47 protein-coding genes, 4 pseudogenes and 1 riboswitch (2 of these 52 cut by a window edge) are annotated in these 57,671 nt (G+C 57.4%); of the genes and pseudogenes, 23 read left to right on the top strand and 28 right to left on the bottom strand.

Annotated features, from left to right (window positions below; genetic code table 11):
* From DAI21_RS12660 to yegS, 8 genes and pseudogenes are all read left to right on the top strand, one after another.
* On the top strand, positions 1-252 hold the 3' portion of the coding sequence (locus tag DAI21_RS12660; RefSeq protein ID WP_107703258.1) for an MdtB/MuxB family multidrug efflux RND transporter permease subunit. The gene continues 2,871 nt to the left of window position 1, outside the view; only the last 252 of its 3,123 coding nucleotides appear in the window; its start codon lies beyond the left edge, outside the window; its stop codon occupies positions 250-252.
* Complete coding sequence (gene mdtC / locus DAI21_RS12655) at positions 253-3,330, top strand: multidrug efflux RND transporter permease subunit MdtC (protein ID WP_107703257.1); 3,078 nt, start codon at positions 253-255, stop codon at positions 3,328-3,330.
* Complete coding sequence (locus tag DAI21_RS12650; RefSeq protein WP_107703256.1) at positions 3,331-4,746, top strand: MFS transporter; 1,416 nt, start codon at positions 3,331-3,333, stop codon at positions 4,744-4,746.
* The gene (baeS, locus tag DAI21_RS12645) at positions 4,743-6,146 is read left to right on the top strand and encodes a two-component system sensor histidine kinase BaeS (protein WP_107703255.1); all 1,404 of its coding nucleotides are present in this window, start codon (positions 4,743-4,745) and stop codon (positions 6,144-6,146) included. The genes DAI21_RS12650 and baeS overlap by 4 nt, the downstream gene beginning before the upstream one ends.
* Entirely contained in the window at positions 6,143-6,865 is a 723-nt protein-coding gene (gene baeR, locus DAI21_RS12640; RefSeq protein WP_100779592.1) for a two-component system response regulator BaeR, read from the top strand. The genes baeS and baeR overlap by 4 nt, the downstream gene beginning before the upstream one ends.
* A gap of 140 nt (positions 6,866-7,005) precedes the next feature.
* The gene (locus DAI21_RS12635; protein ID WP_100779591.1) at positions 7,006-7,338 is read left to right on the top strand and encodes a YegP family protein; all 333 of its coding nucleotides are present in this window, start codon (positions 7,006-7,008) and stop codon (positions 7,336-7,338) included.
* Positions 7,339-7,491: 153 nt separating this feature from the next.
* Positions 7,492-8,853 carry a tRNA 5-hydroxyuridine modification protein YegQ gene (gene yegQ, locus DAI21_RS12630; protein ID WP_100779590.1) on the top strand — a complete coding sequence of 454 codons (1,362 nt, stop codon included), beginning with the start codon at positions 7,492-7,494 and terminating at the stop codon, positions 8,851-8,853.
* A 251-nt stretch (positions 8,854-9,104) separates the two neighbouring features.
* Positions 9,105-10,003, top strand: a pseudogene (gene yegS, locus DAI21_RS12620) (lipid kinase YegS).
* A gap of 86 nt (positions 10,004-10,089) precedes the next feature.
* Here yegS and DAI21_RS12615 read toward each other — a convergent pair.
* The 7 genes and pseudogenes from DAI21_RS12615 to fbaB form a co-directional block, all read right to left on the bottom strand.
* Positions 10,090-10,863: an ABC transporter ATP-binding protein gene (locus DAI21_RS12615; protein ID WP_107703254.1), complete on the bottom strand. Its 774-nt coding sequence runs from the start codon at positions 10,861-10,863 to the stop codon at positions 10,090-10,092.
* 9 nt (positions 10,864-10,872) lie between these two features.
* Complete coding sequence (locus tag DAI21_RS12610; RefSeq protein WP_100779587.1) at positions 10,873-11,736, bottom strand: ABC transporter ATP-binding protein; 864 nt, start codon at positions 11,734-11,736, stop codon at positions 10,873-10,875.
* A pseudogene (locus tag DAI21_RS12605) lies at positions 11,708-12,611 on the bottom strand (ABC transporter permease). The gene DAI21_RS12610 and the pseudogene DAI21_RS12605 overlap by 29 nt, the downstream one beginning before the upstream one ends.
* Positions 12,608-13,645, bottom strand: coding sequence for an ABC transporter permease (locus tag DAI21_RS12600; protein ID WP_107703253.1), 1,038 nt, complete (start codon positions 13,643-13,645; stop codon positions 12,608-12,610). Before DAI21_RS12600 ends, DAI21_RS12605 begins: the two are co-directional and overlap by 4 nt.
* A complete protein-coding gene (locus DAI21_RS12595; RefSeq protein ID WP_100779584.1) occupies positions 13,642-15,258 on the bottom strand; it encodes an ABC transporter substrate-binding protein in 1,617 nt (538 codons plus the stop codon). The genes DAI21_RS12600 and DAI21_RS12595 overlap by 4 nt, the downstream gene beginning before the upstream one ends.
* 33 nt (positions 15,259-15,291) lie before the next feature.
* Complete coding sequence (locus DAI21_RS12590; RefSeq protein WP_107703252.1) at positions 15,292-16,446, bottom strand: mandelate racemase family protein; 1,155 nt, start codon at positions 16,444-16,446, stop codon at positions 15,292-15,294.
* Between the two features lie 311 nt (positions 16,447-16,757).
* Entirely contained in the window at positions 16,758-17,810 is a 1,053-nt protein-coding gene (gene fbaB / locus DAI21_RS12585; RefSeq protein WP_107703251.1) for a class I fructose-bisphosphate aldolase, read from the bottom strand.
* A 252-nt stretch (positions 17,811-18,062) separates the two neighbouring features.
* On the opposite strand from fbaB, the gene DAI21_RS12580 reads away from it, so the two are divergent.
* From DAI21_RS12580 to DAI21_RS12570, 3 genes are read left to right on the top strand one after another with little or no spacing between them, the layout of a single operon-like run.
* The gene (locus DAI21_RS12580; protein ID WP_107703250.1) at positions 18,063-19,340 is read left to right on the top strand and encodes a nucleoside permease; all 1,278 of its coding nucleotides are present in this window, start codon (positions 18,063-18,065) and stop codon (positions 19,338-19,340) included.
* Positions 19,337-20,341 (top strand): ADP-ribosylglycohydrolase family protein, encoded by a 1,005-nt coding sequence (locus DAI21_RS12575; RefSeq protein WP_107703249.1) that lies wholly within the window; start codon positions 19,337-19,339, stop codon positions 20,339-20,341. Before DAI21_RS12580 ends, DAI21_RS12575 begins: the two co-directional genes overlap by 4 nt.
* The gene (locus tag DAI21_RS12570) at positions 20,338-21,294 is read left to right on the top strand and encodes a PfkB family carbohydrate kinase (protein ID WP_107703248.1); all 957 of its coding nucleotides are present in this window, start codon (positions 20,338-20,340) and stop codon (positions 21,292-21,294) included. The genes DAI21_RS12575 and DAI21_RS12570 overlap by 4 nt, the downstream gene beginning before the upstream one ends.
* Here DAI21_RS12570 and DAI21_RS12565 read toward each other — a convergent pair.
* The 3 genes and pseudogenes from DAI21_RS12565 to thiM form a co-directional block, all read right to left on the bottom strand.
* Positions 21,268-22,014, bottom strand: coding sequence for a GntR family transcriptional regulator (locus DAI21_RS12565; protein WP_107703247.1), 747 nt, complete (start codon positions 22,012-22,014; stop codon positions 21,268-21,270). The two genes, DAI21_RS12570 and DAI21_RS12565, sit on opposite strands and share 27 nt — an antisense overlap.
* Before the next feature lie 49 nt (positions 22,015-22,063).
* Entirely contained in the window at positions 22,064-22,864 is an 801-nt protein-coding gene (gene thiD, locus DAI21_RS12560) for a bifunctional hydroxymethylpyrimidine kinase/phosphomethylpyrimidine kinase (RefSeq protein WP_107703246.1), read from the bottom strand.
* Positions 22,861-23,629 (bottom strand): annotated as a pseudogene (gene thiM, locus DAI21_RS12555) (hydroxyethylthiazole kinase). The gene thiD and the pseudogene thiM overlap by 4 nt, the downstream one beginning before the upstream one ends.
* Before the next feature lie 36 nt (positions 23,630-23,665).
* Positions 23,666-23,762, bottom strand: a riboswitch (TPP riboswitch).
* Between the two features lie 470 nt (positions 23,763-24,232).
* Here thiM and DAI21_RS12550 point away from each other — a divergent pair.
* From DAI21_RS12550 to DAI21_RS12525, 6 genes are all read left to right on the top strand, one after another.
* Positions 24,233-25,177 (top strand): YadA-like family protein, encoded by a 945-nt coding sequence (locus DAI21_RS12550; protein ID WP_107704246.1) that lies wholly within the window; start codon positions 24,233-24,235, stop codon positions 25,175-25,177.
* 201 nt (positions 25,178-25,378) lie between these two features.
* Positions 25,379-25,840, top strand: a complete 462-nt coding sequence (locus tag DAI21_RS12545) for a hypothetical protein (RefSeq protein ID WP_100779562.1) — start codon at positions 25,379-25,381, stop codon at positions 25,838-25,840.
* 263 nt (positions 25,841-26,103) lie between these two features.
* Entirely contained in the window at positions 26,104-27,480 is a 1,377-nt protein-coding gene (locus DAI21_RS12540) for a diaminobutyrate--2-oxoglutarate transaminase (protein WP_102104115.1), read from the top strand.
* Positions 27,481-27,496: 16 nt separating this feature from the next.
* Positions 27,497-28,963 (top strand): aspartate aminotransferase family protein, encoded by a 1,467-nt coding sequence (locus tag DAI21_RS12535; protein WP_107703245.1) that lies wholly within the window; start codon positions 27,497-27,499, stop codon positions 28,961-28,963.
* Positions 28,964-29,267: 304 nt separating this feature from the next.
* Positions 29,268-29,600, top strand: coding sequence for an RcnB family protein (locus DAI21_RS12530; RefSeq protein WP_100779559.1), 333 nt, complete (start codon positions 29,268-29,270; stop codon positions 29,598-29,600).
* The gene (locus tag DAI21_RS12525; RefSeq protein ID WP_107703244.1) at positions 29,542-30,030 is read left to right on the top strand and encodes a GNAT family N-acetyltransferase; all 489 of its coding nucleotides are present in this window, start codon (positions 29,542-29,544) and stop codon (positions 30,028-30,030) included. The genes DAI21_RS12530 and DAI21_RS12525 overlap by 59 nt, the downstream gene beginning before the upstream one ends.
* A gap of 90 nt (positions 30,031-30,120) precedes the next feature.
* Here DAI21_RS12525 and apbC read toward each other — a convergent pair whose 3' ends face one another.
* Entirely contained in the window at positions 30,121-31,230 is a 1,110-nt protein-coding gene (apbC, locus tag DAI21_RS12520; protein WP_107703243.1) for an iron-sulfur cluster carrier protein ApbC, read from the bottom strand.
* A 136-nt stretch (positions 31,231-31,366) separates the two neighbouring features.
* Here apbC and metG point away from each other — a divergent pair, with 136 nt between their 5' ends.
* The gene (gene metG, locus DAI21_RS12515) at positions 31,367-33,400 is read left to right on the top strand and encodes a methionine--tRNA ligase (RefSeq protein ID WP_107703242.1); all 2,034 of its coding nucleotides are present in this window, start codon (positions 31,367-31,369) and stop codon (positions 33,398-33,400) included.
* A gap of 86 nt (positions 33,401-33,486) precedes the next feature.
* Here the strand turns inward: metG and DAI21_RS12510 are convergent, their stop codons facing one another.
* Genes DAI21_RS12510 through DAI21_RS12500 form a run of 3 tightly spaced genes read right to left on the bottom strand, consistent with a single transcriptional unit; the run spans position 33,487 to position 36,411 of the window.
* Positions 33,487-33,963 (bottom strand): DUF1456 family protein, encoded by a 477-nt coding sequence (locus tag DAI21_RS12510; RefSeq protein WP_100779555.1) that lies wholly within the window; start codon positions 33,961-33,963, stop codon positions 33,487-33,489.
* A gap of 46 nt (positions 33,964-34,009) precedes the next feature.
* Positions 34,010-34,729, bottom strand: a complete 720-nt coding sequence (gene btsR, locus DAI21_RS12505; protein WP_107703241.1) for a two-component system response regulator BtsR — start codon at positions 34,727-34,729, stop codon at positions 34,010-34,012.
* Positions 34,723-36,411: a sensor histidine kinase gene (locus tag DAI21_RS12500; RefSeq protein WP_100779553.1), complete on the bottom strand. Its 1,689-nt coding sequence runs from the start codon at positions 36,409-36,411 to the stop codon at positions 34,723-34,725. The genes btsR and DAI21_RS12500 overlap by 7 nt, the downstream gene beginning before the upstream one ends.
* A 219-nt stretch (positions 36,412-36,630) precedes the next feature.
* Here DAI21_RS12500 and mlrA point away from each other — a divergent pair, with 219 nt between their 5' ends.
* Together mlrA and DAI21_RS12490 are read left to right on the top strand one after the other, a co-directional pair.
* Positions 36,631-37,362, top strand: a complete 732-nt coding sequence (mlrA, locus tag DAI21_RS12495; RefSeq protein ID WP_100779552.1) for an HTH-type transcriptional regulator MlrA — start codon at positions 36,631-36,633, stop codon at positions 37,360-37,362.
* Positions 37,363-37,440: 78 nt separating this feature from the next.
* Positions 37,441-37,554, top strand: coding sequence for a protein YohO (locus DAI21_RS12490; RefSeq protein ID WP_100779551.1), 114 nt, complete (start codon positions 37,441-37,443; stop codon positions 37,552-37,554).
* Here DAI21_RS12490 and DAI21_RS12485 read toward each other — a convergent pair.
* From DAI21_RS12485 to bglX, 8 genes are all read right to left on the bottom strand, one after another.
* Positions 37,529-38,266, bottom strand: a complete 738-nt coding sequence (locus tag DAI21_RS12485) for an ABC transporter permease (RefSeq protein ID WP_107703240.1) — start codon at positions 38,264-38,266, stop codon at positions 37,529-37,531. The genes DAI21_RS12490 and DAI21_RS12485 overlap by 26 nt on opposite strands.
* Positions 38,250-39,200 carry an ABC transporter ATP-binding protein gene (locus DAI21_RS12480; RefSeq protein WP_107703239.1) on the bottom strand — a complete coding sequence of 317 codons (951 nt, stop codon included), beginning with the start codon at positions 39,198-39,200 and terminating at the stop codon, positions 38,250-38,252. Before DAI21_RS12480 ends, DAI21_RS12485 begins: the two co-directional genes overlap by 17 nt.
* A complete protein-coding gene (locus tag DAI21_RS12475) occupies positions 39,193-40,350 on the bottom strand; it encodes an ABC transporter permease (RefSeq protein WP_107703238.1) in 1,158 nt (385 codons plus the stop codon). The genes DAI21_RS12480 and DAI21_RS12475 overlap by 8 nt, the downstream gene beginning before the upstream one ends.
* A gap of 12 nt (positions 40,351-40,362) precedes the next feature.
* Positions 40,363-41,280 carry an ABC transporter substrate-binding protein gene (locus DAI21_RS12470; RefSeq protein WP_100779547.1) on the bottom strand — a complete coding sequence of 306 codons (918 nt, stop codon included), beginning with the start codon at positions 41,278-41,280 and terminating at the stop codon, positions 40,363-40,365.
* A 70-nt stretch (positions 41,281-41,350) separates the two neighbouring features.
* Positions 41,351-42,586 carry an MFS transporter gene (locus tag DAI21_RS12465; RefSeq protein ID WP_107703237.1) on the bottom strand — a complete coding sequence of 412 codons (1,236 nt, stop codon included), beginning with the start codon at positions 42,584-42,586 and terminating at the stop codon, positions 41,351-41,353.
* Positions 42,583-44,136 (bottom strand): MFS transporter, encoded by a 1,554-nt coding sequence (locus DAI21_RS12460; RefSeq protein WP_107703236.1) that lies wholly within the window; start codon positions 44,134-44,136, stop codon positions 42,583-42,585. The genes DAI21_RS12465 and DAI21_RS12460 overlap by 4 nt, the downstream gene beginning before the upstream one ends.
* The gene (locus DAI21_RS12455; RefSeq protein ID WP_107703235.1) at positions 44,133-45,464 is read right to left on the bottom strand and encodes a glycoside hydrolase family 28 protein; all 1,332 of its coding nucleotides are present in this window, start codon (positions 45,462-45,464) and stop codon (positions 44,133-44,135) included. Before DAI21_RS12455 ends, DAI21_RS12460 begins: the two co-directional genes overlap by 4 nt.
* Positions 45,465-45,768: 304 nt before the next feature.
* Entirely contained in the window at positions 45,769-48,066 is a 2,298-nt protein-coding gene (gene bglX / locus DAI21_RS12450) for a beta-glucosidase BglX (RefSeq protein WP_107703234.1), read from the bottom strand.
* 187 nt (positions 48,067-48,253) lie between these two features.
* Between bglX and dld the strand changes: the two genes are divergently transcribed.
* Both dld and DAI21_RS12440 read left to right on the top strand, forming a co-directional pair.
* Positions 48,254-50,011 carry a D-lactate dehydrogenase gene (gene dld / locus DAI21_RS12445; protein ID WP_100779542.1) on the top strand — a complete coding sequence of 586 codons (1,758 nt, stop codon included), beginning with the start codon at positions 48,254-48,256 and terminating at the stop codon, positions 50,009-50,011.
* 104 nt (positions 50,012-50,115) lie between these two features.
* Positions 50,116-50,669, top strand: a pseudogene (locus tag DAI21_RS12440) (N-acetyltransferase family protein).
* 76 nt (positions 50,670-50,745) lie between these two features.
* On the opposite strand, the gene pbpG reads toward DAI21_RS12440, so the two are convergent.
* A complete protein-coding gene (gene pbpG / locus DAI21_RS12435; protein WP_100779540.1) occupies positions 50,746-51,666 on the bottom strand; it encodes a D-alanyl-D-alanine endopeptidase in 921 nt (306 codons plus the stop codon).
* 166 nt (positions 51,667-51,832) lie between these two features.
* On the bottom strand, positions 51,833-52,420 hold the full coding sequence (locus DAI21_RS12430) for a Yip1 family protein (RefSeq protein ID WP_100779539.1): 588 nt from the start codon (positions 52,418-52,420) through the stop codon (positions 51,833-51,835).
* Positions 52,421-52,594: 174 nt separating this feature from the next.
* Here DAI21_RS12430 and DAI21_RS12425 point away from each other — a divergent pair, with 174 nt between their 5' ends.
* Positions 52,595-53,161 carry a DedA family protein gene (locus DAI21_RS12425; RefSeq protein ID WP_107703233.1) on the top strand — a complete coding sequence of 189 codons (567 nt, stop codon included), beginning with the start codon at positions 52,595-52,597 and terminating at the stop codon, positions 53,159-53,161.
* A 5-nt stretch (positions 53,162-53,166) separates the two neighbouring features.
* Here DAI21_RS12425 and DAI21_RS12420 read toward each other — a convergent pair whose 3' ends face one another.
* From DAI21_RS12420 to bglF, 4 genes are all read right to left on the bottom strand, one after another.
* Complete coding sequence (locus tag DAI21_RS12420; RefSeq protein WP_100779537.1) at positions 53,167-53,940, bottom strand: SDR family oxidoreductase; 774 nt, start codon at positions 53,938-53,940, stop codon at positions 53,167-53,169.
* 47 nt (positions 53,941-53,987) lie between these two features.
* Positions 53,988-55,406: a multidrug resistance outer membrane protein MdtQ gene (gene mdtQ / locus DAI21_RS12415; RefSeq protein WP_107703232.1), complete on the bottom strand. Its 1,419-nt coding sequence runs from the start codon at positions 55,404-55,406 to the stop codon at positions 53,988-53,990.
* A 357-nt stretch (positions 55,407-55,763) separates the two neighbouring features.
* The gene (locus tag DAI21_RS12410) at positions 55,764-57,158 is read right to left on the bottom strand and encodes a glycoside hydrolase family 1 protein (protein WP_107703231.1); all 1,395 of its coding nucleotides are present in this window, start codon (positions 57,156-57,158) and stop codon (positions 55,764-55,766) included.
* 12 nt (positions 57,159-57,170) lie between these two features.
* Positions 57,171-57,671 carry the end of a PTS beta-glucoside transporter subunit IIABC gene (bglF, locus tag DAI21_RS12405; RefSeq protein ID WP_107703230.1) on the bottom strand. Its footprint extends 1,362 nt past the window's final position, so only the last 501 of its 1,863 coding nucleotides appear in the window; its start codon lies off the right edge, out of view — the gene reads right to left on this strand; its stop codon occupies positions 57,171-57,173.

Here is a 57,671-nt window from a genome sequence, read left to right as displayed (position 1 = left end):
TTCCAGGCCTGCCTGCTGCGTTTTCGCCCGATCCTGATGACCACCATGGCCGCCCTGCTTGGCGCACTGCCGCTGATGCTCAGTACCGGCGTCGGTGCGGAATTGCGCCGTCCGCTGGGGATCGGCATGGTCGGCGGTTTGCTGGTAAGCCAGGTGCTGACGCTGTTCACCACGCCGGTGATTTACCTGCTGTTTGACAGTCTGGCGCTGAGGCTCAAAGCGCGCTTCCCGAAACGTGAAGAGGAGGCGTAAGTGAAGTTTTTCGCCCTCTTCATTTACCGCCCGGTGGCAACGATTTTGATCTCCCTCGCCATCACCCTGTGCGGCGTGCTCGGCTTCCGGCTGCTGCCGGTGGCCCCGCTGCCGCAGGTGGATTTCCCGGTGATCATGATCAGCGCCTCCCTGCCCGGCGCGTCGCCAGAAACAATGGCCTCGTCGGTGGCCACGCCGCTGGAGCGCTCTCTCGGGCGCATTGCGGGCGTCAGTGAAATGACCTCCAGCAGTTCTCTCGGCAGCACGCGAATCATTCTGGAATTCAACTTTGACCGCGATATCAATGGCGCCGCCCGCGACGTACAGGCCGCCATCAACGCCGCGCAAAGCCTGCTGCCCAGCGGCATGCCGAGCCGGCCGACCTATCGCAAAGCCAACCCGTCCGATGCGCCGATCATGATTCTGACGCTGACATCAGACACCTACTCTCAGGGCGAACTGTACGATTTCGCCTCAACGCAGCTGGCGCAGACCATCGCCCAGATCGACGGCGTCGGTGACGTCGATGTCGGCGGCAGCTCCCTGCCCGCCGTGCGCGTGGGCCTGAACCCGCAAGCGCTGTTTAACCAGGGGGTCTCGCTGGATGATGTGCGCAGCGCCATCAGCAATGCCAACGTGCGCAGGCCGCAGGGGGCGATTGAGGACAGCAGCCATCGCTGGCAGATCCAGACCAACGACGAGCTAAAAACCGCGGCGGAATATCAGCCGCTGATTATTCATTACAACAACGGCGCGGCGGTGCGTTTAAGCGATGTGGCCAGTGTCACCGACTCGGTGCAGGACGTGCGTAACGCCGGGATGACGAACGCCAAACCGGCGATTTTGCTGATGATCCGCAAACTGCCGGAAGCCAATATCATCCAGACGGTGAACAGCATTCGCGAGCGCCTGCCGGAACTGCAGGAGACAATTCCGGCGGCGATCGATCTGCAAATCGCCCAGGATCGCTCCCCGACTATTCGCGCCTCGCTGGAAGAGGTCGAGCAGACGCTGATTATCTCCGTCGGGCTGGTTATCCTGGTGGTGTTCCTGTTCCTGCGCTCCGGTCGCGCGACGCTGATCCCTGCCGTGGCGGTGCCCGTATCGCTGATTGGCACTTTCGCCGCCATGTACCTGTGCGGATTTAGTCTTAACAACCTGTCGCTGATGGCCCTGACTATCGCCACCGGATTCGTGGTCGATGACGCCATCGTGGTGCTGGAAAATATTTCGCGCCATCTGGAAGCGGGGATGAAACCGTTGCAGGCCGCGCTTCAGGGGACGCGCGAAGTGGGCTTTACGGTGCTCTCCATGAGCCTGTCGCTGGTGGCGGTATTCCTGCCGCTGCTGCTGATGGGCGGACTGCCGGGGCGGTTATTGCGCGAGTTCGCCGTCACGCTTTCTGTCGCCATAGGTATTTCGCTGGTGATCTCCCTGACCCTGACGCCAATGATGTGCGGCTGGATGCTTAAGCGCAGCAAGCCTCATTCCCAGCCGCGTAAAAAAGGCGTTGGCCGCCTGCTGGTGGCGATGCAGGAGGGTTACGGCAAGTCGCTGAAATGGGTGCTGAACCATACGCGAATCGTCGGTTTTGTGCTGGTGGGTACCATCGCGCTCAACGTCTGGATGTACATCAGCATTCCGAAAACCTTTTTCCCCGAGCAGGACACAGGCGTGCTGATGGGCGGGATTCAGGCGGATCAGAGCATTTCGTTCCAGGCGATGCGCGTGAAGCTGCAGGATTTCATGAAGATCATCCGGGAAGATCCTGCTGTCGATAACGTGACGGGCTTTACCGGCGGTTCGCGCGTTAACAGCGGGATGATGTTTATCACCCTGAAAGCACGCGGCGAGCGCAACGAAACGGCGCAGCAGGTGATCGACCGCCTGCGCGTGAAGCTCGCCAAAGAGCCGGGCGCGAATCTGTTTTTGATGGCCGTTCAGGATATCCGCGTCGGTGGGCGTCAGGCTAACGCCAGCTATCAGTACACCCTTTTGTCAGACGATCTGGCCGCCCTGCGCGAGTGGGAGCCGAAAATCCGTAAAGCGCTGGCGGCCCTGCCGGAGCTGGCCGATGTGAACTCGGACCAGCAGGATAACGGCGCGGAGATGAACCTGACCTATGACCGCGAAACCATGGCGCGGCTCGGCATTAACGTTGAAGCGGCCAACAGTTTGCTCAACAACGCCTTTGGTCAGCGCCAGATTTCCACTATCTACCAGCCGATGAACCAGTACAAAGTGGTGATGGAGGTCGATCCGCGCTACACCCAGGACATCAGCGCGCTGGATAAGATGTACGTTATCAACAACGACGGAAAATCGATCCCCCTCTCCTACTTCGCCAGCTGGCAGCCCGCCAACGCGCCGCTGTCGGTAAACCATCAGGGGCTGTCGGCGGCGTCAACGGTGTCATTTAACCTGCCAACCGGCTCGTCGCTATCTGAGGCCAGCGATGCGATCAATCGCGCCATGACCCAACTTGGCGTGCCATCGACCGTGCGCGGCAGCTTTGCAGGCACCGCGCAGGTGTTCCAGGAGACGATGAACTCTCAGGTGATTTTGATTCTGGCGGCGATTGCGACGGTCTATATCGTGCTCGGCATTCTGTACGAAAGCTACGTCCATCCGCTGACGATCCTCTCCACTCTGCCGTCGGCGGGCGTCGGCGCGCTGCTGGCGCTGGAGTTATTCGGCGCACCCTTTAGCCTCATTGCGCTTATCGGGATCATGCTATTAATAGGCATCGTGAAGAAAAACGCGATCATGATGGTCGATTTCGCCCTCGACGCGCAGCGCAACGGCAATATGTCGCCGCAGGACGCCATTTTCCAGGCCTGCCTGTTGCGCTTCCGCCCGATTATGATGACCACGCTGGCGGCGCTGTTTGGCGCACTGCCGCTGGTGATTTCCGGCGGTGATGGCTCTGAACTGCGCCAGCCGCTGGGGATCACCATTGTCGGCGGACTGGTGATGAGCCAGCTATTGACGCTCTATACCACACCGGTGGTGTATCTGTTCTTCGACCGCCTGCGGGTGCGTTTTTCACGTAAAAACAGAGAAACGGTAAGCGAGTAAATGACTGATCTGCCCAACAATGTTCGCTGGCAACTGTGGATTGTCGCCTTCGGCTTCTTTATGCAGTCGCTGGATACCACCATTGTTAACACCGCCCTCCCCTCGATGGCGAAAAGCCTGGGGGAGAGTCCGCTGCATATGCACATGGTCATCGTCTCCTATGTGCTGACGGTGGCGGTGATGCTGCCCGCCAGCGGCTGGCTGGCGGACAAAGTTGGAGTGCGCAATATCTTCTTCACCGCCATTATTCTCTTTACCCTCGGCTCGCTGTTTTGCGCGCAGGCCGACACGCTGAACGAGCTGGTGATGGCGCGCGTGTTGCAGGGCGTCGGCGGAGCGATGATGGTGCCCGTCGGCAGACTGACGGTGATGAAAATCGTGCCGCGCGAACAATATATGGCGGCGATGACCTTCGTGACGCTGCCCGGCCAGGTCGGGCCATTGCTCGGCCCTGCCCTCGGCGGGATTCTGGTGGAGTACGCCTCCTGGCACTGGATTTTCCTGATTAATCTTCCGGTCGGTGTTGTCGGCGCGATCGCCACGCTGTGGCTGATGCCAAACTACAAAATGCAGACGCGGCGCTTTGATATCTTCGGTTTTGTGCTGCTGGCAGCGGGCATGGCGACGCTGACCCTGGCGCTGGACGGGCAAAAAGGGCTGGGGATTTCCACCCTGACGCTGGCGCTGCTGGTGGCCATCGGCGTTCTGTCGGTGCTGTGGTATCTGTGGCACGCCAGGGATAACGACCAGGCGCTGTTCAGCCTGTCGCTGTTTCGCAATCACACCTTCCGCCTCGGGCTGCTCGGCAGCTTCGCCGGGCGTCTTGGCAGCGGCATGTTGCCGTTTATGACGCCGGTGTTCCTGCAGATCGGACTGGGCTTTTCGCCGTTCCACGCCGGTTTGATGATGATCCCGATGGTGCTTGGCAGCATGGGCATGAAACGCATTGTGGTGCAGGTGGTGAACCGCTTTGGCTATCGCCGGGTGCTGGTCGCCGCAACGCTGGGACTGGCGCTGATCAGCCTGCTGTTTATGGCCGTGGCGCTGATGGGCTGGTATTACGCTCTGCCGCTGGTGCTGTTCTTCCAGGGGGTGATTAACTCCACGCGTTTCTCATCGATGAATACCCTGACGCTGAAGGATCTGCCCGACGAACTGGCGAGCAGCGGCAACAGTTTGCTGTCGATGATCATGCAGCTCTCCATGAGCGTGGGGGTGACCGTCGCCGGCCTGCTGCTCGGCATGTACGGTCAGCATCATCTGGGCGCTGATACCGCCGGCGCGCATCAGGTCTTCCTTTACACCTATCTCAGCATGGCGGTGATTATCGCCCTGCCCGCCTTAATTTTCGCCCGGGTCCCGGATGATACCAGCAAGAACGTCGTCATCAGCCGACGTAAAAGGAGTGAGTCATGAAATTCTGGCGCCCCGGCATTACTGGAAAACTGTTTCTGGCGATTTTCGCCACCTGTATCGTGCTGCTTATCACCATGCACTGGGCCGTGCGGGTCAGCTTCGAACGGGGTTTTATCGACTACATTAAGCGCGGGAACGAACAGCGGCTACAGGGCTTGAGCGACGCGCTGGCCGATCAGTATGCCCTGCACGGCAACTGGCGCTTCCTGCGTAATAACGACCGCTTTGTGTTCCAGATCCTCAAATCGCTTGAGCACGATAACGACGACGATCGTCCGGGGCCGGGTATGCCGCCACACGGCTGGCGCACGCAGTTCTGGGTGCTCGACCAGGATAAATACGTGCTGGTCGGGCCTCGCGCGCCGGTTCCGCCGGACGGTACCCGGCGGGCCATTATGTTTAACGGTGCCACTGTCGGCTGGGTGATCGCCTCGCCGGTCGAACGGCTGACGCGCAACACGGATATCAACTTTGATCGCCAGCAACGCCAGACCAGCTGGCTGATTGTCGCCCTCTCCACCCTGCTTGCGGCACTGGCGACGTTCCCGCTGGCGCGCGGCCTGCTGGCACCCGTCAAACGGCTGGTGGAAGGCACGCACAAGCTGGCGGCAGGAGACTTTACCACCCGCGTGGATACCCGTAGCCAGGACGAACTGGGCAAACTGGCGCAGGACTTCAACCAGCTCGCCAGTACGCTTGAGAAAAACCAGCAGATGCGCCGCGATTTTATGGCCGATATTTCCCACGAGCTGCGCACGCCGCTGGCGGTGCTGCGCGGTGAACTAGAAGCCATTCAGGACGGTGTACGCCAGTTTACGCCTGAGTCCGTCACCTCGTTGCAGGCAGAAGTAGGCACCCTGACCAAGCTGGTGGACGATCTGCATCAGCTTTCCATGTCCGATGAGGGCGCGCTGGCGTATCAAAAAGCGCCTGTCGATGTGATCAATATTCTGGAGGTGGTCAGCGGCGCGTTCCGCGAACGCTTCGCCAGCCGGAATCTGAACATTGAACTCTCCCTGCCGGATAGCGCCGTGGTCTTCGGCGATCCGGACCGTCTGATGCAGCTGTTTAATAACCTGCTGGAAAACAGCCTGCGCTATACGGACGGCGGCGGCGCACTGCGCATTTCTGGTCGCGTCGAAGACGGGCGCTTTGCCCTTACCTTTGCCGATTCCGCGCCGGGAGTGCAGGACGCGCAGCTGGAGAAACTATTCGAGCGCTTTTACCGCACCGAAGGCTCCCGCAATCGTGCCAGCGGCGGTTCGGGTCTGGGGCTGGCGATTTGCGTTAACATCGTCGAGGCGCACGGGGGCACTATCCGCGCCGCCCATTCGCCTTTTGGCGGGGTTAGCATTACAGTAGAGTTACCGCTGGAACGCGATTTATCGAGAGAAGTATGACTGAGTTACCCATTGACGAAAACACACCACGCATTCTGATCGTGGAGGACGAGCCTAAGCTTGGGCAGTTATTGATCGACTATTTACGCGCGGCAAGCTATGCCCCCACGCTGATTAATCACGGCGATCAGGTGCTGCCCTATGTGCGCCAGACGCCGCCGCATCTGATCCTGCTGGATCTCATGCTCCCTGGCACCGACGGCCTGACGCTGTGCCGGGAAATCCGCCGTTTTTCCGACGTGCCGATAGTGATGGTGACGGCGAAAATCGAAGAGATCGATCGCCTGCTGGGGCTGGAAATCGGTGCCGATGATTACATCTGCAAACCCTACAGCCCGCGTGAAGTGGTCGCCCGCGTGAAAACGATTCTGCGCCGCTGCCGTCCACAGCGCGAACTTCAGGTGCTCGACGCCGAAAGCCCGCTGATTGTCGATGAGAGCCGCTTCCAGGCAAGCTGGCGCAGCAAACTGCTGGACCTGACGCCGGCGGAATTCCGCTTGCTGAAAACCCTCTCTCACGAGCCGGGGAAAGTGTTCTCCCGCGAACAGCTGCTGAATCATCTCTATGACGATTACCGCGTGGTGACGGACCGCACCATCGACAGCCATATCAAGAACCTGCGCCGTAAACTGGAAGCGCTCGACGCCGATCAGTCGTTTATCCGCGCGGTGTACGGCGTGGGGTATCGCTGGGAGGCGGATGCCTGTCGGATTGCGTAAAAGAATTTCCCCCATCAAATCTGACCCGCCTGTTGGCGGGTTTTTCTTCACTAGAAAGTCTCACATTATCATCCATACTCTTCTTGTCGGTGCGTTTAGCTGTCGCCTGTTTCTCGTTAACTTTCCTCAAGGAGTGTTTTATGGCTGGTTGGTTCGAACTAAGCAAAAGCAGTGACGGGCAGTTCAGGTTTGTTCTGAAAGCAGGAAATGGAGAAATTATCCTCACCAGTGAGCTGTACACCACCAAATCCGCAGCAGAAAATGGCATTGCCTCCGTGCGTACCAATAGCCCGCACGACGAGCGCTATGAGAAAAAAACGGCGACCAACGGGAAATATCACTTCAACCTGAAGGCGGCAAACCACCAGGTGATTGGTTCAAGCCAGCTTTATGCTTCCGAGCAGACGCGGGAAAGTGGTATCGCCTCGGTGAAAAATAATGGCACCAGCCAGACGGTGAAAGATTTAACCTGACCCGCCAGACCCGCCGGGCAGGCTTTGCAGCCAACCGGCGCTTTACCTCCCTCCCCCGCAGCGCTACAATGCCCGCCCTTAAAGTAGGGGATCTCCCCTTACCGCTGCACCGGGTGCACGCGGATCTGACCTGTCATCAGAACGAGAACAAACATGTTTAAACCAGAACTCCTTTCCCCGGCGGGAACGCTGCAGAATATGCGTTACGCTTTCGCTTACGGTGCCGATGCGGTGTATGCGGGCCAGCCGCGTTACTCTCTGCGCGTGCGTAATAACGAATTCAACCACGAGAATTTGCAGCTCGGCATCAACGAAGCGCATGCCCTGGGCAAAAAATTCTACGTGGTTGTGAACATCGCGCCGCACAACGCCAAGCTAAAAACGTTTATTCGCGATCTGAAGCCGGTTGTGGAAATGGGTCCTGATGCGCTGATTATGTCCGATCCCGGTTTAATCATGCTGGTGCGTGAGAATTTCCCGGAGATGGATATCCATCTTTCCGTGCAGGCCAACGCCGTCAACTGGGCGACGGTCAAATTCTGGAAACAGATGGGCCTGACGCGCGTGATTCTGTCACGCGAGCTGTCTCTTGAAGAGATCGAAGAGATCCGCACCCAGGTGCCGGAAATGGAACTCGAAATCTTCGTTCACGGCGCCCTGTGCATGGCCTACTCTGGCCGCTGCCTGCTCTCCGGCTACATCAACAAGCGCGACCCGAACCAGGGAACCTGCACCAACGCCTGCCGCTGGGAATATAACGTCCAGGAAGGGAAAGAAGATGATGTGGGCAACATCGTGCACAAGCATGAACCGATTCCGGTGAAAACCGTGGAGCCGACGCTGGGCGTGGGCGCACCAACCGACAGCGTGTTTATGATTGAAGAGGCCAAACGTCCGGGCGAATACATGACGGCGTTTGAAGACGAACACGGCACCTACATCATGAACTCCAAAGACCTGCGCGCGATTGCGCACGTCGAGCGTCTGACGCAGATGGGCGTGCACTCGCTGAAAATCGAAGGCCGCACCAAGTCTTACTACTACTGCGCCCGTACCGCACAGGTGTACCGTAAAGCCATCGACGACGCCGCAGCGGGAAAACCGTTTGATACCAGCCTGCTGGAAACCCTGGAAGGCCTGGCCCATCGCGGCTACACCGAAGGCTTCCTGCGCCGTCATACTCATGACGATTATCAGAACTACGAGCACGGCTACTCCATCTCCGAGCGCCAGCAGTTTGTCGGCGACTTTACCGGCGCGCGCAAAGGCCCGCTGGCGGCAGTGGCAGTGAAGAACAAATTCACCAAAGGCGACAGCCTGGAGCTGATGACCCCGCAGGGCAATATCAACTTCACGCTGGAGCATCTGGAAAACGGCAAAGGCGAAGCAATCACCGTCGCCCCTGGGGATGGTCACACCGTGTGGCTGCCGGTACCGGAAGAGGTGGAGCTGGAATACGCGCTGCTGATGCGCAATTTTGCTGGCGAAAGCACCCGTAATCCGCACAGTAAATAGTCAACTGTCGCGATTTTTTCAGCATGGGATAATTCTTAGAATCGGATCACATACCGCTTCGTTCAATACGGGTATTATCCCCTGCGCTGAAAAACATAACCCATAAATGCTAGCTGTACCAGGAACCACCTCCTTAGCCTGCGTAATCTCCCTTACGCAGGCTTATTTTTTGCCCTTTCATCCTGTTCTTACCCGCTTTTTCCCTCGCTGGGATACACTCTTGTTAGTGCTAAAAAAGGGAGCAACGCTGAATGGCGACATATCCGGATAGTTTATTGATCCTCAACGGCAAAAGTGCAGGCAACGACCTTCTGCGCCAGGCGATTGCCGACCTGCGTGATACTGGCGCGAACATTCACGTTCGCGTGACCTGGGAAAAAGGCGATGCCGCGCGGTATATCGACGAAGCCTGTCGGCTCGGGGTGGCGACGGTGATCGCCGGGGCGGCGATGGCACCATTAACGAAGTCGCGACGGCGCTGATTGAACACGATAGTGCTCAGCGTCCGGTGATGGGCATTTTACCCCTCGGTACCGCCAATGATTTCGCCACCAGCGCAGGCATTCCGGAGACGATGGACAAGGCGCTCCAGCTGGCTATTGTCGGGAAACCGGCCGCGGTGGATATTGCCCAGGTGAACGACAAAACGTGTTTTATCAATATGGCGACAGGCGGATTTGGTACGCGCATTACCAGCGAAACGCCGGAAAAACTGAAAGCCGCCCTTGGCGGTGTGTCGTATCTGATTCACGGTCTGATGCGCATGGATATGCTCAAGCCCGATCGCTGCGAAATTAACGGCGAAAACTTCCACTGGCAGGGCGATGCGCTGGTGATCGGTATCGGAAACGGGCGTCAGGCGGGCGGCGGACAGCAGCTGTGTCCGGACGCGTTGATCAACGATGGGCTGTTACAGCTGCGTATCTTCACCAGCGACGGCATGCTGCCTGCCCTGTTCACCACACTGACCCGCCCGGAAGAGAGCCCGAATGTGCTCGATGGACAGTCCGCGTGGTTTGAAATTATCGCCCCACACGGTATGACCTTTAATCTCGACGGCGAGCCGCTCAGCGGGGAACATTTCCGTATTTCCCTGCTTCCCGGTGCGCTGGAGTGCCGTTTGCCGCCGGATTGTGCGCTTCTGCGGTGACTGTTTTGCCAGGCGGCGCTTTCCTTGCACGAGCCTGCACACCCTAGGCCCGCAAAGGTGCAGCTACCCCCCGGCACCCACGCCACTCAGTACGCCGCCACCTCGCGCGCCATCTCCCGGCTGTACTGCTGGCTGGCATTGACCAGCATCCGCGTATAGTCGGTTTTGGCGTTTCCTGCGACCAGTTCATCCACGCTCAGGGTCTCCAGAATCTTGCCGTACTGCATCACCGCCACTTTCTGGCACAGGTGCGCAATCACGCCCAAATCGTGCGTCACCATTAAATAGGTGAGATTCGATTCGCGCTGGAGTTCCGCCAGTAAATTAAGGATCTCTGCCTGCACTGACACGTCCAGCGCCGACGTCGGTTCATCCAGCAGCAACACCTGCGGCTCCAGAATCAGTGCTCTGGCGATGGCCACGCGCTGACGCTGCCCACCGGACAGCTGATGCGGATAGCGATCGCGAAACGCCCGGTTCAGCCCCACTTTATCCAGCAAACCGTGGATACGCCGGTCGCGATCCTGAATGCCGTGGATTTGCAGCGGCTCTTCCAGAATATCGCCGATAGTATGACGCGGATGCAGCGAGCCGTACGGGTCCTGAAAGACCATCTGCACGCGGCGGCAACGCTCAGCGTTAATCTTTCGCCCCAGCGGTTTACCGTCGATGGCAAGTTCGCCGTCCCAGTGGGTGAAAAGCCCGGCCAGACATTTCAGCACCGTGGTTTTGCCGGAACCCGACTCCCCCACCAGCCCGTAAATTTCCCCTACGCCGACGTGAATATTCACATCGCTCAGCACCTGATTGCGCTTTTCACCCTCGCCAAAGGCCAGGTTGAGATTGTTAATCTCGATCATCTCTGCTCCTTACTCCGTAAGCCAGCTGGCCTGACGCTGCAATACCGGCAGCACCGGACGGCGGTGGTTAAGTTCCGGCAGGGCGCTGATTAACCCCTGGGTATAAGGATGCTGCGCCTTGTGCAGATCGCAGGCGGCGATGGATTCCACCACCCGACCGGCGTACATCACCAGCACCCGGTCACAGAAACTGCGCACCAGGTTGATATCGTGGCTGATAAAAATCAGCCCCAGCCCGCGGGATTTCACCAGATCGTCCAGCAATCCCAGCACCTGCAAACGCACAGAGACATCCAGCGCGGAGGTCGGTTCATCGGCGATCACAAGCTCGGGATCGGTGATCAGCATCATGGCGATCATGATGCGTTGCCCCTGCCCGCCGGAAATTTCGTGCGGGTAGAGGTGGTAGACCCGCTCCGGCTGGCGAATACGCACCACATCGAGCATCTCCAGCACTTTGGCTTTGGCCTCGGCTTTGCGCCCCGGATGGTGCGTCAGCCAGGCTTCGGCGATCTGATCGCCTACGCAGACGACCGGATTGAGAGAGTATTTTGGATCCTGCATGATCATTGAGATGCGCTTACCGCGAATGCCGCGCATTTGCGCCTCGCTGACGCTGCGCAGATCGACATCGCCAAACTGCATCCTGGTTGCGCTGATCCGTGCTTTTGCCGGGTGCAGACGCAATAGCGCGCGCCCGACGGTGGATTTCCCTGAGCCGGACTCGCCGACAATCGCCAGCTTTTCGCGTCCGAGCTGGAAGGAGACGCCGCGCACGGCATGGGTCACCGCGCCGCCGTTGATAAAATCGACGTGCAGATCGCGCACATCGAGCAGTGGAGCGTTATTCGCTGCGAGGATCGAGGATGTCACGTAGGCCATCTCCTAAGAAGTTGAACGCCAGGCTGTTGATCAGAATCGCCAGCCCCGGAATAGTCACTACCCACCAGCACTCCATCATGTAGGTGCGCCCGCTGGAGATCATCGCGCCCCACTCCGGCTCCGGCGGCTGCGCGCCCAGGCCGAGGAAACCCAGACCGGCAGCGGTCAGGATGATCCCCGCCATGTTCATGGTGATACGGATAATCACCGACGGCAGACACAGCGGCACGATATGACGCCACAGCACGCGGACGGGGACGCGCCCTGCAGGCGCACCGCCGAGATAAAATCGGCCTGGCGCAGAGAGAGCGTTTCCGCACGCGCCAGGCGCGCTATCGGCGGCCAGGCGGTGAGCGTAATGGCAATCACCACGTGCTCCAGCCCCGGACCGAGCGCCGCCACGAACGCCAGCGCCAGCACCAGGCTCGGGAACGAGATAAAGATATCCGTCACCCGCATCAGCACCGCATCCACTTTGCCACCGAAATACCCGGCGGTGACGCCCAGCAGCAAGCCGAGCGGCCCGACGGTGACCGACACCAGCAGCACGATATAGAGCGTGATGCGCGAGCCGTACACCAGGCGGCTGAAAATATCGCGGCCAAACTCGTCGGTGCCGAACCAGTGCTGCGCATTCGGCGCGACCAGCGCATTGTTGAGGTCCTGCACCAGCGGGTTGTAGGGCGCAATCAGCGGCGCAAAGGCGGCCACGATCAGCAGCAGCAGAACAATTCCGCCGCCGATGGCAGTCAGCGGATTGCGCGCCATTTTGCCGACAAAACCGCCCGCCCGGTTCAGGGTGCGTTTAATACGCTGGCGGCTTTCGCTGTTGCGCGCCCCAGCGGCGAATCCAGAGAAACGGTCATGATTTCGTCCTCGGGTCGAAGAGTTGATACAGCATGTCGGAGAGCAGGTTGAGCATCACGAAGATCAGCCCTACCAGCAGCACACAGCCCATCACCGCATTCATGTCGCCGAGCAGCAGGCTGCCGGTGAGATAGGAACCAAAGCCCGGCCAGGAGAAGACGGTTTCGATCAGCACCGCCCCTTCCAGCAGCGAGCCGTAGGCCAGCGCCACGACCGTTAACAGCTGCACGAGGATATTGCGAAACGCGTGATTCCAGATCACCTGACGCTCGGTTAAGCCTTTCACCCGCGCGGTGATGATGAACTCCTGGGAGAGCTGCGCCAGCATAAAGCTGCGCGTCATGCGGCTGATGTAGGCCAGCGAATGAAAGCCCAGTAACGACGCAGGCAGCACCAGGTGGTTGATCGCATTCCAGAACACGGCGCTGTTTCCGGCCAGCAGCGCATCGATGGTCATAAGCCCGGTCCGACGCGGCACAATACCGTCCAGCCCTAAATCGAGCCGTCCCGCGCCGCCCACCCAGCCGAGCCAGGCGTAGAACAGCAGCAGCCCCATCATCCCGACCCAAAAGATCGGCGTGGAATAGCCCGCAAGGCTGATAATGCGCACCACGTAATCGGAAAGACTGTTGCGACGCGCCGCCGCCAGCACGCCGAGCGGAATGCCTAATCCCGCGCCGACGATAATCGCCATCGTCGCCAGCTCCAGCGTTGCCGGGAAGACGCGCAGAATATCGTCTGTGACCGGTTTGCCCGTCAGTAGCGCGTTACCCAGATCGCCGTGCAGCAGGTTGTTCAGATAAATACCAAACTGCGTCAGCAACGACTGGTCGAAGCCCAACTGGTGATAAACCTGCTGATAGGTGCTGTGGTCGGCATCCGGGCCGACAATCGCCAGCACCGGATCGACCGGCATCACGCGGCCAATAAAGAACGTCAGCAGCAGCAGGCCAAACAGCGTCACCAGCACCTGCGTCAGTCGCTTTGAGAAACGGCGGGTCCGGGAGCCGGGAGAGAGGATCGCGACGCTCATTTTTCACCTCCGGTTTTGTAGACTTCACGCAGGAAAGTGGTGGCCGACGGGTGCGACTGGAAGTTTTTCACTTCATTACGCACGACAACGGAATCCACCATCTGCGACAGCGGGACCATCGCCGGAATGAGTTCGTCGTAGCGCACCTGGATTTGCTGATAATCCGCCACTTGCTTCTGCGGATCGCGCTCCAGCAGCGCTTTGTCGATCATCTCGTTCAGCGGCTTGTCGTAGAAACTGGTGCGCCAGCCCTGGAAGTTGGTGAGCCGCGCTTCGTCGCTGTTGTCCGGGTTATAGACCAGCGCACGCAGGCTGGAGTGCGGGTGCGGTTCGACGCCGCTCCCGCCGCGCCCGACCAGCATGTCGAACTTACGCTCGCGCATGGCGCCGTAGATCTGATTGCCGGTACCGGTGATGATTTTGGCGTTGATCCCCGCCTGCATCAGCGTCGACTGCACCGCGATGGCAATATTGAGGAACGGCTGATCCGCCAGCACGCGCAGGGTGGTGTCGAAACCCTCCGGATAGCCCGCCTCTGCCAGCAGCTTTTTGGCGCGCGGAATATCCAGCCGGTAGCCCGGATCAGGGAGTGTCGACGGCATACCGGCTTTGATTGGACGCTGATGCAGCACACCGTAGCCCGGCATCAGGGCTTTATTGATGCCCTGATAATCAATCAGATAGCGCACTGCTTCGCGCACTTTTGGGTTGGCGAAGTGCGCCTCTTTCATGCTCATCGCCACGTAATAAACCGTCCCCTTCTGCACGGCTTCAACCGTAAGCTGAGGGTCTTTGCGCAGAGCGTTGATATCCGACACCGCCATGTTACTGGCAATATCCAGATCGCCTTTCTCAATCATCAGGCGCAGGGTTTGAGACTCCTGGAAGTGGCGCAGCACGACGCGGTTCATTTTCGGTTCATCGCGCCAGTAGTGCGGGTTGCGCTGCATGCGCAGCACATCTTTCGCCTGCCAGGTTTCCAGCATAAACGGGCCAGAACCGGCCTCGTTGGTGGTCAGCCAGCGGTTACCCCAGTCGTTATTCACCTCATGGGACTGCACCGTTTTGCTGTCGAGCACCCCCAGATTGCCGAGCGCCCCGAGAGAATAAATCACCAGCTGCGGATCGTTAGGCTTGGGCAGCACGATCTGCACGGTGTAGTCGTCGGTGGCGCGGATTTGCTGGTCGATGTTTTTCTTCGAAAAGCCGTAGGATTTCCAGACGGATGCCTGCGCCAGATTGAGGTGCAGCAGACGGCGCATCGACCACACCACATCCTGCGCCGTGAGCGGGTTGCCCGAGTGGAATTTGACGTTATCGCGCAGATGGAAAGTCAGGGTTTTGCCGTCTGGCGCTATATCCCAGGATTTCGCCAGCGCGGGCCTGACGTGGGTGAGTTCGTTCGGATCCAGCTCCACCAGCGAATCGTAGAGATTCACCACGATGCCAACCACTTCGTTGCCGGTCATCGCCGCCGGGTCGAGGGTCAGCAGGTTGTTCATGTTCATGCCGATGATGAGCTGGTCGGGCGGCGTTTTCGCGTACGCCGCACCGCTCCCCATCATCAGCGAGAGCGCGAGTACACACGCTCTGCACAGCGGAGTTTGTTTCATGTATATATCGCCTGTAGGGTACGTTTTTATGTGTCAGTCGTGGCTGACGATATTGGCTTCGATATACGCAAAATTAATGTCTTCGCCGAGTCCAGGGCGATTCGGCAGGCTGACCATGCCATGTTCATCCATCGGGTCGACCAGGCTGTGGAGATACGCCGCCGGTTGGTCGTAATCAAGGAACGGGTGCAGCAGGCCGCGCTCATACCAGCGGCAGTTTTTAATGGCGCCGATCACCGCGAGGCTTGCCGCGCCGTTACCGTGCACTTCACAGTCCATGCCGAAGGATTCCGCGAGGTTCGCCACTTTCAGCGTCGGTGAGATCCCGCCCACGCCGTTAGCGCCCGCGCGCAGAATGTCGCACGCCCCGGCTTTCACCCAGTCGGCGCGGCTGTGGTGTTTTCCGCCCAGGCTTTCCGGGCCGATAATCGGGATCGACAGGTTTTCCGCAAGCCAGGCGTAGGAGGCCATGCTCTCCTCTTCCATCGGCTCTTCGAACCAGGCGAAGTTGAGTTTTTCCAGTTCTTTGCCGATGTATAACGCTTCAGTACGGCTGTACCAGTGATAGCCGTCGATCATCAGATCGATATCCGGCCCGACCGCTTCACGCACGGCGGCGCAGGCTTTGACGTCCATTTTCGGGTTTGGCGCAAACGAGACGGGCGGCATCCAGGTGTGAAGTTTGATGGCTTTGTATCCGCGCGCCACCAGGGTTTCAGCGAAGCTCGCGTACTCATCCGGCGTCGACAGGCCGCCTAGCAGATCGTCGCCACACATGGTGCTGCCGTAGGCCGGAACTTTATCGCGATAGCCGCCAAGCAGTTTCCAGACCGGCATATTCAGTTTGCGACCAATCAGATCCCACAGCGCCTGCTCGACGAACCCAAGCGCGCGCTCGGTGAGCTGGTGCGCGCTTCCACGCTGCCAGTGCGCCAACTCCTGCCAGATTTTCTCGCGATTGAACGCATCCTGGCCGACCAGCACTTTGCGAAAGAAGGTATTGACCACAAAGGGGCGCACCACTTCCGGCGGCGCGAAAGAGTACCCTTTGGTGCCATCGTCTGCCGTGATCGAGAGCATCGCCATTTTGGCCATACTTTCCGGGCCAGGGTGCGAGTGCCCGGCGCTGTCGGAGACCCGGCGCGTCGGGTACTGGAAGACGGTGACGTTTACAGATTCAATTTTCATTATCAGTCCTTAAAACAACAGAGGTTCAGAGCGACTTCGTAATTTGAAAAGCTGTTTCGAAAGTAACTTTAAGCGCAAAATTCGTCCGCTGCCTTAGACAAATTCCGCTAAGCATCGACCATTTATTGGGCATATGCACGGTGAGGAGTGACAGTTTTCACAAAAGAGAGGGGAAGTGTGAAGTTGATCGGGATAAGGGTTTGACTGAAATGAAACGGAGTTTTGGGTTATCTCTTATCCCATAGAAATGAGAGGGAAATTATCGGATCTGATAAATCCCCTCTCCGTTCGGAGAAGGGATTGCAGTAAACCTACGCGATAGTGACTTTGGTATCCAGATACACATCCTGCACCGCGTTAATCAGCTTAACGCCTTCGGTCATCGATTTTTTAAACGCCTTACGGCCCAGAATCAGGCCCATACCGCCCGCGCGTTTATTGATCACCGCCGTGCGCACCGCATCGGTCAGATCCGTTTCGCCGCCTGCCGCACCGCCGGAGTTAATCAGCCCCGCGCGGCCCATGTAGCAGTTGGCGAGCTGGTAGCGCACCAGATCAATCGGGTTTTCGCTGGTCAGTTTGCTGTAGACACGGTCGTCGGTGTAACCGAAGTTTACCGCCTTATAGCCGCCGTTATTTTCGGCCATTTTCTGCTTCACGATATCCGCGCCAATGGTCGCCGCCAGATGGTTCGCCTGGCCGGTGAGATCCGCAGAAACATGGTAATCCACGCCATCTTTCTTAAAGGCGTTGTTGCGCAGATAGGCCCACAGCACCGTGACCATCCCCAGCTCGTGGGCACGCTCGAACGCCGCGGAGATCTCCTCAATCTGACGACGGGACTGTTCGGAGCCGAAATAAATCGTCGCCCCTACCGCCACCGCGCCCATGTTAAACGCCTGCTCGACGCTGGCGTACAACGTCTGGTCGTATTCGGTTGGGTAGCTCAGGGTTTCGTTATGGTTCAGTTTTACGAGGAAGGGAATGCGGTGCGCGTAGCGGCGCGACACGGAGGCCAGCACGCCGTAAGTTGACGCCACGCAGTTACAGCCGGCTTCAATCGCCAGCTCAACAATATTCTTCGGATCAAAATAGAGCGGATTGGCGGCAAACGACGCTCCCGCAGAGTGCTCGACGCCCTGATCAACGGGCAGAATGGACAGATAGCCTGTTCCGGCGAGGCGCCCGGTGTTGTAAAGCGTCTGCATGTTTCGCAGAACCGCAGGCGGGCGATTGTTATCAATCATCACCCGATCAACGTAGTCGTGGCCCGGCAGGTTGAGCTGATCGGCTGGAATAGTCATACAACGATGCTGTAAAAGGCTGTCGGCGTCTTTGCCAAGCAGCTGCGCAATATCAGTCATAGCGATGCTCCCGTAAGTTCCGACATCGTGTCGGAGCGTGATATCCATACCCACATTTTTGTGAGCAGACTAAGCCTGGACCCGTCTTAGCCTATTTTCCAGCCTGAGTCATTTTTTTCAGCACAATCTGCTGGCTCGTTTCGTGTACAACAAAACTGTTACATTGATCAAACAATCACCGCAAAGGTATTTAAAAGGTATTATTGAGTGGTATGTTAAAGGCGTACCCTCTCTGACATGCAGGATTAAACAATGAAAACGAAAGTCCAACTGTCATTCATGATGTTTGTTGAATGGTTTATCTGGGGCGCGTGGTTTGTGCCGCTGTGGCTGTGGCTGAGTAAAAGCGGCTTTACCGCCGGGGAAATTGGCTGGTCGTATGCCTGTACCGCTATCGCCGCGATCCTCTCGCCGATCCTCGTTGGCTCGCTGACAGACCGCTTCTTTGCCGCGCAAAAAGTGCTGGCGGTGCTGATGTTTGCCGGGGCAATTCTGATGTACTTCGCCGCCCAGCAAACGCAGTTCAGCGCCTTCTTCCCGCTGCTGCTGCTCTACTCTCTGACCTACATGCCGACCATCGCCCTGACCAACAGCATTGCCTTTGCGAACGTCGACGATGTGGAGGCCGATTTCCCGCGCATCCGCGTGATGGGGACGATTGGCTGGATCGCCTCGGGCCTGGCCTGCGGGTTCCTGCCGCAAATGCTCGGCTACAACGATATTTCTGACACCAATATTCCCCTGCTGATGACGGCGGCCAGCTCTGCGCTTCTGGGCGTGTTTGCCCTGTTCCTGCCGAATACACCGCCGAAGAGCACCGGCAAGCTGGATATCAAAGTGATGCTGGGACTGGATGCGCTCATTTTGCTGCGCGATAAAAACTTCCTCGTGTTCTTCTTCTGCTCGTTCCTGTTCGCGATGCCGCTGGCGTTCTACTACATCTTTGCGAACGGTTATCTCACGGAAGTGGGCATGAAAAACGCCACCGGCTGGATGACCCTCGGCCAGTTCTCTGAAATCTTCTTTATGCTGGCGCTGCCTTTCTTCACCAAGCGCTTTGGTATTAAAAAGGTCCTGCTGCTGGGCCTGATCACCGCCGCCATCCGCTACGGCTTCTTTGTCTTCGGTGGCGCAGACCAGTACTTCACCTACGCGCTGCTGTTCCTGGGCATTTTGCTCCACGGCGTAAGCTACGACTTCTATTACGTCACCGCGTATATCTACGTGGACAAAAAAGCGCCTGTGCATATGCGCACCGCAGCGCAAGGGCTGATCACACTCTGCTGCCAGGGCTTTGGCAGCCTGCTGGGCTACCGTCTGGGCGGCGTGATGATGGAAAAAATGTTTGCCTATAAAGAGCCTGTGAACGGGTTGACCTTCAACTGGGCCGGAATGTGGGCGTTCGGCGGCATTATGATCGTCGTTATCGCCGTGCTGTTTATGCTGTTTTTCCGCGAATCGGATAAAGAGATCACCGCCATTGAGGTGGATGATGCCGATACTGCGCTGACACGAGGGGAAGTAAAATGAAAGCAGAACGTATTCTCGGTGCCCTGTACGGGCAGATGTTGGGGGATGCGATGGGCATGCCGTCAGAGCTGTGGCCAAGAAGCCGCGTGAAAGCCCATTTTGGCTGGATCGACCGCTTTTTGCCCGGCCCGGCAGAGAATAATGCCGCCTGTTATTTTGGCCGGGCGGAGTTTACGGATGATACCTCCATGGCCCTGAGCCTGGCGGATGCCATTATTGAATGCGAGGGGCAGATTGATCCCGATGCCATCGGCAGGCATATCCTGCTGTGGGCCGAAGAGTTTGATGCTTTTAATAAGAACGTGCTCGGCCCGACGTCGAAAATTGCCCTGAACGCCATCCGCAGCGGTAAACCGGTGAGCGAGCTGGAAAATAATGGCGTTACCAACGGCGCGGCGATGCGCGCCTCACCGCTCGGCTGCCTGCTCCCGGCCACTCGCCTTGAGCATTTTGTTGAGCAGGTGGCACTCGCTTCAAGTCCGACGCACAAATCGGATCTGGCGATTGCCGGTGCGGTGGTGATCGCCTGGGCAATCTCCCGCGCCATTGACGGGGAAAGCTGGCAGAACATCGTCGACGCCCTGCCCGGCATCGCGCGTTATGCCCAGGAGTCCAGATCCACCACGTTCAGCGCTTCTCTGGCTGCGCGTCTGGAACTGGCCCTTAAAACCGTGCGCGAGGCCAACGGCATCGACTCTGCCAGCGAGCAGATTTACCAGCTCGTCGGTGCAGGCACCAGCACCATTGAATCCGTTCCGGCGGCGATTGCGATGGTGGAACTGGCCGGGACAGACCCGAACCGCTGCGCAATTTTATGCGCAAATCTCGGCGGGGATACGGACACTATCGGTGCGATGGCGACCGCGATTTGCGGCGCGCTGCATGGCGTGCAGGCGATTGATCCGGCCCTGAAAGCCGAGCTGGATGCGGTGAATCAACTGGACTTTGGCTACTACTGCGAGCATCTGCTGCACTATCGGGAAGAAAGAGAGGGCGCATGAGAACCGAACTTTCTCACCAGCTTGAAAGCTTAACGGCCCAGCGTCCGGTGACGGTGCTGGGTGCGGCGGTCATCGACGTGATCGCCGATGCCTACGCCCTGCCCTGGCGCGGGTGTGATATCGAATTAAAACAACAGGGCGTGAACATTGGCGGCTGTGCGCTGAACATCGCTATCGCCCTGAAACGCCTCGGGATCACGGCGCAAAACGCGCTGCCGGTCGGGCACGGCGTGTGGGCCGATATCATTCGTAACGCCATGACAAAACAGGATCTGCACAGCGCGGTAGAAGCCGAAAGCGGTGATAACGGCTGGTGCCTGGCGCTGGTGGAGCCGGACGGTGAGCGCACCTTTATGTCTTTCAGCGGCGTGGAAAACCAGTGGCAGCAGAGCTGGCTGGACGCGCTTGTGGTGCCGCCTCACAGCCTGGTATCGCTCTCGGGCTACCAGCTGGCCTCACCGTGCGGGGACCTGCTGACGCACTGGCTGGAAGGGCTTAAAGACGTGACGGTGTTTATCGATTTTGGGCCACGCATCGCGGATATTCCTGATGCATTGATGGCACGTATCATGGCCTGCAAACCGATTGTGTCGCTGAATCGCCAGGAAGCCGTTATTGCGGCGGAGCGTCTTGATGTGCCCGTGGAAGCGCTCGGCAAGGCGTGGCAGGCGCATTACGGCTGCCCGCTGATTGTGCGGCACGATAAAGACGGCGCAGAGTATTACGACGGTGAAAATGCCGGGCATGTTCCGGCATTTCCCGCCACGGTGGTGGATACCATTGGTGCGGGCGACAGCCACGCAGGTGGAACGCTGGCCGGGCTGGCGGCGGGCTGGGCGCTGCCGGACGCGGTATTACTCGGCAATGCGGTGGCCGCGTGGGTAGTTAGTCATCGCGGCGGCGACTGTGCGCCGACGCGCGAGGAACTACTCCTCGCACACAAAGACGTATAAATCGCTGCGACAGTAGCTAATGCTGTACTCAATCGGCCGGTGTTGCTGGTCAAGCGCGACTTGCTTGATCACCAGCACCGGTATTTTTTCGTCCATTTTGATGTGCATCTGGAACTCGCTGTCCGGCATCCGGGCGCTGACGCGCGAGCGGGTACGCTGCGGGAAAATGTTCTGGCTGCGGAAATAGTCGTACAGAGAAATACCAATGGCATCAGGGTCGTGGATCAGCCCAACCGGCACCCAGGACTCTTCAATCGACACGGCGTCATCATCGACGTAGCGAATGCGTTTGAGCATAAAGACATCGCTTTGCGGTGCGATTGATAGCTCCGACGCCACCTCATCCGGGCATTTGACGATCCGTTTGTTCACCCACAGGGTGTCAGGCTTTTTGCCGCGCAGGACCACCTGCTGAGAAAACCCGCGCGCCTCCTTGAGGGAATACTCAAAGATGTTATTAATCTGCGTGCCATAGCCCTGAGAACGCGTGACCACGCCCTCCTCTTCCAGCGCCTGCAACGCTTTGCGCACGGTAATGCGCGACACCCCGGTCAACTGGCTCAGATCGCGCTCGCCCGGCAAAATGTTGCCATGCTCCAGCATTCCGCTGCGCACGGCGTTTTTTACCGTCTCGGCAAATCTCAGATAAAGCGGGGTATTATCCGCCGCCGCAAACCGTTCATTCAGTTGAGCAATTAACCGGGTATGCGCTTGTTCCATCTCTGTTTTCCTGGCAGAAAGTCCTTATTCAGTATACTCCTTCAGCGCTTTACCACCATGCATGAAAATGGTGAACCGGGCCAATACCGTGACCGACTTCCAGAGTATCGGCTTTGGCGAGCGCCAGTGAGAGCCAGGCTTTGGCGTCCTGCACCGTATCGGCCCAGTTTTCATGACGCGGACGCCGCGCCGCCAGTGCCGCCGACAGGGTGCAGCCGGTGCCGTGGGTGTTTTTGGTGATGACGCGCGGGGCGGTAAATCGCTGCGCACCGTCGCGGGTAAAGAGCCAGTCCGGGCTTTCGGCGTCGTCCAGATGACCGCCCTTTATCAGCACCGCTTCACAGCCCAGCGCCAGTAATGCACGGCCCTGCTCTTTCATCTCCTGTTCGCTGCGGGCGTGCGGCGCATCGAGCAGCGCTGCCGCTTCCGGCAGATTCGGCGTGATGAGCGAAACCTGCGGCAACAGCTTTTTACGCAGGGTTTCAACGGCAGACGTTGAAAGCAGCGGATCGCCGCTTTTCGCCAGCATCACCGTATCGAGCACCACGTTTTGCACCTGATAACGCTTCAGCCGCTCGGCCACCGCTTCAACGATATCGGTTTCGGCCAGCATGCCGATTTTGGTGGTATCAATGCGTACATCGCTGAACACGGAATCGAGCTGAGCCGCGACAAAATCTGGCTCAATGCGATAGACCGACTGCACGCCACGGGTATTTTGCGCCACCAGCGCGGTGATGACCGAACAGCCATAAGCCCCGAGAGCGGAGAACGTTTTGAGATCGGCCTGAATACCCGCGCCGCCGCTCGGATCGGTGCCTGCGATGGTTAGTGCGTTGATGCGTTTCATGCCTGCGCCTCCAGATTCCAGAGGGCGTCAATAAAGGCGCTGGCAAAACTGCCCGGCCCGGCGCTGTGTGCGGCGGCTACGCTTCCCGCACGCTTCATCCATCCACAGGCGGCAGCCACATTATCCAGCCGATCGCCCGGCAGCGAGCAGCTTGCCGCAACCACCGCCGACAGGGCACAGCCGGTGCCGACCACGCGGGCCATCATCGGATCGCCGCCAGCGATGGTTTTCGTTCGCTGCCCGTCGGTGACGTAATCCACCTCCCCGTGACCGCAACAATGGCGTTGGTCTGGCGTGCCAGTGCCTGGGCTGCGGGCAACGCGCTGGCAGCGGTATCGGTGGTGTCTACCCCGCGACCGCCCGCGCTCATACCGGCAAGGGCAAGGATTTCTGAGGCATTCCCACGGATGGCGGCGGGTTTTAGAGTGAGAGTTTGCTGGCAAAAGCGGGTGCGAAACGCCAGCGCACCGACCGCCACCGGATCGAGCGTCCAGGGCTTCCCTGCGGCAACCGCACGTTCAATTGCCCGGCGCATGGCCTGCGCGCGCGGCGAGGTGAGCGTACCGACATTGATTAACAGCGCATCGGCTATCCCGGCAAACTGCTCCGCCTCTTCGGCTTCGATAACCATCGCCGGAGAGGCCCGAGGGCCAGTAAAACGTTCGCGGTAAAGGCCTGCACTACATCGTTGGTCATGCAGTGAGTAAGCGGAGAACGGGTACGGAAGTGGTGTAAGACGTGTAAATCGAGCAGGTCAGGCTGCATGGTTTCGCTCCTGCCTTGCGTCAAGAAGCGATAGCCGTGGGGGGCATCTGACTTCCCTACGCTGGCATTATCCAGATCAGGTGGTACGGGTATTTCTCAGCCTTCACAAAGAAGGGCACCCCGAGTCAACTTACTGAGCAGTTCAGTAATTTTAGCAGGGTAGAGCAAGCCATCGCCTCAGGCAAGCCTTCGCGAGCCGATTTCTGTCGTGCGTCAGGGAAAAAATATTAAAAAAATAGCCTCAACATTCATTTACTGTGTATACATTTAATCTCTTTGATTATTCAGATTTAATGTTTTTAACTCTCCACTTATCTTCGTACTACCACCTCGCAAACCAGGGTAACAATACAAATAAAAACAACGCTTTATGAAAAATTAATGTTTACTTTCAGCAACTTAGATATATGCATTGCACGTGATCTGCGTCAAAGTTCACACGCGTCAGTTAGACGATAGTTCAGCCCGGTTAATAAGATTGTGACCATCAAAAAAATACACCCTCTGGAGCAGACCTACTCGACTCGATTTTTCGCGTCGGTTTTTAGCTGCGTTATATCTAAGAATTATGCATTTATTGTTGAGATTGAGATCGTGAAATTAATGCTTACTCGTAAAACCCCTGTCGCTGTATTTGCGTTGACTCTCATCTGCGCCGGAAGCGTATTTGCTGCACCAATAGATTATTCTCAAGCGTGGGGTGATACCGTTGAAGCCGATCACCAGGCGGCTATCGGTCTTATCAACGATCATCAGAACCAGATTACCCAAAATAAAGTCGATAGCGAACAGGCTTTTCAGGGACTGAATACGCGTATCAGTGGCGTAGATGACGATCTGAATAGCACTAAAGATGCAGTACTGGTGGTCAACTATGATTTACAGCAGACGCGAACAGATTTAAACACGCAAATTGATAATACGAATAATGCGGTCACTCAGCAGAAAATCGACATCGATAATGCACTGCAACAGACCAACACGAACATCACTAACCAGATTACGACGGTAACAAATACCACCACGCAGCAAACGACCAATATTGAAAAAGATCTTCAGCAGACTAAGCAGGATGTGAATCAGCAGATTACGACGGTAAAGAACACCAGCACGCAGCAGTCGGCCAGCCTGAATAAAGATCTTCAGCAGACTAAACAGGATGTGAATCAGCAGATTAACCATCTGCAGAGTGCCGCTGCCCAGCAGTCGGCGAGCGTCGAGAAAGACCTGCAAGACGCGAAACAGTCGTTTGCTCAACAGCAGTCCGCCAGCAATAGTCAGTTCAAAAACCTGAAAGATGAAGTGGACGATAACAAGAAAGAATCCCGCAGCGGGGCGGCATCTGCCATCGCCATTGCGTCAATGCCTCAGGTACAGGTGGGCCAGCAGGTGATGTTTTCCGCAGGCGTCGGGACATTCAAAAATGAGCAGGCGCTGAGCGTGGGCGCATCATTCCATGCAGGCGACGCAACCGTGATTAAAGCGGGTGTCAGTGATTCCACCAACAACGATTTCGCGATGGGCGCGGGTATCGGAATTGGCTTCTGATATATCTGCTCTCGTTATTAAAGAGTGATTTTGTACCTGTTGATGATAGCCATCATGATAAAAATAATAATATTTTCTGCTGTGCTTTATATTTTATTAATACTGACCGGATTTTGGCTCGGGACGATGTACAGAGATTATTTCTCCTGTCGCGATCTCATCTCATCTTTAAATTGTATCCAATGTGTTAGAGGTTATTAAATGAAGAAATTAATGATGGTCGCCATTGCTGTCTCTGCGCTTTCGGCCTGTTCCTCTCCGGCTGAGCGTATGGCGAAGTGTGAAGCGCAAGGCGTCAGCCGCGATACCTGTTATTTAGCGGAGCAAAACCGCACCACGACGATGAACGCCGTGGCCGAAAAACAGGCGCTTGAGAATGCCGCCAACGCCGTGCAGCACGGTCAGAGCGCCAAAGTGCATGACCCGCTGCGTGAAGCCTCGTTCACGGCCAACGGGATCAAAGCCAGCGTCAGCAACGGCTTTTTCACCGCCAAAATCAACGGTAAGCAGGCGACGATAAAGCGTTTTAATGCGAATAGTTATGAGATTAAAGGCGCGGGTTACGTACTCTCCATCACGCTTGATGAAGACGGTATTACCGATGCGTCATGGAATAAAACCCATGGCCGCGATCATGGCTTATTGCAGTTCACGCAGAAGTAATGTTAAGGCGGCTAACGTGCCGCCTTTTTTGTATTGCGCGGGGTGAGGGCTTTTCGCGTCGAAGCGGCAGATTTTTGTTATCAAAAACATCGGGTTATTGAACGCTCTTTAACCCCCCTCTTTTGTAACAAAACAGTAAACAAATTAACCATTGAGCCACGCGCCAAAAGGCTCTATATTGGCCGCGTTTTTTACTCGCCCTATCCTTTACTAACTATTTATTCAATCGAGGCGCATAAGGCTGCCCCGGTTGTGGGAGTGATATGATGACGGATAAAGTCCGTATTGACACCGCAGATGCCCGCAAAAGCAACGAAACCTATCTGGCCCGTCAGGCCGAGTTTGAATCGAACGTCAGGAGTTATCCTCGCAAACTGCCTTTAGCGATCGCTAAAGCAGATGGCGTGTGGATTACCGATGCAGATAATAAAGAATACCTTGACTGTCTTGCCGGCGCTGGCACCCTCGCGCTTGGCCATAACCATCCTGATGTGCTGAAAAGCATCCAAAATGTCATTACCAGCGGCTTGCCGTTACATACTCTCGATCTGACAACACCGTTGAAAGACGAGTTCTCTGAGTATCTGCTCTCCCTGCTGCCAGGCCAGGGCAAAGAATATTGCCTGCAGTTCACCGGCCCATCCGGTGCCGATGCGGTAGAAGCCGCGCTGAAACTGGCGAAAAAAGTCACCGGTCGCAGCAGCATTATCAGCTTCTCCGGCGGCTATCACGGGATGACCCACGGCGCGCTCTCTGTGACAGGTAACCTGTCTCCGAAAGAAGCGGTCGATAACATGATGCCAGAAGTGCAGTTCATGCCTTACCCGCACCAGTACCGCTGCCCGCTGGGTATCGGCGGTGACGCGGGCGTGAAAGCGCTGACCTACTACTTTGATAACCTGATCAACGACGTCGAAAGCGGCGTGCGTAAACCTGCGGCCGTGATTCTGGAAGCGGTTCAGGGCGAAGGCGGCGTGAACCCGGCTCCGGCTGAGTGGCTGCAGCGCATTCGTAAAGTGACTCAGGAGCACGGCATTCTGCTGATCCTCGACGAAGTTCAGGCTGGCTTCTGCCGTACCGGCAAGCAGTTTGCCTTCGAACACGCGGGTATCGAGCCAGACATCATCGTGATGTCTAAAGCTGTCGGCGGCGGTCTGCCACTGGCCGTTCTCGGCATTAAAAAGCAGTTCGATGCCTGGGCACCAGGTCATCACACCGGCACCTTCCGTGGCAACCAGCTGGCGATGGCAACCGGCCTGACCACGCTGAAAATTCTGAAAGATCAGAATATCGCCGACAAAGTGGCCGCTCAGGGCGAATGGCTGAAAGGCCAGCTGGTTGAGCTGCAACAGCGTTATCCGGTGATCGGCCACGTGCGTGGCCTGGGCCTGATGATCGGCATCGAGATCGTGAAACCGAACGAAGCGGCAGATCACATGGGCTGTTTCCCAGGCGACGGCGATCTCTCTGCCCTGATCCAGAAGAAATGCTTCGAAGCAGGCCTGATTCTGGAGCGCGGTGGTCGTAACGGCGTGGTTCTGCGTCTGCTGCCATCTCTGCTGATTAGCGATCAGGAACTGAAAGTCTTCCTGGATAAATTCGAGCAGGCGCTGCTTGCTGCGGGCGTTCGCCCGGTCTAACGGAGTTAGGAAAAAGATGTCTGAGTCAAACCCAATTCTGTCGTCGTCGGCGCAAAGCATCGAGGCCTATCAGCAGGCCATCGAGCAAAGCTCTCAGGCGGTGATGCAGTGGCTGCAGCAGTCTGAGATGTATCAGGGGAAAACCGTCGCCGAGCTGCGCGAGAATATCTCCCTGAACTTCGGTCAGAAAGGCCTCGGCAACGAAGCGGCGATTGCCCGCGCGGTCGAGTACTTCCTGAAAGACAGCCTGTCGGTTCACCACCCGCAGTGTGTGGCGCACCTGCACTGCCCGAGCCTGGTTGTGAGCCAGGCGGCGGAAGTGCTGATCAACGCCACCAACCAGAGCATGGACTCCTGGGATCAAAGCCCGTCAGCAACCATCATTGAGATGAAGCTGATCGACTGGCTGCGTACCCGCGTGGGTTATCAGGCCGGGGATGCGGGCGTGTTCACCAGCGGTGGCACCCAGAGCAATCTGATGGGCCTGATGCTGGCACGTGACGCGTTCTTCGCGCGTCAGGGCCACTCCATCCAGCAGGATGGTCTGATCGGTGATCTGCGTAAGATCCGCGTACTCTGTTCTGAAAACGCGCACTTCTCCGTGCAGAAGAACATGGCGCTGCTCGGTCTGGGCTATCAGTCGGTCATTCAGATAAAAACCGACGAGTGCTCACGCATGGATCTGAACGATCTGGCGGCGAAAATTGACCAGTGCAATGCCAACGGTGAGCAGATTCTGGCGATCGTTGCCACCGCCGGGACCACCGATGCGGGTGCGATCGATCCGCTGCGCGCTATCGCAGAGATGGCCGCAGAGCAGCAGATTTGGGTACATGTGGATGCAGCCTGGGGCGGCGCACTGCTGATGTCCGATAAGTATCGCGACTACCTGGACGGCATCGAACTGGTGGATTCCATCACCCTGGACTTCCACAAGCAGTTCTTCCAGACCATCAGCTGCGGCGCATTCCTGCTGAAAGAAGCGCGCCATTACGAGCTGATGCGCTACCAGGCGGCCTACCTGAACTCTGAGTTTGACGAAGAAGCGGGCGTGCCGAATCTGGTCTCCAAATCACTGCAGACTACGCGCCGTTTCGACGCGCTGAAGCTGTGGATGAGTCTGGAAGCGCTGGGTCAGGAGCAATACGCAGCCATTATCGATCACGGTGTGACGCTGGCGCAGGACGTTGCCGCGTACGTGAAAGATCAGGCGGTGCTGGAGCTGGTAATGCAGCCTCAGCTGGCGAGCGTGCTGTTCCGCTTCCGCCCTGAGCAGGCGCTGAACGATGCGGCTATCGCGCTGCTGAACCAGAAAATTGGTGACGCCCTGCTCGACTCCGGCCGTGCAAACGTCGGCGTGACCGAGCACAACGGCGTGACTTGCCTGAAACTGACGCTGCTGAACCCAACGGTGACGCTGGACGACGTGAAAGTCCTGCTGTCGCTGGTGGAACGCACTGCGTACGAGATTCTGGCGAAGTAAGTCCTTGCTCCCCGCACCCTCTGGTGCGGGGACAATTTTGTTATCCCGCTTTTTCCTTTGCCACTGCGGTTTTCCCGACCAGCTCAGCCATAAATTCGCAGACCTCTAATTCGTTATTTTCTCTGAATATTGAGATGCGATACGTCATTCAGCGACGTGGTTAAGAATTCGTGGGCAAAGCTGTTCAGATTTGTTACATTTTTTTTCAAACAAGTGCGACTGTGCCCCCTAAAATGGGCTGCTTGCCACGCTGTGACGCCACAGCGGGCTGAAGTATCAGCAAAACGGTTTAACTGGAGAAAAAATGGCTAAGAGTAAATTGCTGCTTCTGGGTGTGTTGATGTCACTGGCGGGTGCCGTATACGCCGCGCCGCAGCCTGCCGCTGCCCCTTCTGGTATCCAGGCATACGAAGAACAAGAGTTCATTGCCGATTTCACCAAATTCAAAATTGGCGACACCGCACCGGCTCAGTATCAAACGCCTGAATACACCATTAAACAGTACCAGCTGCGTAACCTCCCTGCGCCTGACGCGGGTACACACTGGACTTACATGGGTGAGAACTACGTTCTGATTGGTGACGCCGACGGTAAAATCCGTAAAGCCTACAACGGAGATATCTTCTATCACCGCTGATCCCCTCACCGTCCGGGCCTGGCAGGAAAGCGATCGCCCTTTCCTGCGCACCCTCTACTTACACGCCCGGCGTGAAGCCTGGCCGTGGCTGGACAGCTGCGACTGGCAGCTAGAAGATTTCGACGCGGCAACGCGTGACGAGCAAATCTGGGTGGCGATGCAAGACGGCCATCGCGTCGGGTTTGCATCGGTCTGGAGCAACGATAATTTTCTGCACAATCTGTTTGTAGACCCGCAGTATCAGCGCGCGGGCGCTGGCAGCCTGTTGCTCAAACATGTGCAGGAAACATTCACCAGCACCGGTTCGCTGAAGTGTCTGGTCAGAAATGAACGCGCGGTGGCATTTTACCAGCGACACGGCTGGCATATTGAGGCGACGGGAGATTCTCCGGACGGAGAGTATTACCTGATGCATTACGTTTTGCGGTAATTGCCCGCAGGCGCTGCGCTTGCGCAGGCCCACGGAACAGCCTGTTGCAGGCCGGGTAAGCGAGTGCCCCCGGCCCATTACGGCTAATGCTTAGACTGCGCGGAACGCGATCTCGCTCGGAATCACTTCACCCTGCCAGTACAGCTGCGCGGCCACGCGCCCTGCCAGCTGGCGGTACATTCCCGCAAATTCACTCTCCGGACGGCCCACCACGGTCGGCTTACCACGGTCGAGATCTTCACGCAGGGTGATATGCAGCGGCATCTGCCCCAGCAGCTGAGTGTGATACTGCGCCGCCAGTTTCTCTGCGCCACCGGTGCCAAAAATCGGCTCGTGGTGACCGCAGTTGCTGCAAATATGCACGCTCATGTTCTCGACCACGCCGAGCACCGGCACGTCCACTTTCTCGAACATCACGATGCCTTTTTTGGCGTCGATCAGCGCGATATCCTGCGGCGTAGTAACCACAACCGCTCCCGTCACCGGAATATTTTGCGCCAGCGTCAGCTGGATATCGCCCGTGCCAGGCGGCATATCCAGTACCAGGTAATCGAGATCCGGCCACATGGTCTCCTGCAGCATCTGCAGCAGCGCCTTGCTGGCCATCGGGCCACGCCAGACCATCGCGTTATCGTCCGTCACCAGATAGCCGATGGAGTTAGTCGCCAGGCCGTAGGCCATGATCGGCGCCATGTGGGTGCCGTCCGGGGAGGTTGGACGTTGGTTTTCCGCGCCCAGCATATTGGGAATTGACGGGCCGTAGATATCGGCATCCAGAATTCCGACTTTGGCCCCTTCTGCGGCCAGCGCCAGCGCAAGGTTCACGGCGGTGGAGGATTTCCCCACCCCACCCTTGCCGGAGCTGATGGCAATAATATTCTTCACGCCGTTAATGCCCGGCTGATTTTTCACGCGTTTGAGCGTGGCGATGGTGTGCGTCAGCTTCCAGTCAATCGCCTTCGCCCCGGTAATACGCAGCAGATCGGAACTGCACTGCTCTTTCAGGGTTTCGAAGGCGCTGGTCCAGACAAACGGCATCTGCAGTTCTACGTGCAGCGTGTCATCCAGCCATGCCACATGGTGCAGCGCTTTTAGCGTGGTCAGATTGTGCTTCAGGGTTGGATGCTGAAAATTAGCCAGCGTCCCGGCAACCATTGCTCGTAAGGCTTCCGGTGATTTGGCCTGGGATTGAGAACTCATCCCGACTCCTTTGTTCTTGTGAATAAGACCTTAGTTGAACAAGTTTACCTGAAAGGCCGTGGTTTGTGCTTACTTAATAATGGCCCTTTTGTTACTATCAAAAACCCTTTTTACTGTTAAAGAAGTAATGCCCACTATGACTCAAGTCGCGAAAAAAATTCTGGTAACGTGCGCTCTGCCGTACGCAAACGGTTCAATCCACCTCGGCCACATGCTGGAGCATATCCAGGCTGATGTCTGGGTCCGTTACCAGCGAATGCGCGGCCACCAGGTAAACTTCATCTGCGCGGACGATGCTCACGGCACGCCAATCATGCTGAAAGCACAGCAGCTGGGGATCTCCCCGGAGCAGATGATTACCGAGATGAGTCAGGAGCATCAGACTGATTTTGCTGGCTTTGACATCAGCTACGACAACTATCACTCGACGCACAGCGACGAGAACCGCGAGCTGTCGGAGCTTATCTACACCCGCCTGAAAGAGAACGGTTTTATCAAAAACCGCACCATCTCTCAGCTGTACGATCCGGAAAAAGGCATGTTCCTGCCGGACCGTTTCGTGAAAGGCACCTGTCCGAAGTGTAAATCCCCGGATCAGTACGGCGATAACTGCGAAGTGTGCGGCGCGACTTACAGCCCAACTGAGCTTATCGAGCCGAAATCCGTGGTGTCCGGCGCGACACCTGTCATGCGCGATTCTGAACACTTCTTCTTCGATCTGCCGTCCTTCAGCGAAATGCTGCAGGCGTGGACCCGCAGCGGCGCGCTGCAGGAGCAGGTGGCGAATAAAATGCAGGAGTGGTTCGAATCCGGTCTGCAGCAGTGGGATATCTCCCGCGATGCGCCGTACTTCGGTTTCGAAATCCCGAACGCGCCGGGCAAATATTTCTACGTCTGGCTGGATGCGCCAATCGGCTACATGGGTTCCTTCAAGAACCTGTGCGACAAGCGCGGCGACACCCAGAGCTTCGAAGAGTACTGGAAAAAAGATTCCGACGCAGAGCTGTACCACTTCATCGGCAAAGACATCGTCTATTTCCACAGCCTGTTCTGGCCTGCGATGCTGGAAGGCAGCGGTTTCCGTAAGCCAACCAACCTGTTCGTGCACGGCTACGTGACGGTGAACGGCGCGAAGATGTCCAAATCACGCGGCACCTTCATTAAAGCCAGCACCTGGCTAAACCACTTCGACGCAGACAGCCTACGCTACTACTACACCGCGAAGCTCTCTTCCCGCATCGACGATATCGACCTGAATCTGGAAGATTTCGTGCAGCGCGTGAACGCAGATATCGTGAATAAAGTGGTCAACCTGGCGTCCCGTAACGCGGGCTTTATCGCCAAGCGTTTCGACGGCGTAATGGCGGCTGAACTGGCCGATCCAGAACTGTATAAAACCTTTACCGACGCGGCCGCCACTATCGGCGAGGCGTGGGAAGCGCGCGAGTTCGGTAAAGCGGTGCGCGAAATTATGGCTCTGGCCGATCTGGCGAACCGCTATGTGGATGAGCAGGCGCCGTGGGTCGTCGCGAAGCAGGAAGGCCGCGATGCGGATCTGCAGGCGATCTGCTCCATGGGCATCAACCTGTTCCGCGTGCTGATGACCTACCTGAAGCCAGTTCTGCCGCAGCTGACGGAACGTGCAGAAGCCTTCCTGAACACCGAGCTGACCTGGGATGCTATCCAGCAGCCGCTGCTCAGCCATAAAGTGAGCACCTTCAAAGCGCTGTATAACCGCATTGAGATGAAACAGGTTGAAGCGCTGGTCGAAGCGTCGAAAGAAGAGGTGAAAGCCGCCGCTGCGCCAGCCACTGGCCCGCTGGCAGACGATCCGATTCAGGAAACCATCACTTTTGATGATTTCGCCAAAGTTGATATGCGCGTTGCGCTGATTGAAAACGCGGAGTTCGTTGAAGGCTCTGACAAACTGCTGCGCCTGACGCTGGATCTGGGCGGTGAGAAACGTAACGTCTTCTCTGGCATTCGCTCTGCGTATCCGGACCCGCAGGTGCTGATCGGTCGCCAGACGGTGATGGTCGCCAACCTTGCGCCGCGCAAAATGCGCTTCGGCATCTCGGAAGGGATGGTGATGGCCGCCGGTCCTGGCGGGAAGGATATCTTCCTGTTAAGCCCGGACGACGGGGCGAAACCGGGTCAGCAGGTGAAATAAACAAAAAAGCCGGAGCGTTCTCCGGCTTTTTTTATGCCTTGTTTACCGGTTCCCGGCCTACAAAGCGTGGCGTAGCGCCAACAAACTCAGGCTGACGGCTTCGCGCTATGCACACGGTGAGTCAGCCCGCGCAGGAAGTAACGCATAAACTGATCGCCGCACTCACGGTAGTTCTTATGATCCGGCGCGCGCATCATGGCGGTGATTTCCGGCATCGACACGCGGAATTTTTGCTCGGTCATGATCGCCAGCACATCGTCAGATTTGAGGGAAAACGCGATACGCAGTTTTTTCAGTACGATGTTGTTATTCACGCGACGCTCAGGCGACAGCACCGGGGCAGACTCATCCTTGCCGCGTTTATCGTAGATCAGCCCATTCAAAAACGAAGAGAGGATGATATCCGGGCAGCGAACAAAGCCCTCTTCGTCCTCTTTGGTGATCCAGCTGGCGATATTCGCCGGCGTGGTCTCGACCTCGGCCAGCGCCAGAATACGAACCAAATCGTTATTGTTGGATTTCAGGATGTAGCGCACGCTACGAAGAATATCGTTACTTAACATAGAGCCTTCAGCTGTCGGTGATGCGATGGGGCGCAGTGTACCAGTTTTACAGTCCAATCGCCTCTTTCAGGCTCTTCAGATAGCGCCGACTCACCGGCACCGTCTGCCCGGCACGCAGCACCAGCTCCGCCTGACCGTTCTCTTCCAGACGAATTTCTTTCAGATGCGCCATATTCACCAGATACTGGCGATGACAGCGGAGCAGCGGCGTACGGCTCTCCAGCGTGCGCAACGTCAGCTCCGTAAAGCCCTCCTTGCCTTCAGCGCTGGTGACGAACACCCCGCTCATGCGGCTACTGACAAACGCCACGTCGTCCATCTGCAACAGGTAGATGCGGCTATGGCCGGTACAGGGGATAAATTTTAGCGCCTGCTGGTTTTCCGGCAGAAGCGAAACGTCCTGCACGCTGCGCTCCTGGCGCAGGCGGTTGAGGGTTTTCTCCAGCCGCTTCTCTTCGATGGGTTTTAGCAGATAATCGAACGCATGCTCTTCAAACGCTTTCACCGCATATTCATCAAACGCCGTCAGAAAAACGATGTAAGGACGATGCTCCGGGTCGAGCATTCCGACCATCTCCAGGCCGCTAATGCGCGGCATCTGGATATCGAGAAACAGCACGTCCGGGCGCAATTTATGTACCGCACCAATGGCTTCGATGGCGTTGGCGCACTCGCCCACCACCTCAATGTCGCTCTGTTCCTGCAACAGAACCCGCAGGTTTTCCCGCGCTAACGGCTCATCATCGACAATCAGCACTCTTAGCATGCGTTTTCCTCCAGGGGCAATCGTAAGGTAATACGGGTAAAACTGTCCGGCTCGCAGTCGACGGTGATACCGCAATCATCACCGAAATGCGCGCGCAGACGTTTGTCGACCAGGCTCATCCCCAGCCCGCCCGACTCGGCGCCAGGCTGATAAAGCCCGGCGTTATCTTCAATGTCCAGCACCAGATGGTGATTAAAACGGCTGGCAGAAATATGGATTTCGCCGGTGCCCAGCAGCTGCGAGGTGCCGTGTTTAATGGCATTTTCCACAATCGGCTGCAGGGTAAACGCCGGAAGATGCTGATGGGCCAGTTCGTCCGGCACAAACAGTGACACCTGCAGTCTCGACTGGAATCGCGCCTTTTCGATTTGCAGATAGGCATTCACATGTTCGATCTCATCGGCGAGGGTCACAATCTCTGAAGGGCGCTTCAGGTTTTTGCGGAAAAAAGTCGACAGAAACTGCACCAGCTGCGTCGCCTGATCGCTGTCGTGGCGGATCACTGCCTTGAGCGTGTTCAGCGCATTAAAAAGAAAATGCGGATTCACCTGGGCGTGCAGGAGTTTGATTTCCGACTGCGTCAGCAGCGCCTTTTGTCGCTCGTACTGCCCCGCCAGGATTTGCGCCGACAGCAGCTGGGCGATCCCCTCCCCCAGCGTGCGGTTGATGGAGCTGAACAACCGGTTTTTGGCTTCGTAGAGCTTAATCGTTCCCATCACCCGCTGATTCTCACCGCGCAGCGGGATCACTAGCGTCGAACCGAGTTTGCACTGCGGGTGCAGCGAGCAGCGGTACGGCACTTCATTCCCGTCGGCATACACCACTTCGCCCGTTTCTATGGCACGCAGCGTATACGTCGAAGAGATCGGTTTGCCGGGCAGATGGTGATCGTCACCGGTGCCGGTAAACGCCAGCAGCCGTTCGCGATCGGTGATCGCCACCGCGCCGATATCCAGCTCCTGATAGAGCACCTGAGCCACTTTCATGCTGTTCTCTTCGTTAAAGCCCTGGCGCAGAATGCCTTCCGTCGAGGCGGCGACCTTAAGCGCTGTGGCCGAGAACGCCGAGGTGTATTTTTCAAACATCGCGCGTTTATCTAGCAGGATGCGCATAAACAGCGCCGCGCCGACGGTATTGGTGACCATCATCGGCGCGGCGATGCTGCTCACCAGATGCAGGGCATCTTCAAAGGGACGCGCAATCAGCAGGATAATCAGCATTTGAGCCAGCTCTGCCACCAGAGTTATTGCCCCGGCGGTGAGCGGGCTAAAGACTTTATCCGGGCGGCCACGCTTGATCATGTAGCTGTGAACCAGGCCGCCGAGCAGCCCTTCGACAATCGTCGAGATCATGCAGCTCAGGGCCGTCATGCCGCCCATGGAGTAACGATGCAATCCGCCCGTTAACCCGACTAAACCGCCGACCACCGGGCCACCCAGCAGCCCGCCCATCACCGCACCGATGGCGCGCGTGTTGGCGATCGAGTCTTCAATGTGCAGGCCAAAATAGGTGCCGAGAATGCAGAAAATCGAGAAGGTGACGTAGCAGAGAAGCTTGTGCGGCAAGCGTACCGTCACCTGCATCAGCGGAATGAACAGCCGCGTTTTGCTCATCAGCCACGCGATGACCAGAAAAACGCACATCTGCTGAAGCAGCAGCAACACCAGATTAAATTCGTACATGACCGCAAACCGCACTTTCTAAAAACGCGTAACATACACTGATACACATTAACTTTCTTTGAAGCATTCCAAAAAAGCTGCAATTCGTGCCCGTCATCACATCGTTTAGCGCAAGATATTCCACCCTTCGCATTATTTGTTCAAAAAACGGTCGATTCTTCCTGGTTCGCGAATCAACGACTACAGTTACTCTGGGGATGCGCAAGCCAGGGGGCGAACATGGCGCTTTACACGATAGGTGAAGTGGCACTGCTTTGTGATATCAATCCTGTGACGCTGCGGGCATGGCAGCGGCGGTACGAGCTGCTTAAACCTCAGCGAACGGACGGAGGGCACCGCCTGTTTAACGAGGCGGATATCGATCGCATTCGCGAAATCAAAAGCTGGATCGACAACGGTGTGCAGGTCAGTAAGGTCAAATCGCTCTTATGCGAACACGATCCCGACAGCCTGGCCGAGTGGCGCGAACATCAGGAAACCCTGCTTCGCCTGTTGCAGGCCGGTAACTTTCAACGTCTGCGAACCTGGATCAAGGAGCAGGGTCGGGATTATCCCGCCCAGACGTTAATTGCTCATCTGTTTATACCGCTTCGCCGCCGTCTGCAGTCTCAGCAGCCGGCATTACAGACGCTGCTAAGCATGCTGGATGGCGCGTTAATCAATTACATTTCCGTGTGCCTGTCGACGGCACGCAAGAAGAGCGGAAAGGACGCGCTGGTGGTCGGCTGGAATATTCACGACACCACCCGCTTATGGCTCGAAGCCTGGATCGCCACGCAGCAAGGCTGGCGAGTTGACGTGCTGGCACATTCATTAGCGCAGTTTCGCCCGGAGCTTTTCGAAGGGCAAACCCTGCTGGTCTGGTGCGGAGAAATCCCCACTGCCGCCCAACAGCAGCTTCTGAGCGAATGGCGCGAACACGGCTACCCCGTCATTACCCTCGGTCCGTAAATGTCTTAACGGCATTTAATGGTTCATTAACAGGTGTGCTTCACCGTATAATTGGGCGGTTAACAAAAGGAGCACATTATGAAGGCAACCAAAGTGGCCGTAATTACCCTCTTCGCCTTAATGGCTATCAGCGGCATTGGCGGCGTTATGCTGGCTGGCTACTCATTTATCGTACGTGGCGGTGTCGGCTGAGATACTGCGCCAGCCGTTCAAATCCGCGATCAACCACGATCGCCGCCAGCGCAACCAGCACCGCACCCTGCACAATATAAGCCGAGTTAAACCCGCTCAGGCCGATAATGATCGGCGTGCCTAAGGTATTGGCCCCGACCGTTGAGGCAATGGTCGCCGTCCCGATATTGATAATTACCGACGTGCGCACACCCGCCAGAATCACCGGCGCGGCAAGCGGCAGCTCAACTTTACGCAGACGCTGCCCCGCACTCATCCCCATGCCTTCCGCCACGCTGCTCACCGCCGCCGGAACCGCTGTCAGCCCGGCCAGTGTCGCCTGTAAAATCGGCAGGACGCCGTACAGAATCAATGCAATGATCGCCGGCTCCTGACCAAAACCGATCACCGGCACCGCAATCGCCAGCACCGCCACCGGCGGGAACGTCTGCCCGATAGCGGCAATGGTCTCCACCAGCGGGCGAAACTCTCGGCCCGCCGGGCGCGTCACCGCAATCCCGGCCCCGACGCCGATCACAATCGCCACAGCGCTTGAAACCCCCACCAGCCAGAAATGGGCCAGCGTCAGGCTGATAAAACTCTCCTGCAGATAAACGGGACGCGGAAGGCCTGGAAACAACGCGCCAAACAGCCCGCCGCTGTGGGGCATCAGCCACAGCAGCGCGACAAACAGCAGCACCAGCCACAGGAGCGGCTCACGTAGCCATTTCACGTTCCACCTCCCCTGCCAGTAAATCGCGAAAATGCAGGGTGCCGCAGGGCGCGCCGTGCTCATCGACCACCGGTAACACCTCGCACTGCCGCGCGACAAACGCAGAGAGCGCATCGCGCAGGCTCATCTGCGCCTGAAGGGGTTCGCCGTTAACGGCAGGATCTTCGCGGCGCAGATACTCCCCGACCGTGCGCAGCGACAGCAGGCGTACGCCCAGTTCGCTGCGGCCAAAGAATTCGCGCACAAAATCTGTCGCCGGATGGGTTAACAGCTCCAGCGGCGTCCCCTGCTGCACCACTTCGCCGTTATCCATCAAAACCAGGCGGTCGGCGAGGCGCAGGGCTTCGTCGATATCGTGAGTCACCAGAATAATCGTGCGCCCCAGAATGCGGTGGATGCGGGTCATCTCCGTTTGCAGCGCGCTGCGGGTAACCGGGTCCAGCGCGCCAAAAGGTTCATCCATCAGCAGCACTTCAGGATTCGCGGCCAGCGCGCGCGCCACCCCGACGCGCTGCTGTTGCCCGCCGGAAAGCTGATGCGGATAGCGCTCGCGCAGGGCAGGCTCCAGCCCCAGCAGCGCCATCAGTTCGTCCACGCGATCCGCAATCTTCTGCCGCGACCATTTTTGCAGCTGCGGCACGGTGGCGATATTCTGCGCCACCGTCCAGTGCGGGAACAGGCCGATGGACTGAATGGCGTACCCCATCCGGCGGCGCAGTTCCAGCACCGGCAGGCTGCGGATCTCCTCGCCGGCAAAACGAATCAGCCCGCTGTCATGCTCCACCAGCCGGTTGATCATCTTCAGGGTGGTCGATTTTCCCGAGCCGGAAGTGCCGATCAGCACCGAAAAGGCCCCTTCTTCAAAACGCAGATTCAGATTGCTGACAGCCATCTGCCCGGCAAATTCTTTGTTCACATCGTGAAATTCAATCATCATTTTTCCCCTTCAGCAGGGCCAGCCACAGGGCAAAAAGCGCATCCACCACCACCGCCAGCGCGATGGTAGGAATCACACCGAGTAAGACCAAATCCAGCGCGCTGCTCAGCAGGCCCTGGAATACCAGTGCCCCAAACCCGCCAGCGCCGATCAGCGCTGCAATCACCGCCATGCCGACGGTTTGCACTGCCACCACCCGCAGGCTGCGCAGCAGCAGCGGCAGTGCCAGCGGCAGCTGAATCTTCCAGAATCGCTGGCGGGCGCTCATCCCCATCGCGCTGGCGCTCTCCAGCACCTCCGGAGAGACCTGGCTTAGCCCCGCCAGCACGCCGCGCGCCAGAGGCAGCAGCGCGTACAGCACCAGCGCGATCAGCGCGGGCGTCAGTCCGGTTCCGGCGATACCGAGCGAGGCGAGCGCAGGAAAGCTTTTCACCAGCCCGGCGAGCGGCGCGATCAGCAAGCCGAACAGCGCCACGGAAGGGATTGTCTGAATCACGTTCAGCACGGTAAATACCGGCCCCTGACGCGTGGGGTGGCGGTAGCACCACAGGCCGATGGGTACGCCGATAAGCAGCGCAGGCACCAGCGTGCCAAAAAGGATCGTCAGATGCTGCAACAGCGCATCGTTAAAAATCTCCTGGCGGTTAGCGTACTCTTTGAGCAGAGAAAGGGTATTCAGTTCGCCGCTGAACAGCAGCGCCAGCGGCAGAACCCAGATCTGCGCGTGTAGCAGCCAGCGCCAGAGCGGGTGTTGCGTCAGACGGCGGATCGCGTCGCTACAGGCGAGCAGGCACAGGGCCATCCACAGCCACAGCCCGCTGCCTACCGAGGTGCGCGCCAGCGGTGTTTCGGCGGTGGCGAGTTGCGTCGCCGCCTGCCCGGCACTCCAGGTCAGCAGCACAACTAACGCTTCGCATAGGAGCAGCGTGAAAATGAGTGGCAAGCGCCCACGGCAAAACGCCAGCACGGCAGCCAGTAGAAGGGACAAGGCCAGCAGGAGAGGCGAAAACGCCCACACCTGCCAGACGGACAGCCCCTCGCCGGACACCAGCCGATTAGGGGCAAAATTCACAAACGGAAGCGCGCACGCCGCCAGCGCGACAAACGCGAGCAGCAGCAGTACGCGGTTATGACAGGTTATCGGCACAACATTATCCTGTTACTTCACAAGTCCTTTTTGCTTCAGATAATCTGCCGCCACTTTTTTGGCATCCAGCCCTTCCACCGCAATGCTCGCATTGAGCTGTTGCAGGGTTTTCTCATCGAGAGTTTCAAACACCGGCTTCAGCCAGTCGCCGATCTGCGGATAGGCTTTCAGCACCGCTTCACGCACCACAGGCGTAGGAGCATAGATCGGCTGAACGCCTTTCGGATCGGTCAGGGTTTGCAGACCGAGCGCCGCCACCGGGCCGTCAGTACCGTAGGCCATCGCCGCATTTACGCCGGAGGTTTTCTGAGCGGCAGCTTTGATCGTCACCGCTGTATCACCGCCCGCGAGCGACAGCAGCTGGCTCTGGTCGAGTTTAAAATCGTAGGCTTTTTCAAAGGCCGGAAGCGCGTCCGGACGTTCGATAAATTCCGCCGAGGCCGCCAGTTTGAAATCGCCCTTCTCTTTCAGATAGCGACTCAGATCGTCAAGAGAGGTCAGTTTGCCTTTCTCAGCGATATCCTTGCGCACGGCGATGGTCCAGGTGTTGTTGGCGGGCGCAGGGGTCAGCCAGATCAGTTTGTTCTGTTCGGCGTCGAGTTTTTTCACTTTCTCGTAGCCTGCGCTGGCATTTTTCCACGCAGCATCGTTTTCATCTTTAAAGAAAAACGCGCCATTACCGGTGTATTCCGGGTAGATATCGAGCTCGCCGGAGGTGATGGCCCCGCGCACCACGGGCGTGGTACCCAGCTGGACTTTATTGACTGTTTTCACCCCGTGGCTTTCCAGCACCTGCAGGATGATATTACCGAGCAACGCCCCTTCCGTATCGATCTTAGACCCCACCTTTACTGGCTCTGCCGCCTGTAAAGGCAGGCTCAGCGCCGCCAGTAACGCCGCTGAACCCCATATCCCCTTTGTGATTGTCATTCTGCTTTCCTCATTAATTTGCCGCCTTTATCAGGGGCTTGAGAGAAAAGCGTAGCCTAAAATTGAGGAATCATCCTTCTTCCGGCAACCTCAGCGGAACGGTTAGCAGGCTGGCGGCAAAATAGAGCAGCGCGATCACCCACAACGTCCCCTCCACGCCAAACGGCGAAACGCAGAGCGTGACGATAAGCGGACCGGCAAAATTGCTCAGCCCCGAGCCGAGATTCAGGCAGGAGATAGCAGCGCCTTTGTTCTCCGGTAGCAGGGACGGAATCAGCGCGCTCAGCGGGCCAAAAGCACCCAGCCCGATAGCGTACAGGGCCAGAGCCAGAAACAGCGCCGTTTCGCTGTCACCAAACAGCACCGGCGCGTAGCACACCGCCAGCATCGCCAGACCGCACAGGGTACCGGAGAACCAGACCACCGTGTTGCGCCAGCCGATGGTATCGCCGAGCCAGCCGAAGAAGTAGCTGGCGAAGATATTGACCACGTTCACCAGCCCCCAGATGGTCAACCACTCGGCGATGCTAAATCCGAAACGCGGCAGGTAGACCGGCATCAGGATCACCAGCGAAAACTTGCCGATATCGTTGATGGTTTTGACGATCACCGCCAGGCGCATTTTCGGCTCGCGCACCAGCACCATCATCCCTTCGGCAAAGGCTGCGCCGAGATGCCCGTTGCTTTGCACGTGCGGGCGATCGCGGTTGAGCACCAGCGCGCAGAATGCGCCGAGTGCCACAAAGATAAACCCGCTCAGCAGCGTCGAGGTTTCGCCGATCAGGGGCAGCATCAGGCTTGAGTACCACGGCCCGACGATGGTCATGCCCACGCCAAACGCAATCCAGAACCAGGAGACGGCGCGTCCGAGAATAGCCGGCTCGCAGCGCTGGTTAATCCACACCAGAAACGAATAGGCAAACAGCGGATACGCCACACCGCGCAGGGCGTAGCTCGCCACCATCAGAGGATAATTCCCCTGCGGCAACGCGTAAGCGATAAAGGGAATTGAGCCGATAAAGTAGAACAGCGTCGCCGCCCACATCAGGCGGCGCAGGCCAAGTACGCCCGCGCCTATTCCGGAAAACCACGATACCACCGCGACACACAGCCCAAACACCGACGACAGCAGGCTGATGTGCATGGCATCAAAACCGCGATGCTGAAGCATCGACGCCAGCCAGCTTTGCTCGATGGTGGCGCCGGTGATAAACAGGAAAATCCCGACAAAGCCCCAGCACAGTTCACGAGGCAATCCCAGCCGGGCCCACAGGCCCTGCTGGATAAATACGCTCTGCTCCGTCATGCCATTTTGTCTCGCAGTGCGCGCACATTCATGCGTTTACGGTTCAGATAGCCGACGCTGTTTTCCCCCCAGCAGTGGTCGTACGGCATACCGGTCAGGCTTTCGATCACCGCTTTGTTTTCCGCGCTGACGGTCGCCTTGCTGCCGCCCTGTTTCAGACGCGCCACTTCTTCGTTCAGAATCGCGTGGGTACGGCTGTTGACCTTAAACTGGAACGCCGACCAGATCCCCCACAGCGTCAGTGCGACCGGCAGCACAATCATGATGATTAAAATCATGTTGATGGCCGACTGCGGCTGGGCGTTTTGTCCGGAGACAAACCCGGACATCTGCAGGGCCACACCGACGAGGAAAATCGACAGCGCCTGCGACGCCTTACGCAGCAGGCTCATAAAGCCCGCGAAAATCCCTTCCCGGCGACGGCAGGTGAGGATCTCATCCACGTCGGCGACAAAGGTGTAGTTATTCCACGGAATAGCGTAGATACCGCCGCGCGCCAGCCCGGCGACCGCCGCACCGACGTACAGCAGGGTCATCCCGCCGGTGCCGCTAAAGTACGCGGACACAAACAGGGCAAACGCCACCAGCGCCATCGTGGCCTGGGTCGCAAAGGCGCGCGACGGGGAGTAGCGCAGGGTCAGCCAGGTGGCAATTCCCACGCCAAAGAACTGCAGACCGTTTACGACGCCCAGCAGATTGGAGGCCATCACAGACGAGGTCATCAGGGCGAAGACCACAAAGTAGGTAAAGACCGAGTTAAAAATGTCCTGCGCCACCGAGCCGCCGAGATACATCCCCAGATGCGAGCGGAAGGTTTTGATTTTTAACGTTGAGACGAAATCGTAATAGATATGGTATGCGCGCGTGGCGAACGGCTCTTTTTCCTCGTCTTCGTCATGGTGCTCATTCTGCTGGATCTCTTCCAGCGAGCGCTCCCAGGTGCCGAAATAGACAAAGAACAGCACAATCATAAAGGAGACGGTGAAAATCGCCCCGGTATAGAAGAAGGAGTCGGAAGAGTCCGGGCCGAAGTACGCCACCAGACGCCCCGGCAGGAACGCTGCCGCAAAGCCTGCGAGCTGGGCGATATACATACGTGCGCTGGTCAGTTTTGAGCGCTTTTTGAAATCCGACGTCATCTCAGCCGAGAGCGTGTCGTACGGAATAATGATCATGGTGTAGACGATTTCAAACAGGATGTAGAACAGCAGGTACATCCAGTAGTTGAACCCTTCCACCCACAGCAGGCTGTAGACCGACACCAGCGGAATACTGGCCAGCAGGAAGAAACGGCGACGGCCAAAGCGGCGTCCCAGGCGCGTTTTGTGGAAGTTATCAGAAACGTAGCCGATCACCGGGCACATGATCACATCGACAATTCTCGCCACCGCAAACAGGGACCCGGCCTGGATCGGCGTCAGGCCGCAAAAGGTGGTTAAGAAAAACAGCAGCCAGGCGCTGACCAGGGTAAAGGCCCCCGAGCCAATCACATCCGCCAGCCCGTAGCACACGTAGTTCCGCAGCTTTATTTCCCGCACTTTTTTGATCATTTTGCACTCCGGATTTTTTCAGTATCCCAGCCCGCAGGCAGCGGCGACGGGCGCGTAATGGTGATGGCATGCAGATGCAACCCTTCGACGCCGCAGGCGTAAAGGGCCGGCAGCCCGTGCGGATATAACTCCACGCCGTGAGCGCGCCCGGTTTGCGTATTCACGCGATAGGCGTTGTCCAGCCCCATTCCGGTCGGGCGTTCTGGGTTACACGGTGGGCGCACGTCGTAACAGCCCTGTTCATCGGAACGGGAAGCAAGCTGGCTGAACGCCAGGCCGTTGAAGGTGATATCGCGGATCGCACCGGGCGTTTCGCTGTGCAGATTTATCGCCCCCTCCCCCGTCCCGTTCAGGCCCGAGAAGGTGATCTGGCTGATCGTGCCCGGCGTGATGTCCGGCGCGCGATGGCGTACAGAGATAAACACCGGGTCGGCTTTGCCCCAGTGACACGGATGACCGTGGCGGCAGTCGAAGAGAATGTTGCTGAAGCTCATCTTGCTGAATTGGCCGCCGTCGCGGGAGATCAGGCCGATGCCGCGGTTGGAGTCGAAAATCACGCAGTTGCTCACCGCCAGATGGGTGATGTCGGCGAAGGTTTCAGTCCCGACTTTGATTGCGCAGCTTTTGGAGCGAATGATGCAGTTACTGATCGTGACGTTGTGGATCGGCTGCTGGAGTTCGGGCGCTTTGGCCGTGGTCTTCAGGCAGATGCCGTCGTCGGCGGCGCTGAAGTAGCTGTCGCTGATGAGCACGTGCTGACAGCTGTCGATGTCCAGCGCGTCGGTGTTAGCCAGCGCCAGATCGTTATCAATGGTGATATTGCGGATGAAAACATGGTTGCAGCTCACCAGATGCGCGGTCCACATCGGCGAGTCGCACAGGGTGATATCCGTCAGGCGTACCTGTTCGCACCCTTCCAGCACCAGCAGGCGTGGGCGCTGGGGTTTCGGCTGACGATACCCCTGGTCATCCATCTCTGCGGCAAACCAGGCCGTGGCGTTGCCGTCGATGCAGCCCGCACCGCTGAGCGTCAGGTTGCGCGCATCGCGGGCGTAGATGAGTGCCATGCGCGACAGCTCGGCTGTGCTTTGGGTTTCTGCGGCGTGGTAATCATCCACATTCTGGCTGGCGAGCAGGCGCGCGCCCGCTTCCAGATGCAGGGTGAAATTCGACGGCAGCACCAGCGTTCCGGTCAGGTAGATGCCTGGCGTGACCACCAGCGTGCCTCCTCCGTTCACGGCAAGCGTATCGATGAGTTCCTGCAGCGCGGTGGTGACGGGGGTCGACCCGCTTCGATCGAGGGAAATGTTTTCTAATGAGAGCTTCATGTGATTACCTGTCAGCTGTGATGTGACAGGCATTACACGGCTTTTCTGCGGCGTGTTTGTGCCGTGTTTACCGGGCTTTTTCGCGAAGAGTGAAGAGAGTCACGCCTGCCGAGTGTGGCGGGAGTGAGTTTTGATCGTCCTCACGATTTCATCTGTGGGATAAAAATGAACTGTGAAAAAGGTCACATTTGACGGCGAGTAAGAGACGAGAAAAGAGGGAATCAAAGCAATCAGGCAGGAAAGGCGCGAAATCTTGCGGGATGCGTCACGAAACCCGCACAACGGCGGGTTTCGTCTCTTGTCGTTAAAGCAGGTCGAACTCGCCTTTATTCACTCGCGCAGAGTCCACGCCGATAAAGACGTTAAACTTGCCCGCTTCCGCGTCATATTTCATCTGCTGGTTCCAGAACTTCAGCGCATCGACGTCAATCGGGAAGCTCACGGTTTTGGTCTCACCCGGCTTCAGGTCAACCTTCTCGAAGCCGCGCAGCTGTTTCACCGGGCGGCTCATGGAGGCCGTCACATCCTGCACGTACATCTGGATGACCGTGGCACCGTCGCGTTTACCGGTGTTGGTCACCTCCACGCTGGCGGTGACTTTGCCGTCACGCTTCAGGGTGGGTGCAGACATTTTCACGTCAGAAACCTTGAAGGTGGTGTAGCTCAGCCCATAACCAAACGGATAAAGCGGGCCGTTAGCTTCATCGAAATAGCGCGAGGTGTATTTGTTCGGCTTATCGGCGTTGTACGGGCGACCGGTATTCAGGTGGCTGTAGTAAACCGGAATTTGGCCGACAGAGCGCGGGAAGGACATCGGCAGTTTGCCAGACGGGTTGTAATCACCAAACAGCACATCGGCAATGGCGTTACCGCCCTCGGTCCCGGCGAACCAGGTTTCGAGCAGCGCATCAGCCTGCTGATCCTCTTTCACCAGCGCCAGCGGGCGGCCGTTCATCAGCACCAGCACCAGCGGTTTACCCGTCGCTTTCAGGGCGCTGATCAGATCGCGCTGGCTCTGCGGGAGGGTAATATCGGTACGGCTCGACGCTTCATGGGCCATGCCCTGCGCTTCACCGACGACCGCCACCACCACATCAGCCTGTTTCGCCGCGTTGACCGCTTCGTCGATCATCTCTTTCGCCGAACGCGGATCAACCTTCACCGCCTCTTCGTACTGGTTCAGGAAGGTGACGATATCCTTGTCGTTAGTGACGTTAGCGCCTTTGGCGTAAATCACTTTGCCCTTTTCACCCAGCGCATTTTTGATGCCCGTGAGCACGGTGACGGACTGATCGGCCACGCCCGCAGCGGACCAACTGCCCATCACGTCACGTTTGCTGTCGGCCAGTGGGCCAACCACGGCGAGGGTGCCGGATTTTTTCAGCGGCAGCGTTTCGAGACGGTTTTTCAGCAGCACGAGACTTTCGCGCGCCACTTCACGGGCCTCTTTACGATGCAGACGGCTTTCAGCATTGGTATCCGCCGGGTCGGACTCTTTCGGCCCTAAGTGGCTGTACGGATCGTTAAACAGCCCCATGTCATATTTCACGTTCAGCACATGGCGGGTGGCATCATCCAGCTCTGCCATGGTCACTTTGCCGGTTTTCACCAGGTCAGGCAGGTATTTGCTGTAATACTCGTCGCTCATGCTCATGTTGATACCGGCTTTGAGCGCCACGCGCACGGCGTCTTCCGGATCGGAGGCGGTGCCGTGTTTGATCAGCTCTTTAATCGCGCCGTGATCGGACACGGTAATGCCTTTAAAGCCCCACTGGTCGCGCAAGACGTCTTTCAGCAGCCAGGAATCGGAGGTCGCCGGGGTGCCGTTGAGGGAGTTCAGGGCCACCATCACCGCGCCGCTGCCTGCGTCCAGCCCGGCTTTGTACGGCGGCATGTAGTCGTTGAACAGGCGCTGCGAGCTCATGTCAACGGTGTTGTACTCTTTCCCGCCCTCTACCGCGCCGTAGGCGGCAAAGTGTTTGACGCTGGTCATCACCGAGTAGCGATCCGCCGGGCTTTTGCCCTGCATCGCTTCGACCATGGTTTTGCCGAGGGTGGCGGTTAAATAGGTGTCTTCACCAAAGCCTTCTGAGGCGCGGCCCCAGCGCGGATCGCGCGAGACGTCGACCATCGGCGCCCAGGTCATGTTCAGACCGTCATCGGCGGCTTCATAGGCCGAAATACGCCCGACGGTTCTGACCGCATCCAGGTTAAAGGATGAGGCTAAACCGAGGCTAATCGGGAAGACGGTACGCTGGCCGTGGACCACGTCGTAGGCGAAGAAAAGCGGAATTTTCAGGCGGCTGAGCTGCATCACCTGGTCCTGCATTTTGCGGATATCTTCGCGGGTGACGGTGTTAAAAATCGCCCCGACCTGGCTCTCCTTGATCATCTCGCGGATCGCCTCTTTCGGGTTATCCGGCCCGACGCTGATGAGACGCAGCTGGCCGATTTTCTCATCGACCGTCATTTTGGTGAGCAAGTCCGTGACGAAGGCGTCGCGGGCTTCCGGGGTTAATGGGTGGTTGCCAAACAGATCTTCAGCCAGCGCGGGTTGCAGCGCCAGGCTTACTGCGACAGCTACAGAACAAAGCCATTTCATGTGTTGTACTCTCTCATCATCAACCGCCGGAAAACTCGGCCAGACCGTGCGAAAAGCGCAGTGTGCCACAAACCCTTTCAACCTTGCAGGGTTATTCTCTGATTTTTCTCATGAATACTTGTTCGCTTAACAGTTAATCGCGCTATGCTTTACAGCGAGAAATTTGCCCCACCACAAGGAGTGGAAGATGACTTCTGTTCGCACACAAAATAACAACACTTTTATTAACGAACTGTCTCGCCTGGTCGGTCACTCACACCTGCTGACGGACCCGGAAAAAACCGCCCGCTATCGCAAGGGCTTCCGTTCCGGCCAGGGTGAAGCGCTGGCGGTAGTCTTCCCCGGCACGCTGCTGGAGCTGTGGCGTGTGCTGAGCGCCTGCGTCAACGCCGACAAAATCATTCTGATGCAGGCGGCCAATACCGGCCTGACGGAAGGCTCGACGCCAAACGGCAATGATTACGACCGGGATATCGTCATTATCAGCACCCTGCGTCTCGATAAACTGCATCTGCTGGACAAAGGTGAGCAGGTGCTGGCCTATCCTGGCACGACCCTTTATTCGCTGGAAAAAGCGCTCAAGCCGCTGGGTCGCGAGCCGCACTCGGTGATTGGCTCCTCCTGCATTGGCGCGTCGGTGATCGGCGGGATCTGCAACAACTCCGGCGGGTCGCTGGTGCAGCGCGGCCCGGCGTACACAGAAATGTCCCTGTTTGCACGCATTGATGAGAACGGAAAATTACAGCTGGTGAATCATCTGGGGATCAACCTGGGTGTCACGCCGGAGCAGATCCTCAGCAAGCTCGACGACGAGCGCGTGAACGACGCTGACGTGCAGCACGATGGCCGTCACGCCCACGATCACGATTACGTCGAACGCGTGCGCGACATTGAAGCCGATACCCCGGCGCGCTACAACGCCGATCCGGATCGTCTGTTTGAATCTTCCGGCTGCGCGGGCAAACTCGCGGTGTTTGCCGTACGTCTGGACACCTTCCCGGCGCAGAAAAATCAGCAGGTCTTTTATATCGGCACCAACCAGCCGGAGGTGCTGACCGAGATCCGTCGTCATATTCTGGGCGAGTTCACGAATCTGCCGGTGGCGGGTGAGTACATGCATCGCGATATTTACGATATCGCTGAGCGCTACGGCAAAGACACCTTCCTGATGATCGACAAGCTCGGCACCGACAAAATGCCGTTCTTCTTTACGATGAAAGGCCGCGCCGACGCCATGCTCGGCAAAGTGTCCCTGTTCAAACCGCACTTCACCGATCGCTTTATGCAGAAGCTGGGCACGGCTTTCCCGGCGCACCTGCCGCCGCGCATGAAGAGCTGGCGCGATAAGTACGAACACCACCTGCTGCTGAAAATGTCGGGCGACGGGATTGCCGAGGCGCAAACCTGGCTGGCGGAATACTTCAAAACAGCGGAGGGCGATTTCTTTGCCTGTACGCCGGAAGAAGGCAACAAGGCGTTCTTACACCGCTTCGCCGCGGCGGGCGCCGCGATTCGCTATCAGGCGGTTCACGCCGACGAAGTGGAAGATATTCTGGCGCTGGATATCGCCCTGCGTCGTAACGATACGGAGTGGTTTGAACACCTGCCGCCGGAAATCGACAGTAAGCTGGTGCATAAGCTCTACTACGGCCACTTTATGTGCCACGTTTTCCACCAGGATTACATCGTCAAAAAAGGCGTTGATGCGCATGCCCTGAAGGAGCAGATGCTCGAACTGCTGCGCGCGCGCGGGGCACAATACCCGGCCGAACATAACGTCGGGCACCTGTATGAAGCGCCAGAAACGCTTAAACGTTTTTATCGCGAGAATGACCCGACAAACAGCATGAATCCCGGCATTGGTAAAACGACGAAGCATAAATACTGGAAAGAAGCGGTACAGACAGAGCGCGACGAGACGCAACCCTCTGATCAAACACTATAGCCACACTGAAATTATTGTTAAGCCAGTAACAATCGTACTAGAGTAATCTCACCCCGCCGGAGAACCGCTTCTCCGGCTTTTTTTTCCTGAGGAGCCCGCTCATCATGTCGGCCGTTGATATCCTGTCCGCTTCCGAAGTCGAGGTGCGCGACGCCCAACCTGACGACGTACATGCCATTGCCGCGATCTACGCCTGGCATGTGCTGAACGGGCGTGCATCGTTTGAAGAAGTTCCCCCACCATCGAAGAGATGCGCCAGCGCATGAGCACGATTGCCGCCGACGGGTTGCCGTGGCTGGTGGCACTCTATCGCGGCGTGGTGGTGGGATACTGCTATGCGGCGTTGTATCGCGCGCGCCCTGCCTATCGCTATACGCTTGAAGAGTCGATCTATGTGGATGCCAGCGCCACCGGACGTGGTTTTGGCAGCTCGCTGATGGATGCCCTGATTGAACGTTGTGAGCAGGGTCCGTGGCGGCAGATGATTGCCGTGGTCGGCGACGGGCATAACAATGCCGGTTCGATTCGGCTGCATAAAAAGCATGGATTCGAGGTGGCCGGGCAGTTAAGAAGCGTGGGCTATAAGAAGGGAAACTGGCGGGATACGCTGATAATGCAACGCCCCCTGAACGACGGTGACTGGACGCTGCCGGAGTAATTCGCGAAGCAAAACGTTTTGCCGGGCCGCACTGCGCCTGCCCGGCCTGCAAACTGTGGATTCACCTGCCGCGCGCTCAGTCGTTCTGTGCGGTTTCCATCTGCGCCGCTTTTTGCTTTTTATAGCTCAGCGCCGCCGCGGGAACTGGCATCACTTTTCCGGTTTCAATCCAGGTACGCAAACGGCTGGCATCAGCGAAGTGAGTGTATTTGCCAAACGCATCCATCACCACCAGCGCCACCGGTTTGCCGTTAAACACGGTACGCATCACCAGACAGTGACCAGCCGCATTGGTAAAGCCGGTTTTCGTCAGCTGGATATTCCAGTTTTCGCGATACACCAGATGGTTAGTATTGCGGAACGGTAAGGTGTACGCCGGATTCGCAAAGGTCGCCATCTCTTCACGCGTGGTACTCAGCTGACCGATCAGCGGGTACTGTTTGCTGGCGATCAGCAGGTGGGTCAGGTCGCGTGCGGTGGAGACGTTGTGAATCGACAGCCCGGTTGGCTCGACAAAACGGGTGTTGGTCATGCCCAGGGATTTGGCTTTGGCATTCATCGCCCGGATAAATGCGTTGTATCCGCCCGGATAGTGGTGCGCGAGGCTCGCGGCAGCACGGTTTTCCGAGGACATCAGCGCCAGCAGCAGCATATTTTTACGGCTGATTTCGCTGTTCAGACGCACGCGGGAGTATATCCCTTTCATCTCTGGCGTCTGGCTGATATCGACTTTCAGTTTCTCATCCAACGGCAGTCGTGCATCGAGCACCACCATCGCGGTCATTAATTTGGTAATCGACGCGATCGGACGCACCAGATCCGGGTGACTGGAATAGATCACCTTGTTGGTATTCAGATCAACAATCATCGCGCTTCCGGAGGCGATTTCCGGCTGAGCGGCAGTGGTCACTGCGGTTGTTTTGGCAATCGCTGGCGCGGCAACGGGCACAGCCAGGATCAGCGCAAGGCTAAGTAAAGAAACTCGGAATTTCAGCATGGTGAGACTTCTGATAATTATTCATGCACGTGATGACGTACGCCTCCCGTTACAACGAGCGAAACAGGCTGGCAAAGGCATCATAGCTGCCCTGGTGAGTTGTCGCCAGCGGAGAATCGTGAACAGATGCTGCATTGCTGGCATTTACGCCAGCAATGCATTTACCTCAGAAGAGACGATAGCCGTAGCCCCACAGGATCACCGTGAGCGCCAGCAGCGCCTCCAGCACCAGCACGCCAATCGCGAGGGTTGAACTGGAGAAACTTAAGCCTTCTTCTTTGTTAATGTTGAGGAAGGTCGGAATACCCACGTACAGCAGATAGCCGGTGTAAAACAGCGCGATGGTACCCACCAGCGCACACAGCCAGACCAGCGGATAGAGCGCCACGATGCCGCTCATAAACAGCGGTGTTGCTACGTATCCGGCAAAAACCATGCACAGGGTGAGCGAGGGACGCTGAGGATAGTTTCGCGCCATCCAGTAGATCACCCGCCCCATCACCGCGACGCCTGCCAGCATTAAACCGTAGAAGACCACCGCCAGTGCCAGCCCCGTCATCCATGAGAGCGTCACGACGTTGCCATCGCCAAAATTCCAGCCGATTTGTGTTGTGCCAATAAACGCGCAGATCACCGGTACGGCAGCCATGAGCAGGACATGGTGCGTGTAGTGATGCGCGACCGTTTCGTTCTCGCTTCTGATGACATGCATCTCACGATCGGGATGGGAAAACAGCCCCCAGACATGGTTCATACAGCCCCCTCATTGTCGGCCCGCAAGGCGATACTGTAAGTATAATGCAGCTTTAGATTATTTTATGACCAGCAGCAAAATTGCCGCTTCGGGGAAATCGTCCTGGTTGCCACACCATTGATTCACAGGGTGTATGCTTAAGGAAGGTTTACACAGGGAGACACCGCTGAACTCATGGATATCAACAGTCTGATTGAACAGTACGGATATGCGGCGCTGGTGATAGGGAGCGTGGCGGAAGGGGAAACCATCACCCTGCTAGGCGGGGTGGCCGCACATCAGGGGCTGCTTCGTTTCCCGCTGGTGGTCGCCGCGGTAGCGCTGGGTGGGATGATTGGCGATCAGTTGCTCTATCTGCTGGGATTGCGCTTTGGCCCCACGCTGCTCAAACGTTTTGCCCGGCATCAGAAAAAAATCAACCGCGCGCAGCGGCTGATTCAGCGTCACCCCTATCTGTTTGTGATCGGTACCCGGTTTATGTACGGCTTTCGCATTATCGGCCCGCTGCTGATTGGCGCCAGCCGCCTGCCGCCGAAAATCTTTCTGCCGCTAAACATCATTGGTGCCATTGCCTGGGCGCTGATATTCACTTCGCTCGGCTATGTGGGCGGCGAAGTGATTGGCCCCTGGCTGCACAACCTCGACCAGCATCTGAAGCACTGGATCTGGCTGATACTGGTGGTGGCAGGCGTCATTATCTGGCGACTGTGGCGCAAGCATCGGGAAAACGATCGCGACTAGCGTCGTTATTCCGCCGGTTTAAACTGCGGATTCGCCAGCATAAAGCCGCCGTCGACAATAAACGATTGCCCCGTGGTATAGCTGGCATCCGTGTCGCACAGCCACGCGACAAGGCTTGCGATCTCATGCGTTTGCCCAGGCCGACCGAGGGGGATCTCGGGCATGGAGCCTTCTTCGACTTCGCTGTCATCCATGCCGTTCATCGGCGTGGCGATAGCGCCAGGGGCAACCGCATTGACCAGGATCTTGTGCTGCACTAGCTCAAGGGCCATCGATTTTGTCAGGCCACCCAGCGCGTGTTTCGCTGCGGTGTAGGCGCTGGCCTCCGGTAGCGGGGTGTGCTCATGCACCGAGGTAATATTCACAATCCGCCCACCCTGCCCCTGCTTCACCATCTGCCGGGCGGCAAGTTGTGAACAGAGAAACGCGCCATCCACATCCACGGTAAAAATCCCGCGCCAGTCGTCAAACGTCATATCAAGAAACGGGGCTTTGGCCATGGCGCCGGCGTTGTTGACCAGCGCATCCAGCCGACCAAAGCGGGCGATAAGCGTCTCAATGGCTTTCGCCCCCTCTGGCAGGTGGCTAAGATCCAGCTGTATCGCCTCGGCGCGACGCCCCAGGGCTTCGATTTCACGACAGGTCTGGAGTGCCCCCTCTTCATCCGAATGCCAGGTCACGCCAATATCAAACCCGCGCTCAGCCAGAAGTAGCGCCGTTGTTTTACCGATTCCGGAATCTGATGCCGTAACAATGGCCACGCGCTGAACTGATGCCATACCTACCTCCGCCATGACGCAAAAAGGTAAGTATAGATAACGTCCTGTTAACCGTGGTGATACCCGCCGCCCAGAGCGGAGGTCAGTTGCAGGGTGGCGTCCACATATTGCCCCTGAAGCGTCAGGCTCGCGATGTGCTCCTGCAACGCCGGAATTTTCGCTTCGCTCACGCGTGAGCCGGCGATGATCCCCGCACGAAAACGGGCCTGCGCCTGGGCCACCACCCGTGCGGTATCGGCTTCAACCTGCTGCTGTTGCTGATTTTTGTTCATCAGCGTCTCCACTTCGCTGGCCGTGCGCGCCACCTGATTCACTGCATCGACCACCGCTTTGTTGTAGTTCGCGACGGACAGATTGCTCTGTGCCTGGGCGATGTCGAGATTCGCATTGAGGCGACCGCTGTCGAAGATCGGCAGCGTCAGTCCGGCAGTGACCCCCATCTGCTGGGCCGATGAGCGGAACAGATCGCTTAAGTGCAGGGCGTCCTGTTGCAGGAAAGCCATCAGATTAACATCCGGATAAAACGCGGCTTTCGCTGCATCCACGTCATTCATGGACGCTTCAATGTACCAGTGCGCCTCCTGAAGATCGGGACGACGGGCCAGCAGGTCGTAGCCCAGCGTCGGCGGCAGCGAAGCGTCGATTTTCGGCAGCGGGTGCGGTGTGAGCGTCACTGACGTGGTATTGGTCAGCGCCTGCAGCCGCGCCTCAATGGCTTTCATTTTGCCACTGACTTCCGCCCTCTGTTCCTGCGTTTTGCTGGCGTTGATATCGGTGACGACACCTTCTAGGGAGGAGGTAATGCCGTGCTGGTAGAGTTCACGATCGACCGCAATAATCGACTCTTGTTCCTGTTTGATGTCCGTCAGCACATGACCAATCTCGGCCTGCGTCTGCCACTCCCAGTACAGGCGCGCCACGCTGCTGGCGAGGAGCTGGCGGGTCTGTTCCATCTCCGCTTTCTGCGCATTGACTTTGCCGATCCGGGCCTCGACCTGGGAGCGGTTTTTACCCCACAGATCCAGATCCCATCCCGCCGTCAGACCGAAGGTGCCGTTGGTGTACCACGGCCCGGTGGTGCCCGCCGCAGGATCGGTCTCGGCGAATGGTCCCATCAGCCCTTCTGCCGACATTTTTTGCCGCTCGGCGTCCGCCGAAAAATCAATCTGCGGGCCGCCCGCAGCCACAGCCATTTTGGCCTGGGCTTCCGCGAGGGCGATACGCTGGTGGGCAATCTGCATATCCGGCGCATCGGCCAGCGCTTTGGCAATCAGGGCGTTCAGCTCCGGGTCGTGGAAATCTTTCCACCACTCATTTTTCGGCCACTGGGTGTGGGCCAGCTGAGTGCTGATTTTCGCCACGGGAGCCTGCTGATGCAGAGACGCCGCCGTGTCGTGGCCCGGCGCACAGGCCACCAGCAATACAGAGAGAGGTAAGCTAAAAGAAAAAATAATTGAACGTTTCATTACGCCATTCACGCAAAAAAGAAAGGGGCAAATTACGCCTGCTGCTTCTCTTTTTTTTAGTAACGCGTGGCAACCCTTACTTTGTCATACATTCACACACTCAGAAAAATATTCTTCTTACGAATTATATAATTACATTCATTCACAGCACTTATTGATTAAGCCTTTGATGCGGCTGCTACACTTAAATAGACGTAAGCCCAATAGCAAAGTTGAAGGAGAAGGGAATGAAAATATTACTGTGGGTTATTTTGATTATTTTCTTAATTGGTTTACTGGTGGTGACGGGCGTATTTAAAATGATTTTCTGATAATTTGCCCGACCGATTTTTGCTGGTCGGGCAAAGCGTCGTGCCATTACGCTTTTAGCGAAGCGCCTTTGGTCGAAATGACCTCTTTGTACCAGTAGAAACTTTTCTTACGGCTGCGGGCCAGCGTGCCATTACCGCTGTCATCGCGATCGACGTAAATAAAGCCGTAGCGTTTGGACAACTCAGCTTTCGACGCGCTCACCAGATCGATTGGTCCCCAACTGGTGTAACCCATCACCTCTACGCCATCTTCCATTGCCTCACGCACCTGCACCAGATGATCGTTCAGATAGGCAATACGGTAGTCATCCTGCACGATACCGTCGGCATCGGGTTTATCTTTCGCGCCCAGACCATTTTCGACAATAAACAGCGGCTTCTGATAGCGATCCCACAGCACATTCAGCAGAGTACGTAGGCCGACCGGGTCAATCTGCCAGCCCCACTCTGAGCTTGCGAGATGCGGGTTTGGCACCATGCTTAAAATGTTGCCGCGCGCCTGCTGGTTTAGCTCTTCATCCGTGGTCACACAACCGGTCATGTAATAGCTGAAAGAGATAAAATCTACGGTCGATTTCAGCGCCTCGCGATCGGCATCAGTTACGTCAAGCTGGATACCGTTATCGCGGAAAAAACGCAGCATGTAGCCCGGATAAGCGCCACGGCACTGCACATCACCGAAGAACTGCCATGCACGGTTCTCTTGCAACGCTTCCAGCACATCGTCAGGCTTGCAGGTGAGCGGATAGACCAGCCCTCCCAGCAGCATATTGCCAATTTTGCCTTCCGGGACAATCTCATGACAGGCGTTAACCGCCAATGCGCTGGCCACCAACTGATGATGGATTGCCTGGTAGACTTCCGCTTTACTGCTGGTTTCCGGCAGGCCGACGCCCGTCATTGGCGCATGCAGGGACATATTGATTTCGTTAAATGTCAGCCAAAGCTTCACCTTCTCTTTGTAGCGGGTAAACACCGTGCGCGCATACCGCTCGAAGAAACCAATCACCTGACGGCTGCCCCAGCCACCATACTGTTTCACCAGGCCCCACGGCATCTCATAGTGCGACAGCGTTACCAGTGGAGTGATATTGTGCGCGGCCAGCTCGTCAAAGAGTTTGTCGTAAAACGCCAGACCCGCTTCATTTGGCTGCTGCTCATCCCCGTTCGGGAAAATACGCGTCCAGGCGATAGAGACGCGCAGGCAGCTAAATCCCATTTCAGCAAACAGCTTAATATCGTCCGGGTAGCGATGATAAAAATCGATCGCCACATCCTTAATTCCGCTGTCGCCCGTTACGCGCTCTACCACCGGGCCAAATACCCCTTTCGGCTGGACGTCCGACGTTGACAGGCCTTTGCCATCTTCAAGGTAAGCGCCTTCTACCTGGTTGGCAGCAACCGCGCCGCCCCATAAAAATGTATCCGGGAAAGTTTTCATCACGTTCTCCTGTTATTTATGGCTGACGGTCAGCAGCGGCGAACCGGCGTTGACGGCGCTGGCCGCCACGGTGATCACCTCTGCATAACTGTCGCTGTTACTGATAATAATCGGGGTGGCCAGATCGTATCCGGCGTCAAGAATGGCCTGTCTGTCGAATTCCAGCAGCAGATCGCCAGGCTTCACTTTATCGCCCACGTTCACGTGAGCGGTGAAATGCTTGCCGTCGAGCTTGACGGTGTCGATACCGACGTGGATCAGCACTTCAATGCCGCTGTCGCTTAGCAGGCCTATCGCATGTTTGGTCTGGAATAGCGAGGCAACCTCACCCGCAAACGGGGCGAAAACGTGGTTGTCAGACGGGATAATGGCCGCGCCGTGGCCGAGAAGACCGCTCGCGAAAGTGGTATCCGGCACCTGACTCAGGGCCAGCACCGTTCCGCTCATTGGCGAAAGTACATCGTCTTCGCCTGCGGTAACCGCGACCGGCGTCGTATCAACTGCACGCCCCGG

Source organism: Lelliottia sp. WB101 (assembly GCF_003051885.1).
Taxonomy (GTDB): domain Bacteria; phylum Pseudomonadota; class Gammaproteobacteria; order Enterobacterales; family Enterobacteriaceae; genus Enterobacter; species Enterobacter nimipressuralis.
This window is presented reverse-complemented; position numbering and strand designations above follow the sequence as displayed.

Excerpts from the sequence above, each read along its gene's own strand:
- DAI21_RS12650 (WP_107703256.1), top strand. The coding sequence starts at position 3,331 with ATGACTGATCTGCCCAACAATGTTCGCTGGCAACTGTGGATTGTCGCC.
- baeS (WP_107703255.1), top strand. The coding sequence starts at position 4,743 with ATGAAATTCTGGCGCCCCGGCATTACTGGAAAACTGTTTCTGGCGATT.
- baeR (WP_100779592.1), top strand. The coding sequence starts at position 6,143 with ATGACTGAGTTACCCATTGACGAAAACACACCACGCATTCTGATCGTG.
- DAI21_RS12635 (WP_100779591.1), top strand. The coding sequence starts at position 7,006 with ATGGCTGGTTGGTTCGAACTAAGCAAAAGCAGTGACGGGCAGTTCAGG.
- yegQ (WP_100779590.1), top strand. The coding sequence starts at position 7,492 with ATGTTTAAACCAGAACTCCTTTCCCCGGCGGGAACGCTGCAGAATATG.
- DAI21_RS12615 (WP_107703254.1), bottom strand. The coding sequence starts at position 10,863 with ATGATCGAGATTAACAATCTCAACCTGGCCTTTGGCGAGGGTGAAAAG.
- DAI21_RS12600 (WP_107703253.1), bottom strand. The coding sequence starts at position 13,645 with ATGAGCGTCGCGATCCTCTCTCCCGGCTCCCGGACCCGCCGTTTCTCA.
- DAI21_RS12595 (WP_100779584.1), bottom strand. The coding sequence starts at position 15,258 with ATGAAACAAACTCCGCTGTGCAGAGCGTGTGTACTCGCGCTCTCGCTG.
- DAI21_RS12590 (WP_107703252.1), bottom strand. The coding sequence starts at position 16,446 with ATGAAAATTGAATCTGTAAACGTCACCGTCTTCCAGTACCCGACGCGC.
- fbaB (WP_107703251.1), bottom strand. The coding sequence starts at position 17,810 with ATGACTGATATTGCGCAGCTGCTTGGCAAAGACGCCGACAGCCTTTTA.
- DAI21_RS12580 (WP_107703250.1), top strand. The coding sequence starts at position 18,063 with ATGAAAACGAAAGTCCAACTGTCATTCATGATGTTTGTTGAATGGTTT.
- DAI21_RS12575 (WP_107703249.1), top strand. The coding sequence starts at position 19,337 with ATGAAAGCAGAACGTATTCTCGGTGCCCTGTACGGGCAGATGTTGGGG.
- DAI21_RS12570 (WP_107703248.1), top strand. The coding sequence starts at position 20,338 with ATGAGAACCGAACTTTCTCACCAGCTTGAAAGCTTAACGGCCCAGCGT.
- DAI21_RS12565 (WP_107703247.1), bottom strand. The coding sequence starts at position 22,014 with ATGGAACAAGCGCATACCCGGTTAATTGCTCAACTGAATGAACGGTTT.
- thiD (WP_107703246.1), bottom strand. The coding sequence starts at position 22,864 with ATGAAACGCATCAACGCACTAACCATCGCAGGCACCGATCCGAGCGGC.
- DAI21_RS12550 (WP_107704246.1), top strand. The coding sequence starts at position 24,233 with ATGCTTACTCGTAAAACCCCTGTCGCTGTATTTGCGTTGACTCTCATC.
- DAI21_RS12545 (WP_100779562.1), top strand. The coding sequence starts at position 25,379 with ATGAAGAAATTAATGATGGTCGCCATTGCTGTCTCTGCGCTTTCGGCC.
- DAI21_RS12540 (WP_102104115.1), top strand. The coding sequence starts at position 26,104 with ATGATGACGGATAAAGTCCGTATTGACACCGCAGATGCCCGCAAAAGC.
- DAI21_RS12535 (WP_107703245.1), top strand. The coding sequence starts at position 27,497 with ATGTCTGAGTCAAACCCAATTCTGTCGTCGTCGGCGCAAAGCATCGAG.
- DAI21_RS12530 (WP_100779559.1), top strand. The coding sequence starts at position 29,268 with ATGGCTAAGAGTAAATTGCTGCTTCTGGGTGTGTTGATGTCACTGGCG.
- apbC (WP_107703243.1), bottom strand. The coding sequence starts at position 31,230 with ATGAGTTCTCAATCCCAGGCCAAATCACCGGAAGCCTTACGAGCAATG.
- metG (WP_107703242.1), top strand. The coding sequence starts at position 31,367 with ATGACTCAAGTCGCGAAAAAAATTCTGGTAACGTGCGCTCTGCCGTAC.
- DAI21_RS12510 (WP_100779555.1), bottom strand. The coding sequence starts at position 33,963 with ATGTTAAGTAACGATATTCTTCGTAGCGTGCGCTACATCCTGAAATCC.
- btsR (WP_107703241.1), bottom strand. The coding sequence starts at position 34,729 with ATGCTAAGAGTGCTGATTGTCGATGATGAGCCGTTAGCGCGGGAAAAC.
- DAI21_RS12500 (WP_100779553.1), bottom strand. The coding sequence starts at position 36,411 with ATGTACGAATTTAATCTGGTGTTGCTGCTGCTTCAGCAGATGTGCGTT.
- mlrA (WP_100779552.1), top strand. The coding sequence starts at position 36,631 with ATGGCGCTTTACACGATAGGTGAAGTGGCACTGCTTTGTGATATCAAT.
- DAI21_RS12490 (WP_100779551.1), top strand. The coding sequence starts at position 37,441 with ATGAAGGCAACCAAAGTGGCCGTAATTACCCTCTTCGCCTTAATGGCT.
- DAI21_RS12480 (WP_107703239.1), bottom strand. The coding sequence starts at position 39,200 with ATGATTGAATTTCACGATGTGAACAAAGAATTTGCCGGGCAGATGGCT.
- DAI21_RS12470 (WP_100779547.1), bottom strand. The coding sequence starts at position 41,280 with ATGACAATCACAAAGGGGATATGGGGTTCAGCGGCGTTACTGGCGGCG.
- DAI21_RS12465 (WP_107703237.1), bottom strand. The coding sequence starts at position 42,586 with ATGACGGAGCAGAGCGTATTTATCCAGCAGGGCCTGTGGGCCCGGCTG.
- DAI21_RS12460 (WP_107703236.1), bottom strand. The coding sequence starts at position 44,136 with ATGATCAAAAAAGTGCGGGAAATAAAGCTGCGGAACTACGTGTGCTAC.
- DAI21_RS12455 (WP_107703235.1), bottom strand. The coding sequence starts at position 45,464 with ATGAAGCTCTCATTAGAAAACATTTCCCTCGATCGAAGCGGGTCGACC.
- bglX (WP_107703234.1), bottom strand. The coding sequence starts at position 48,066 with ATGAAATGGCTTTGTTCTGTAGCTGTCGCAGTAAGCCTGGCGCTGCAA.
- dld (WP_100779542.1), top strand. The coding sequence starts at position 48,254 with ATGACTTCTGTTCGCACACAAAATAACAACACTTTTATTAACGAACTG.
- pbpG (WP_100779540.1), bottom strand. The coding sequence starts at position 51,666 with ATGCTGAAATTCCGAGTTTCTTTACTTAGCCTTGCGCTGATCCTGGCT.
- DAI21_RS12430 (WP_100779539.1), bottom strand. The coding sequence starts at position 52,420 with ATGAACCATGTCTGGGGGCTGTTTTCCCATCCCGATCGTGAGATGCAT.
- DAI21_RS12425 (WP_107703233.1), top strand. The coding sequence starts at position 52,595 with ATGGATATCAACAGTCTGATTGAACAGTACGGATATGCGGCGCTGGTG.
- DAI21_RS12420 (WP_100779537.1), bottom strand. The coding sequence starts at position 53,940 with ATGGCATCAGTTCAGCGCGTGGCCATTGTTACGGCATCAGATTCCGGA.
- mdtQ (WP_107703232.1), bottom strand. The coding sequence starts at position 55,406 with ATGAAACGTTCAATTATTTTTTCTTTTAGCTTACCTCTCTCTGTATTG.
- DAI21_RS12410 (WP_107703231.1), bottom strand. The coding sequence starts at position 57,158 with ATGAAAACTTTCCCGGATACATTTTTATGGGGCGGCGCGGTTGCTGCC.